61 protein-coding genes (1 of these 61 running past the window's edge) are annotated in these 54,326 nt (G+C 58.9%); 34 read left to right on the plus strand and 27 right to left on the minus strand.

What is annotated here, in order from left to right; all coding sequences use genetic code 11:
- Window positions 1-158: 158 nt before the first annotated feature.
- Entirely contained in the window at window positions 159-1,379 is a 1,221-nt protein-coding gene (locus AC1ROI_RS32235; RefSeq protein WP_102595204.1) for a CaiB/BaiF CoA transferase family protein, read from the minus strand.
- A 13-nt stretch (window positions 1,380-1,392) separates the two neighbouring features.
- On the minus strand, window positions 1,393-2,574 hold the full coding sequence (locus tag AC1ROI_RS32240) for an acyl-CoA dehydrogenase (protein WP_010465741.1): 1,182 nt from the start codon (window positions 2,572-2,574) through the stop codon (window positions 1,393-1,395).
- Window positions 2,575-2,731: 157 nt separating this feature from the next.
- On the opposite strand from AC1ROI_RS32240, the gene AC1ROI_RS32245 reads away from it, so the two are divergent.
- The 11 genes from AC1ROI_RS32245 to AC1ROI_RS32295 all read left to right on the plus strand — a co-directional run bounded on the left by AC1ROI_RS32245 (window position 2,732) and on the right by AC1ROI_RS32295 (window position 12,832).
- Window positions 2,732-3,631: a LysR family transcriptional regulator gene (locus AC1ROI_RS32245; protein WP_010465740.1), complete on the plus strand. Its 900-nt coding sequence runs from the start codon at window positions 2,732-2,734 to the stop codon at window positions 3,629-3,631.
- A gap of 435 nt (window positions 3,632-4,066) precedes the next feature.
- Complete coding sequence (locus AC1ROI_RS32250; RefSeq protein ID WP_010465739.1) at window positions 4,067-5,188, plus strand: Re/Si-specific NAD(P)(+) transhydrogenase subunit alpha; 1,122 nt, start codon at window positions 4,067-4,069, stop codon at window positions 5,186-5,188.
- Between the two features lie 15 nt (window positions 5,189-5,203).
- Window positions 5,204-5,524 (plus strand): NAD(P) transhydrogenase subunit alpha part 2, encoded by a 321-nt coding sequence (locus AC1ROI_RS32255; RefSeq protein ID WP_003187417.1) that lies wholly within the window; start codon window positions 5,204-5,206, stop codon window positions 5,522-5,524.
- Window positions 5,524-6,960 (plus strand): NAD(P)(+) transhydrogenase (Re/Si-specific) subunit beta, encoded by a 1,437-nt coding sequence (locus tag AC1ROI_RS32260; protein ID WP_010465736.1) that lies wholly within the window; start codon window positions 5,524-5,526, stop codon window positions 6,958-6,960. The genes AC1ROI_RS32255 and AC1ROI_RS32260 overlap by 1 nt, the downstream gene beginning before the upstream one ends.
- 180 nt (window positions 6,961-7,140) lie before the next feature.
- A complete protein-coding gene (gene scpC, locus AC1ROI_RS32265; protein WP_010465734.1) occupies window positions 7,141-8,634 on the plus strand; it encodes a succinyl-CoA:acetate CoA-transferase ScpC in 1,494 nt (497 codons plus the stop codon).
- Between the two features lie 319 nt (window positions 8,635-8,953).
- The gene (locus tag AC1ROI_RS32270) at window positions 8,954-9,169 is read left to right on the plus strand and encodes a DUF1127 domain-containing protein (RefSeq protein WP_007902752.1); all 216 of its coding nucleotides are present in this window, start codon (window positions 8,954-8,956) and stop codon (window positions 9,167-9,169) included.
- 260 nt (window positions 9,170-9,429) lie between these two features.
- Complete coding sequence (locus AC1ROI_RS32275) at window positions 9,430-9,639, plus strand: DUF1127 domain-containing protein (protein WP_010465731.1); 210 nt, start codon at window positions 9,430-9,432, stop codon at window positions 9,637-9,639.
- A gap of 144 nt (window positions 9,640-9,783) precedes the next feature.
- The gene (locus AC1ROI_RS32280) at window positions 9,784-10,101 is read left to right on the plus strand and encodes a DUF2388 domain-containing protein (protein ID WP_010465729.1); all 318 of its coding nucleotides are present in this window, start codon (window positions 9,784-9,786) and stop codon (window positions 10,099-10,101) included.
- Between the two features lie 106 nt (window positions 10,102-10,207).
- Complete coding sequence (locus AC1ROI_RS32285; RefSeq protein WP_010465727.1) at window positions 10,208-10,525, plus strand: DUF2388 domain-containing protein; 318 nt, start codon at window positions 10,208-10,210, stop codon at window positions 10,523-10,525.
- Window positions 10,526-10,553: 28 nt separating this feature from the next.
- Window positions 10,554-10,874: a DUF2388 domain-containing protein gene (locus AC1ROI_RS32290; protein ID WP_010465724.1), complete on the plus strand. Its 321-nt coding sequence runs from the start codon at window positions 10,554-10,556 to the stop codon at window positions 10,872-10,874.
- Window positions 10,871-12,832, plus strand: coding sequence for a DUF7844 domain-containing protein (locus AC1ROI_RS32295; RefSeq protein ID WP_102595203.1), 1,962 nt, complete (start codon window positions 10,871-10,873; stop codon window positions 12,830-12,832). The genes AC1ROI_RS32290 and AC1ROI_RS32295 overlap by 4 nt, the downstream gene beginning before the upstream one ends.
- A gap of 52 nt (window positions 12,833-12,884) precedes the next feature.
- On the opposite strand, the gene AC1ROI_RS32300 is transcribed toward AC1ROI_RS32295, so the two are convergent.
- From AC1ROI_RS32300 to trpB, 3 genes are all read right to left on the minus strand, one after another.
- A complete protein-coding gene (locus AC1ROI_RS32300) occupies window positions 12,885-13,340 on the minus strand; it encodes an anti-virulence regulator CigR family protein (protein WP_083375334.1) in 456 nt (151 codons plus the stop codon).
- A 121-nt stretch (window positions 13,341-13,461) separates the two neighbouring features.
- Window positions 13,462-14,274: a tryptophan synthase subunit alpha gene (trpA, locus tag AC1ROI_RS32305; protein WP_010465718.1), complete on the minus strand. Its 813-nt coding sequence runs from the start codon at window positions 14,272-14,274 to the stop codon at window positions 13,462-13,464.
- Complete coding sequence (gene trpB, locus AC1ROI_RS32310; protein WP_010465716.1) at window positions 14,274-15,494, minus strand: tryptophan synthase subunit beta; 1,221 nt, start codon at window positions 15,492-15,494, stop codon at window positions 14,274-14,276. The genes trpA and trpB overlap by 1 nt, the downstream gene beginning before the upstream one ends.
- Before the next feature lie 112 nt (window positions 15,495-15,606).
- On the opposite strand from trpB, the gene AC1ROI_RS32315 reads away from it, so the two are divergent.
- Window positions 15,607-16,524, plus strand: coding sequence for a LysR family transcriptional regulator (locus AC1ROI_RS32315; protein WP_102595202.1), 918 nt, complete (start codon window positions 15,607-15,609; stop codon window positions 16,522-16,524).
- Here AC1ROI_RS32315 and AC1ROI_RS32320 read toward each other — a convergent pair.
- Window positions 16,497-16,823: an ElaB/YgaM/YqjD family protein gene (locus tag AC1ROI_RS32320; RefSeq protein ID WP_010465712.1), complete on the minus strand. Its 327-nt coding sequence runs from the start codon at window positions 16,821-16,823 to the stop codon at window positions 16,497-16,499. The two genes, AC1ROI_RS32315 and AC1ROI_RS32320, sit on opposite strands and share 28 nt — an antisense overlap.
- A gap of 156 nt (window positions 16,824-16,979) precedes the next feature.
- Here AC1ROI_RS32320 and AC1ROI_RS32325 point away from each other — a divergent pair, with 156 nt between their 5' ends.
- The gene (locus AC1ROI_RS32325) at window positions 16,980-17,195 is read left to right on the plus strand and encodes a dodecin (protein ID WP_010465710.1); all 216 of its coding nucleotides are present in this window, start codon (window positions 16,980-16,982) and stop codon (window positions 17,193-17,195) included.
- Window positions 17,196-17,318: 123 nt separating this feature from the next.
- Complete coding sequence (locus AC1ROI_RS32330) at window positions 17,319-17,543, plus strand: DUF1161 domain-containing protein (RefSeq protein WP_010465708.1); 225 nt, start codon at window positions 17,319-17,321, stop codon at window positions 17,541-17,543.
- Window positions 17,544-17,606: 63 nt separating this feature from the next.
- On the opposite strand, the gene AC1ROI_RS32335 is transcribed toward AC1ROI_RS32330, so the two are convergent.
- A complete protein-coding gene (locus AC1ROI_RS32335; protein WP_102595201.1) occupies window positions 17,607-18,608 on the minus strand; it encodes an LLM class flavin-dependent oxidoreductase in 1,002 nt (333 codons plus the stop codon).
- A 242-nt stretch (window positions 18,609-18,850) separates the two neighbouring features.
- Here AC1ROI_RS32335 and AC1ROI_RS32340 point away from each other — a divergent pair, with 242 nt between their 5' ends.
- Window positions 18,851-19,282 carry an OsmC family protein gene (locus AC1ROI_RS32340; RefSeq protein ID WP_008152515.1) on the plus strand — a complete coding sequence of 144 codons (432 nt, stop codon included), beginning with the start codon at window positions 18,851-18,853 and terminating at the stop codon, window positions 19,280-19,282.
- A 193-nt stretch (window positions 19,283-19,475) separates the two neighbouring features.
- Window positions 19,476-19,709 carry a DUF1161 domain-containing protein gene (locus AC1ROI_RS32345; RefSeq protein WP_010465702.1) on the plus strand — a complete coding sequence of 78 codons (234 nt, stop codon included), beginning with the start codon at window positions 19,476-19,478 and terminating at the stop codon, window positions 19,707-19,709.
- Window positions 19,710-19,715: 6 nt separating this feature from the next.
- Here AC1ROI_RS32345 and AC1ROI_RS32350 read toward each other — a convergent pair whose 3' ends face one another.
- Together AC1ROI_RS32350 and AC1ROI_RS32355 are read right to left on the minus strand one after the other, a co-directional pair.
- Complete coding sequence (locus AC1ROI_RS32350) at window positions 19,716-20,138, minus strand: PA0061/PA0062 family lipoprotein (protein WP_042932455.1); 423 nt, start codon at window positions 20,136-20,138, stop codon at window positions 19,716-19,718.
- A 40-nt stretch (window positions 20,139-20,178) separates the two neighbouring features.
- A complete protein-coding gene (locus AC1ROI_RS32355) occupies window positions 20,179-20,601 on the minus strand; it encodes a PA0061/PA0062 family lipoprotein (RefSeq protein ID WP_077748817.1) in 423 nt (140 codons plus the stop codon).
- 60 nt (window positions 20,602-20,661) lie between these two features.
- On the opposite strand from AC1ROI_RS32355, the gene AC1ROI_RS32360 reads away from it, so the two are divergent.
- Window positions 20,662-21,738 (plus strand): aminopeptidase, encoded by a 1,077-nt coding sequence (locus AC1ROI_RS32360; protein WP_077748818.1) that lies wholly within the window; start codon window positions 20,662-20,664, stop codon window positions 21,736-21,738.
- Window positions 21,739-21,840: 102 nt separating this feature from the next.
- On the opposite strand, the gene AC1ROI_RS32365 is transcribed toward AC1ROI_RS32360, so the two are convergent.
- The 3 genes from AC1ROI_RS32365 to AC1ROI_RS32375 form a co-directional block, all read right to left on the minus strand.
- Complete coding sequence (locus AC1ROI_RS32365; RefSeq protein ID WP_077748819.1) at window positions 21,841-22,299, minus strand: REP-associated tyrosine transposase; 459 nt, start codon at window positions 22,297-22,299, stop codon at window positions 21,841-21,843.
- Window positions 22,300-22,473: 174 nt separating this feature from the next.
- Window positions 22,474-23,124, minus strand: coding sequence for an HAD family hydrolase (locus AC1ROI_RS32370; protein WP_102595200.1), 651 nt, complete (start codon window positions 23,122-23,124; stop codon window positions 22,474-22,476).
- A gap of 26 nt (window positions 23,125-23,150) precedes the next feature.
- Entirely contained in the window at window positions 23,151-23,696 is a 546-nt protein-coding gene (locus AC1ROI_RS32375) for a gamma carbonic anhydrase family protein (protein ID WP_010465689.1), read from the minus strand.
- Between the two features lie 62 nt (window positions 23,697-23,758).
- Here AC1ROI_RS32375 and prlC point away from each other — a divergent pair, with 62 nt between their 5' ends.
- The 3 genes from prlC to AC1ROI_RS32390 all read left to right on the plus strand — a co-directional run bounded on the left by prlC (window position 23,759) and on the right by AC1ROI_RS32390 (window position 28,282).
- On the plus strand, window positions 23,759-25,837 hold the full coding sequence (prlC, locus tag AC1ROI_RS32380) for an oligopeptidase A (protein ID WP_172962171.1): 2,079 nt from the start codon (window positions 23,759-23,761) through the stop codon (window positions 25,835-25,837).
- On the plus strand, window positions 25,834-26,121 hold the full coding sequence (locus AC1ROI_RS32385; protein WP_102595199.1) for a YheV family putative zinc ribbon protein: 288 nt from the start codon (window positions 25,834-25,836) through the stop codon (window positions 26,119-26,121). The genes prlC and AC1ROI_RS32385 overlap by 4 nt, the downstream gene beginning before the upstream one ends.
- A gap of 112 nt (window positions 26,122-26,233) precedes the next feature.
- Entirely contained in the window at window positions 26,234-28,282 is a 2,049-nt protein-coding gene (locus AC1ROI_RS32390; RefSeq protein WP_102595198.1) for a M3 family metallopeptidase, read from the plus strand.
- Between the two features lie 3 nt (window positions 28,283-28,285).
- On the opposite strand, the gene AC1ROI_RS32395 is transcribed toward AC1ROI_RS32390, so the two are convergent.
- The 4 genes from AC1ROI_RS32395 to AC1ROI_RS32410 all read right to left on the minus strand — a co-directional run bounded on the left by AC1ROI_RS32395 (window position 28,286) and on the right by AC1ROI_RS32410 (window position 30,359).
- Window positions 28,286-28,933, minus strand: a complete 648-nt coding sequence (locus AC1ROI_RS32395; protein WP_042932457.1) for a phosphatase domain-containing protein — start codon at window positions 28,931-28,933, stop codon at window positions 28,286-28,288.
- 239 nt (window positions 28,934-29,172) lie between these two features.
- Window positions 29,173-29,478 carry a hypothetical protein gene (locus tag AC1ROI_RS32400; protein ID WP_010465681.1) on the minus strand — a complete coding sequence of 102 codons (306 nt, stop codon included), beginning with the start codon at window positions 29,476-29,478 and terminating at the stop codon, window positions 29,173-29,175.
- A 189-nt stretch (window positions 29,479-29,667) separates the two neighbouring features.
- Window positions 29,668-29,919 carry a hypothetical protein gene (locus AC1ROI_RS32405; RefSeq protein ID WP_102595197.1) on the minus strand — a complete coding sequence of 84 codons (252 nt, stop codon included), beginning with the start codon at window positions 29,917-29,919 and terminating at the stop codon, window positions 29,668-29,670.
- A gap of 137 nt (window positions 29,920-30,056) precedes the next feature.
- Window positions 30,057-30,359 (minus strand): hypothetical protein, encoded by a 303-nt coding sequence (locus tag AC1ROI_RS32410; RefSeq protein ID WP_102595196.1) that lies wholly within the window; start codon window positions 30,357-30,359, stop codon window positions 30,057-30,059.
- A gap of 208 nt (window positions 30,360-30,567) precedes the next feature.
- On the opposite strand from AC1ROI_RS32410, the gene AC1ROI_RS32415 reads away from it, so the two are divergent.
- The 3 genes from AC1ROI_RS32415 (at window position 30,568) to AC1ROI_RS32425 (ending at window position 34,212) form a co-directional block, all read left to right on the plus strand.
- Window positions 30,568-31,626, plus strand: a complete 1,059-nt coding sequence (locus AC1ROI_RS32415) for a PA0069 family radical SAM protein (protein ID WP_010465674.1) — start codon at window positions 30,568-30,570, stop codon at window positions 31,624-31,626.
- A gap of 243 nt (window positions 31,627-31,869) precedes the next feature.
- Entirely contained in the window at window positions 31,870-32,601 is a 732-nt protein-coding gene (locus AC1ROI_RS32420) for a carbonic anhydrase (protein ID WP_010465672.1), read from the plus strand.
- Window positions 32,602-32,685: 84 nt separating this feature from the next.
- Window positions 32,686-34,212 (plus strand): SulP family inorganic anion transporter, encoded by a 1,527-nt coding sequence (locus AC1ROI_RS32425; protein WP_102595195.1) that lies wholly within the window; start codon window positions 32,686-32,688, stop codon window positions 34,210-34,212.
- Window positions 34,213-34,336: 124 nt separating this feature from the next.
- Here the strand turns inward: AC1ROI_RS32425 and AC1ROI_RS32430 are convergent, their stop codons facing one another.
- Complete coding sequence (locus AC1ROI_RS32430) at window positions 34,337-34,987, minus strand: hypothetical protein (protein WP_010465667.1); 651 nt, start codon at window positions 34,985-34,987, stop codon at window positions 34,337-34,339.
- 372 nt (window positions 34,988-35,359) lie between these two features.
- On the opposite strand from AC1ROI_RS32430, the gene coxB reads away from it, so the two are divergent.
- The 4 genes from coxB to AC1ROI_RS32450 all read left to right on the plus strand — a co-directional run bounded on the left by coxB (window position 35,360) and on the right by AC1ROI_RS32450 (window position 39,747).
- Window positions 35,360-36,487: a cytochrome c oxidase subunit II gene (gene coxB / locus AC1ROI_RS32435; protein WP_010465665.1), complete on the plus strand. Its 1,128-nt coding sequence runs from the start codon at window positions 35,360-35,362 to the stop codon at window positions 36,485-36,487.
- 82 nt (window positions 36,488-36,569) lie between these two features.
- Window positions 36,570-38,156 (plus strand): cytochrome c oxidase subunit I, encoded by a 1,587-nt coding sequence (ctaD, locus tag AC1ROI_RS32440; RefSeq protein ID WP_010465663.1) that lies wholly within the window; start codon window positions 36,570-36,572, stop codon window positions 38,154-38,156.
- A 126-nt stretch (window positions 38,157-38,282) separates the two neighbouring features.
- A complete protein-coding gene (locus AC1ROI_RS32445) occupies window positions 38,283-38,834 on the plus strand; it encodes a cytochrome c oxidase assembly protein (protein ID WP_010465661.1) in 552 nt (183 codons plus the stop codon).
- 25 nt (window positions 38,835-38,859) lie between these two features.
- Window positions 38,860-39,747, plus strand: a complete 888-nt coding sequence (locus tag AC1ROI_RS32450) for a cytochrome c oxidase subunit 3 (RefSeq protein WP_010465659.1) — start codon at window positions 38,860-38,862, stop codon at window positions 39,745-39,747.
- A 4-nt stretch (window positions 39,748-39,751) separates the two neighbouring features.
- On the opposite strand, the gene AC1ROI_RS32455 is transcribed toward AC1ROI_RS32450, so the two are convergent.
- On the minus strand, window positions 39,752-39,955 hold the full coding sequence (locus AC1ROI_RS32455; RefSeq protein WP_010465658.1) for a twin transmembrane helix small protein: 204 nt from the start codon (window positions 39,953-39,955) through the stop codon (window positions 39,752-39,754).
- A gap of 70 nt (window positions 39,956-40,025) precedes the next feature.
- On the opposite strand from AC1ROI_RS32455, the gene AC1ROI_RS32460 reads away from it, so the two are divergent.
- Genes AC1ROI_RS32460 through AC1ROI_RS32480 form a run of 5 tightly spaced genes read left to right on the plus strand, consistent with a single transcriptional unit; the run spans window position 40,026 to window position 43,934 of the window.
- A complete protein-coding gene (locus AC1ROI_RS32460) occupies window positions 40,026-40,766 on the plus strand; it encodes an SURF1 family protein (RefSeq protein ID WP_010465655.1) in 741 nt (246 codons plus the stop codon).
- Window positions 40,732-41,325, plus strand: a complete 594-nt coding sequence (locus tag AC1ROI_RS32465; RefSeq protein WP_042932974.1) for a PA_0111/PP_0108 family redox-active disulfide protein — start codon at window positions 40,732-40,734, stop codon at window positions 41,323-41,325. The genes AC1ROI_RS32460 and AC1ROI_RS32465 overlap by 35 nt, the downstream gene beginning before the upstream one ends.
- A gap of 10 nt (window positions 41,326-41,335) precedes the next feature.
- Entirely contained in the window at window positions 41,336-42,415 is a 1,080-nt protein-coding gene (locus tag AC1ROI_RS32470) for a COX15/CtaA family protein (RefSeq protein WP_010465651.1), read from the plus strand.
- Complete coding sequence (gene cyoE / locus AC1ROI_RS32475; protein WP_010465648.1) at window positions 42,403-43,302, plus strand: heme o synthase; 900 nt, start codon at window positions 42,403-42,405, stop codon at window positions 43,300-43,302. The genes AC1ROI_RS32470 and cyoE overlap by 13 nt, the downstream gene beginning before the upstream one ends.
- Window positions 43,299-43,934 (plus strand): SCO family protein, encoded by a 636-nt coding sequence (locus AC1ROI_RS32480; RefSeq protein WP_010465646.1) that lies wholly within the window; start codon window positions 43,299-43,301, stop codon window positions 43,932-43,934. The genes cyoE and AC1ROI_RS32480 overlap by 4 nt, the downstream gene beginning before the upstream one ends.
- Window positions 43,935-44,085: 151 nt before the next feature.
- Here the strand turns inward: AC1ROI_RS32480 and AC1ROI_RS32485 are convergent, their stop codons facing one another.
- From AC1ROI_RS32485 to AC1ROI_RS32495, 3 genes are all read right to left on the minus strand, one after another.
- Window positions 44,086-44,856: a MetQ/NlpA family ABC transporter substrate-binding protein gene (locus AC1ROI_RS32485; protein ID WP_010465644.1), complete on the minus strand. Its 771-nt coding sequence runs from the start codon at window positions 44,854-44,856 to the stop codon at window positions 44,086-44,088.
- Window positions 44,857-44,947: 91 nt separating this feature from the next.
- The gene (locus AC1ROI_RS32490; protein WP_010465643.1) at window positions 44,948-45,622 is read right to left on the minus strand and encodes a methionine ABC transporter permease; all 675 of its coding nucleotides are present in this window, start codon (window positions 45,620-45,622) and stop codon (window positions 44,948-44,950) included.
- Entirely contained in the window at window positions 45,622-46,629 is a 1,008-nt protein-coding gene (locus AC1ROI_RS32495) for a methionine ABC transporter ATP-binding protein (RefSeq protein ID WP_010465641.1), read from the minus strand. The genes AC1ROI_RS32490 and AC1ROI_RS32495 overlap by 1 nt, the downstream gene beginning before the upstream one ends.
- Window positions 46,630-46,889: 260 nt before the next feature.
- Here AC1ROI_RS32495 and katE point away from each other — a divergent pair, with 260 nt between their 5' ends.
- Window positions 46,890-49,028, plus strand: a complete 2,139-nt coding sequence (gene katE, locus AC1ROI_RS32500; protein ID WP_102594701.1) for a catalase HPII — start codon at window positions 46,890-46,892, stop codon at window positions 49,026-49,028.
- A 122-nt stretch (window positions 49,029-49,150) separates the two neighbouring features.
- Here the strand turns inward: katE and AC1ROI_RS32505 are convergent, their stop codons facing one another.
- From AC1ROI_RS32505 to zur, 4 genes are read right to left on the minus strand one after another with little or no spacing between them, the layout of a single operon-like run.
- Window positions 49,151-49,867: a PA5502 family lipoprotein gene (locus AC1ROI_RS32505; RefSeq protein ID WP_102594700.1), complete on the minus strand. Its 717-nt coding sequence runs from the start codon at window positions 49,865-49,867 to the stop codon at window positions 49,151-49,153.
- Window positions 49,868-49,904: 37 nt separating this feature from the next.
- Window positions 49,905-50,693 (minus strand): zinc ABC transporter permease subunit ZnuB, encoded by a 789-nt coding sequence (gene znuB, locus AC1ROI_RS32510; RefSeq protein WP_010465635.1) that lies wholly within the window; start codon window positions 50,691-50,693, stop codon window positions 49,905-49,907.
- Window positions 50,686-51,471, minus strand: coding sequence for a zinc ABC transporter ATP-binding protein ZnuC (znuC, locus tag AC1ROI_RS32515; RefSeq protein WP_102599726.1), 786 nt, complete (start codon window positions 51,469-51,471; stop codon window positions 50,686-50,688). Before znuC ends, znuB begins: the two co-directional genes overlap by 8 nt.
- The gene (gene zur / locus AC1ROI_RS32520) at window positions 51,471-51,953 is read right to left on the minus strand and encodes a zinc uptake transcriptional repressor Zur (RefSeq protein ID WP_010465632.1); all 483 of its coding nucleotides are present in this window, start codon (window positions 51,951-51,953) and stop codon (window positions 51,471-51,473) included. The genes znuC and zur overlap by 1 nt, the downstream gene beginning before the upstream one ends.
- A 66-nt stretch (window positions 51,954-52,019) precedes the next feature.
- Between zur and znuA the strand changes: the two genes are divergently transcribed.
- A complete protein-coding gene (gene znuA / locus AC1ROI_RS32525) occupies window positions 52,020-52,940 on the plus strand; it encodes a zinc ABC transporter substrate-binding protein ZnuA (RefSeq protein ID WP_102594699.1) in 921 nt (306 codons plus the stop codon).
- Between the two features lie 116 nt (window positions 52,941-53,056).
- Here the strand turns inward: znuA and AC1ROI_RS32530 are convergent, their stop codons facing one another.
- Both AC1ROI_RS32530 and AC1ROI_RS32535 read right to left on the minus strand, forming a co-directional pair.
- On the minus strand, window positions 53,057-54,007 hold the full coding sequence (locus AC1ROI_RS32530; protein ID WP_083375345.1) for a homoserine kinase: 951 nt from the start codon (window positions 54,005-54,007) through the stop codon (window positions 53,057-53,059).
- Window positions 54,008-54,065: 58 nt separating this feature from the next.
- Window positions 54,066-54,326, minus strand: partial view of a DUF2782 domain-containing protein gene (locus AC1ROI_RS32535; RefSeq protein WP_010465626.1) — the 3' portion only. Its footprint extends 30 nt past the window's final position; 261 of the gene's 291 nt are visible here — the last part of the coding sequence; the start codon falls outside the window, past its right edge — the gene reads right to left on this strand; it ends in the stop codon at window positions 54,066-54,068.

The raw sequence follows: 54,326 nt of genomic DNA on the forward strand, positions 1-54,326 counted from the left end.
TTTCGACTGCGCCGGAAGTGGGGCGAATTATAGACTTCCAGAATCTGCCGTCAACCCCTGATTTGGCTTTTCTATCAATAACTTGCAGAAAGCCGGAAAACAGACCGCTTCCTTCTATATAGGAGAGCAAAACCACCTCCTCTATATAGAAGGAATCTTCAGAGGACCCCCGCCACTTTGAAAGCGGCGACCGTTTCTGCATCCAGACCCAACACCCGCTGCAGAACCTCCAGCGTGTGCTCGCCCAATAACGGAGGCGCATTACGATACTCCACCGGCGTTTCCGACAGGCGAATGGGGCTCGCCACCTGCGGCACCATGCCTGCTAGCACATGGGGTAGCTCGATCGCCAAACCACGCGCCTTGACCTGAGGATCAGCAAACATCTGAGCCAAGTCATTAATAGGTCCGCATGGCACACCCGCCTGCTCCAGCTGTAACACCCACTCAGCGGTGGTCTTGAAGACAGTCGCCTGACGGATCAGCGGGATCAACACCGCGCGATTCGCCACCCGCAGCTTGTTGGTCGCGAAGCGTGGGTCATCCGCCCACTGAGGCTGCCCAGCCACCTCCGCAAACTTGCGGAACTGCCCGTCATTACCCACGGTGAGAATGAAGTCTCCATCCGCCGTAGGAAAATCCTGATAGGGCACGATGTTCGGATGTGCATTACCCAGGCGCTTGGGCGCATTACCCGTAGTCAGATAGTTCATCGCCTGGTTGGCCAGGCACGCAACCTGAACATCCAGCAACGCCATATCGATATGCTGACCACCACCGTCCTGTTCCCTATGGGCCAACGCGGCAAGGATCGCTACCGTCGAATAGAGCCCCGTCAGGATGTCTGTCAGCGCCACACCGACTTTCACCGGCCCTGCGCCCTCATCTCCCTCAGGTCGACCGGTCAGGCTCATCAGCCCGCCCAGACCCTGGATCATGAAGTCATAACCCGCGCGCTTGGCGTAAGGCCCGGTTTGACCAAACCCGGTAATCGAGCAATAAATCAGATTCGGATTGATGGCTTTAAGCGACTCATAGTCCAACCCATAAGCCGCCAGGCCACCGACCTTGAAGTTCTCGATCAGGATGTCCGACTTGGCTGCCAGCTCACGCACCAGCTTTTGCCCTTCTGGACGCGTGAAATCGATGGTCACCGATTGCTTGTTGCGATTGGCCGACAAGTAATAGGCGGCCTCGCTGGTGTTCTCGCCATAGGCGTCTTTCAGGAAGGGCGGTCCCCAGGCACGCGTATCGTCGCCATTGCCCGGACGCTCAACCTTAATCACTTCGGCGCCAAGGTCGGCAAGGATCTGCCCGGCCCAAGGCCCGGCCAGCACCCGCGATAAATCCAGTACCCGTAGATGCGAAAGCGCGCCCATGGACGTTCTCCTATTAATAGAACGCCTGGATGCCGGTTTGCGCGCGACCGAGGATCAGTGCGTGGACGTCGTGCGTACCTTCATAGGTATTCACCACTTCCAGGTTGACCAGGTGGCGAGCAACACCGAATTCATCGGAAATGCCGTTACCGCCCAACATGTCACGCGCCATACGCGCGATGTCCAGGGACTTGCCGCAGGAGTTGCGCTTCATCATCGAGGTGATCTCGACTGCCGCCGTGCCTTCATCCTTCATACGACCCAGACGCAGGCAGCCCTGCAGTGCCAGGGTGATCTCGGTCTGCATGTCGGCAAGCTTCTTCTGGATCAGCTGAGTGGCGGCCAACGGGCGACCGAACTGCTGACGATCCAGGGTGTACTGGCGAGCGGTGTGCCAGCAGAACTCGGCAGCGCCCAAAGCGCCCCAGGAAATGCCGTAGCGCGCGGAGTTGAGGCAAGTAAAAGGGCCTTTCAAACCGCGGACGTCAGGAAAAATGTTCTCTTCAGGAACAAACACGTTGTCCATGACGATCTCGCCGGTGATTGATGCACGCAAACCAACCTTGCCATGGATCGCCGGAGCACTCAGGCCTTTCCAGCCTTTTTCCAGAACAAAGCCACGGATGTCGCCCGCATCATCCTTACCCCAAACCACGAACACATCGGCAATCGGGCTGTTGGTGATCCACATCTTGCTGCCGGTCAGGCTGTAGCCGCCTTCCACTTTGCGTGCACGAGTAATCATCGCGCCCGGGTCGGAACCATGGTTAGGCTCTGTCAGACCGAAGCAGCCAATCCACTCGCCCGAGGCCAGTTTCGGCAGGTACTTCTGCTTTTGGGCTTCAGTGCCGAATTCATTGATCGGCACCATGACCAGCGAGGACTGCACACTCATCATCGAACGGTAGCCGGAGTCGACACGCTCAACCTCACGAGCAATCAGCCCGTAGCTGACGTAGTTCAGACCGCTGCCGCCGTACTGCTCGGGAATGGTCGCACCCAACAGACCCACTTCGCCCATCTCGCGGAAGATCGCCGGATCGGTCTTTTCATGACGGAAAGCTTCAAGCACGCGCGGTGCGAGCTTCTGCTGAGCGAATTGCTCGGCAGTGTCGCGGATCATGCGCTCTTCTTCGGTGAGCTGTTGATCCAGCAGCAGGGGATCGATCCAGTTGAAGCTAGCTTTACCGCCCATGAGTGTGTCCTCTCGAATCGGGTCAAATAACGTGGACTGATCCTAGGCCTGGTCCGGCATTACGGCAAACGAGGATTTTGCATACTGTTGTGCTAATTTCTCACTCCGTAACGTCGCGAAATAGCCTTTATGCGATGTATTAGTGAGGTTGGAGTACATGCGCCGGAAAATCCCTAGCACCACCGCCCTGATCAGCTTTGAAGCGGCAGCGCGCCACGAGAGCTTTACCAAAGCGGCGCAGGAGCTTTCGCTCACTCAAGGCGCCATTTGCCGACAGATCGCCAGCCTCGAGGAGTTCCTCAGCGTAGAACTTTTCCGACGCTCGCGGCGCGGAGTGAAGCTGACGGAAGCCGGACTTTCCTACAGCCGCCGCGTAGCAACCCAGCTTGACGCGGTCGAGCGGGACACCTTGTCCGTGATGGGGCAACAGGGCGCCAATGTGATCGAGCTGGCCGTCGTACCGACCTTTGGCACCCAATGGCTGCTGCCACGGCTCAAAGACTTCCAGCACAAACACCCGGAAGTGACGGTCAACCTCACCAACCGCACACGCCCCTTCCTGTTCGCCGATACCGACTTCGATGCCGCGATTTACTTTGGTGATGCGGATTGGTCGGGTACCGAATCCCACAGGCTAATGGGCGAAAATCCGATGCCTGTGTGCAGTCCTACGCTACTGGGCAAAAAAGCCAATCTGACACCCGATGAAATCGCCGAAATGCCCCTGCTGCAACAGACCACGCGCCCTTATGCCTGGCGCCAGTGGTTCAACTCTCAGCACCTGAATGTGCCACGGGACATGACAGGACCGCGCTACGAGCTATTCTCCATGCTTGCCCAAGCGGCGATGCACGACATGGGGATCGCGCTGATTCCGCCATTCCTGATTCAACGCGAACTGACGGAGAAGCGCCTGGTGATAGCCAACACTCAGGCGCTGTCGAGCATTAAGGCCTATTACCTGATGATTCCGGAGCGAAAGGTCGAATCGGCGTCTCTACGGGCATTTCGCGATTGGCTGGTCACCCAAGCACAGAGCTACAGCCTAGAAGGGTAAAGGCTTACCGGTGTTAGCTGACCCCGTAGTCAGCAAAACCAAAGCCCTACAGATATACGTTTTTGTCGCATATTCGCAGACTGTACCGACAAGCAGTACAAACGTCCCACAAGTGCCTACCGACGTGGCTTTGAGCCTCCATTCACCAGCAATGACGCCTCATTCACCGTGCCGATGTGTAAATTCTTGAAATTCGGCCAAAATCCTTACAAGGCACGGCCTGCAAGGGATTGAGGCGGTCGGTTGCGACATTCGGTCACGGGGTGACTTGTAGTTAATTTTCCGTCACCCGTCATAATCCCTTGAAGGGCACAAAGTTCGCCTGCAAAATGCCGCGCCCCGCCCAGATTTGGCGGGATCGTGCTGATCGGCCGCCCCAGCCGCACCATCCGAAGTGCCTGGGTTTACTCAATAAGATCACGCAGGAGATTTGACGTGCACATTGGTGTTCCTCTCGAAACCCAGACGGGTGAAACGCGGGTTGCTGCAACCCCGGAAACCATCAAGAAGCTGATCGGCCAGGGTCATAAGGTCACTGTGCAAAGCGGCGCCGGCATTAACGCCAGCGTTGTCGACAGTGCTTATGAAGCGGCAGGCGCAACAATTGGCAGCGCCAACGACGCGTTTGGTGCCGAGCTGATTCTCAAGGTGGTCGCCCCCAGCGACAGCGAGCTGACGCTGATTAAAAGCGGCACCGTTGTGGTCGGCATGCTCAACCCGTTCAGCAATGAAACCATTGCCAAGCTGGCCGAGTGCGGCATTACCGCGTTCGCGCTGGAAGCGGCTCCGCGCACCTCCCGCGCTCAAAGCCTGGATGTGCTGTCCTCCCAAGCGAACATCGCCGGCTATAAAGCCGTGTTGCTGGCCGCTCACCACTACCCGCGCTTCATGCCGATGCTGATGACGGCTGCGGGCACCGTGAAAGCGGCGCGCGTGCTGATTCTGGGCGCCGGCGTTGCAGGTTTGCAGGCGATCGCCACGGCGAAACGCCTGGGGGCAGTGATCGAAGCGTCCGACGTGCGCCCTGCAGTTAAAGAGCAGATCGAATCCCTCGGCGCCAAGTTCGTCGACGTACCGTATGAAACCGATGAAGAGCGCGAATGCGCTGTCGGTGTCGGCGGTTACGCCCGGCCAATGCCCGCCAGCTGGATGCAGCGTCAGGCCCTGGCCGTGCACGAACGCGCCAAGCAGGCTGACATCGTCATTACCACCGCGCTGATCCCGGGCCGCAAGGCGCCGACGCTGTTGAGCGCGGAAACCGTGGCGCAGATGAAGCCAGGCTCGGTGGTCATCGACCTCGCCGCAGCCCAGGGCGGCAACTGCCCGCTCACCGTGGCCGATCAGGTCGTGGTCGAGAATGGCGTGACCATTTGCGGCCCGACCAATCTGGCGGGCGCGGTCGCGGCAGACGCTTCGGCCCTGTACGCACGCAACCTGCTGGACTTCCTGAAGCTGGTCTTCAACAAAGAAGGCCAGTTCGAGATCAACCTCGAAGACGACATCGTCGCCGCGTGCCTGATGTGCCGCGACGGCCAAGTCATCCGCAAAAACGCCTAAGCAGGGATTCAGACGATGGAAGAGCTTATCTCCCCCGGTATCTACAACCTGATCATCTTCGTGCTGGCGATTTATGTCGGTTATCACGTGGTCTGGAACGTTACACCTGCACTGCACACGCCATTGATGGCGGTGACCAACGCGATCTCGGCGATTGTCATCGTCGGCGCCATGCTGGCCGCCGCGTTGACCGTGACGCCACTGGGCAAAACCATGGGCACCCTCGCCGTGGCGCTGGCCGCGGTAAACGTGTTCGGTGGTTTCCTGGTCACCCGCAGAATGCTTGAGATGTTCAAGAAAAAAGCCCCGAAAGTAAAAGAAGAGGCGCCCAAGTAATGAGCATGAACCTCGTAACGACGCTGTACTTGATTGCGTCCATCTGCTTCATCCAGGCGCTCAAAGGCCTGTCGCACCCGACCACGTCGCGCCGTGGCAACCTGTTCGGCATGCTCGGCATGGGCCTGGCGATTCTCACTACCGTAGGCCTCATCTATAAGCTGGGCGCTGAGCTGGCCACCGCCGGTATCGGTTACGTCATCGTCGGCCTGCTGGTCGGCGGCACTGCCGGGTCGATCATGGCCAAGCGCGTTGAAATGACCAAGATGCCGGAACTGGTCGCTTTCATGCACAGCATGATCGGTATGGCTGCGGTGTTTATTGCGATCGCGGCGGTCGTTGAGCCGCAATCGTTGGGCATCGTCAAACAGCTCGGTGATGCAATTCCGGCGGGCAACCGTCTGGAACTGTTCCTGGGTGCGGCCATCGGTGCAATCACCTTCTCCGGCTCTGTGATCGCTTTCGGCAAGCTGTCGGGCAAGTACAAGTTCCGCCTGTTCCAGGGCGCACCGGTACAGTTCGGCGGCCAGCACAAGCTGAACCTTTTGCTGGGTCTGGCCACTCTGGCGCTGGGCATCACCTTCATGCTGACCGGCAACCTCAGTGCCTTCGCGTTGATGCTGGCCCTGGCCTTCGTCCTGGGTGTGCTGATCATCATCCCGATCGGCGGGGCCGACATGCCGGTGGTGGTGTCGATGCTTAACAGCTACTCCGGCTGGGCAGCCGCGGGGATCGGCTTCTCGCTGAACAACTCGATGCTGATCATCGCCGGTTCGCTGGTGGGTTCGTCCGGTGCGATCCTCTCGTACATCATGTGCAAGGCGATGAACCGCTCCTTCTTTAATGTACTGCTCGGTGGTTTCGGCAATACGGCAGACGCGGCTGGCCCGGCCGGTTCGAAAGAAGCCCGCCCGGTTAAATCCGGTTCGGCTGACGACGCGACCTTCCTGCTGACCAACGCCGACACCGTGATCATCGTTCCGGGTTACGGCCTGGCGGTCGCTCGGGCGCAACATGCGCTTAAAGAGTTGACCGAGAAGCTGACCCATCGCGGTGTGACCGTGAAGTACGCGATCCACCCGGTTGCCGGTCGCATGCCTGGCCACATGAACGTGCTGCTGGCCGAGGCCGAAGTGCCTTACGACCAGGTGTTCGAGATGGAAGACATCAACTCCGAGTTCGGTCAGGCCGACGTAGTGCTGGTGCTCGGCGCCAACGACGTGGTCAACCCGGCCGCGAAGAACGACCCGAAATCGCCGATTGCCGGTATGCCGATTCTCGAGGCGTTCAAGGCCAAGACCATCATCGTCAACAAGCGCTCGATGGCCAGCGGTTATGCCGGCCTGGACAACGAACTGTTCTACCTCGACAAAACCATGATGGTCTTCGGCGACGCCAAGAAAGTCATCGAAGACATGGTCAAAGCTGTCGAGTAAAACCTGCTCCAACGCAATACCCAAAACCTCAGCCTTTAGTAGGCTGGGGTTTTTTTATTCCCCGTGAAACCCGACCAAAGGCTCTAAATCAGGCCTCTGCATTCGACCATGGTAGCGGGACGGATTTTTTTCAAATCACTAGACTGCACACCTTGCTTCCGTTGCCCGAGATAACCATCCATGTACCGTGATCGTATTCGCTTGCCTTCGTTGTTGGAAAAGGTGATGAGCGCCGCTGACGCTGCCGCTCTGATTCAGGACGGCATGACCGTCGGCATGAGTGGTTTCACTCGCGCTGGCGAAGCCAAAGCCGTCCCCCACGCATTGGCCGAGCGCGCCAAAATCACCCCGCTGAAAATCACGTTGATGACCGGCGCCAGTCTGGGCAATGACCTCGATAAACAGCTCACCGAAGCCGGCGTACTGTCGCGACGCATGCCATTCCAGGTTGATAGCACTTTGCGCAAGGCGATTAACGCCGGCGAAGTGATGTTCATTGACCAGCATCTCTCGGAAACCGTGGAGCAATTGCGCAACCAGCAACTCACGCTGCCGGACATCGCCGTGATTGAGGCCGTGGCGATCACCGAGCAGGGCCATATCGTGCCGACCACCTCGGTTGGCAACTCGGCCAGCTTCGCGATTTTCGCCAAACAGGTGATCGTCGAGATCAACCTCGCGCACAACCCGAATCTCGAAGGTCTACACGACATCTATATCCCGACCTATCGCCCGACTCGTACACCGATTCCGCTGGTAAAGGTTGACGATCGCATTGGCAGCACCGCCATCCCCATCCCGCCGGAAAAGATTGTCGCGATCGTGATCACCAACCAGTCCGACTCGCCCTCCACTGTCCTGCCGCCGGACGTCGACACCCAAGCCATTGCCGATCACCTGATCGACTTCTTCAAGCAAGAAGTGGCTGCCGGGCGCATGACCAACAAGCTCGGCCCATTGCAGGCCGGTATCGGCACCATCGCCAACTCGGTAATGTGCGGCCTGATCGACTCGCCATTCGAAGACCTGACCATGTATTCCGAGGTGCTGCAGGACTCGACCTTCGACCTGATCGACGCCGGCAAGCTGAGTTTTGCGTCAGGCAGTTCGATCACCCTGTCGAGCCGGCGCAACGCCGACGTCTTTGGCAACCTCGAGCGCTATAAGGACAAACTGGTCCTACGGCCACAGGAAATCTCGAACCACCCGGAAGTCGTGCGGCGCCTGGGCATCATCGGCATCAACACCGCTCTGGAGTTCGACCTGTACGGCAACGTCAACTCTACCCATGTCTGCGGCACACGCATGATGAATGGCATCGGCGGCTCCGGGGACTTTGCGCGCAACGCGCACCTGGCAATCTTCGTGACCAAATCCATCGCCAAGGGTGGCGCGATCTCCAGCGTGGTGCCGATGGTCAGCCACGTCGACCATACCGAGCATGACGTCGACATCCTGGTGACGGAGATTGGCCTGGCCGACCTACGTGGCCTGGCACCACGGGAGCGAGCACGGGTGATCATCGACAACTGTGTGCACCCGGACTATCGCCAGGCGCTGGATGACTACTTTACGTCGGCCTGCGCATTGGGCGGGCACACCCCGCATATCCTGCGCGATGCCCTGCGCTGGCACATCAACCTGGAAGAAACCGGACGAATGCTGGCGGTCTGATTCAGCAAAAAAACAGCTGACGCAAACACAGTTGCGTCAGCTGGCTTTGGCCACACTAGATTTTGTTTAAAACTGTACTGCTGTACTGGTCTTTTCCTACCGTATTTGCCTACCCATTCAAGCGAAAACATCAAAATCGCACCAATATAGTGCCGACAGGTACAGTTGCCTCAATTTCGACCAGTACACCCCCTATTAACAGTTAACTGGTCCCTCACAATACAGGTGAACTGTATCTACAGAGACTAGCCAAACGAGAGGATCATTGGCATCAGTTAAACCACTACCTAATCCCGCCACAAGCGGAAGGATGTCAACCATGGAACGTACACTCAGTTCCGAACTGTTCTTCGAAGATACCGCTGCAAAAACCCAGGCTTCCATGCCTCTTCGCGTTATTGCCAACCTGATGCTGTGGCAGCGCCGCATCTCCAGCCGCCATCAACTGGCTCGTCTGGATTCGCGTCTGCTGGCTGATGCCGGGATTAGCGAAGCACAACGCTACGAAGAGCTGAGCAAGCCGTTCTGGCGCTAAGTTAGCGTCGCTGGCTCTGACCCACCGGGTCCACCGCCAGCACTCCAAATTGAAAAAACAAAGCCCGTCGTGGGAAACCACGACGGGCTTTGTCGTTTTCGGCCCTGGTCGGCGGCCGTACAAAAGGGTTAGCCGACAATGAGTACAGTTTTAATATTTATCATATTGCACCAGTACAATTTTACGACAGTGTATCTGTAGGCCCAGTGTCGCTGCGCTCAACATGAAGTCCTGACTCTCCGGCAAAAGGACTTCGCGCCATGGATAACTTACTGAATGTTTCTGCCCCCGCCCTTCTAAAGAAGCCTCGACTCCACAGACTTAAACGATTGCTGCAGTCGCTCGCCGCCGCCCTTGAGAGAGCCAGAACCCGGCGTTTGCTGGGCCAGCTCAATGATCAGCAACTCTCGGACCTAGGCATCAGCCACGCGGATCGGATTAATGAATTGGATAAACCGTTCTGGCGCTAGGCCGCTGCTTTAACAGAAGGGACTGTTCGAACCGATAAAAGCAGGCCTAATATCAAGCCAGAACGTGGCGAGCGCTGTTCGACAGGCGTCTGACTCAACAGCTACCTCAACACCTCTCAATCGGTTATCCAAAGGAGTTACACCATGTCCCGTCTTCGTCTGCTCAGCGCTGCAGCCCTGCTTGCCGTGGCTGCCAATTCCCACGCGACCAGCTTTATCGTGACCACGGATGCCGTCGTAGGCGCACTTAAGTCCAGTTCCGATGCAACCTCCGATGTCACTTCCTCCTTTCGCGATGACAAGATCGTGCGCGCTGCCCGTGACGACGCCGCCAGCTTCGTCGCCAGCGAAGGCGCCATTCGTGGCGTGAAACTGGAAAGCGCACTTGACCACATCCGCCACCAGGCTCCTCAGCTAAACGCCACTGATGCACAGCTGGCACAGGCCATCCTGACGATCTAAGCAACGCTGTCACATGGGACACGCCTGTCGTGTCCCAATGTTTCGGCACTGGCTCTAGCCCGGGGATTGCGCTAGCCTTTGGACTCGCTTTCGACAAACGAGTCTCATGCGTCTTCTTTCAAAGCAGCTTTTCATTTCAGTATTTCTCGCGGCCTGCTGGTCGGCCCCGACCTATGCCTTCGACGCGTTCAACTTGTCGACCCAAGGCATCGTCGTCACGGGTTACGCCACCAGCATGGTGACCGCCGCCCCCTTCGACCGTAAGCTGCTGATCGCCGCACACGATGACGCTGCGGCGTTCATTGCCAGTGACGGCCAACTACGCGGAGCGCAACTGGAATCCGCGTTGATTTACTTGCGCCGCAGCCAGCCAAAACTTCATGCAAGCGACCTTGAACTGGCGCAGGCAATTCTCGTCCAATAGTTATCCTTTGTCCTTGCGGAGTCGTTCCATGCGTAGCCCTCTGATTGCTGTTGCCCTTGGCCTGCTTTTATTGGCCGATGTGACCCAGGCGCACACCTTGGTTGCCACCAGCAACATCCTCATCAATGCCACCCAACGCACACTTGATTTCACTTCCGATACCACGACGTCCATTCGCGACTCGAAAATTATTCGCGAAGCCCACGATGATGCCGCGAGTTTCGTCGCCAGCGATGGGGATATTCGTGGTGCGCATCTGGAGGCCGCCTTCAGTACATTGCGCACCCGTGTGCCGGAAGCCCGGGACGCCAGTGATCAGGTGCTCGCCGAAGCCATCCTCGCACTGTGAGGTCGCCAAACGCCTGGCTGCTGGCCGGGCTGATGTTGCTGCTGTGCAACACGGCCCAGGCTGGCTTGCAATTACGACTCAAGACCGAGGGTCTGAGCGCCGAACAACAGCAAGCCAGTCAGGCGTTGCTCGATGAAGCCATGCAGGCCTTGCCGCCACGTTTTATCGAAAAACTGGACCGGCGCATTGATGTTGGCTGGACCGACGACATGCCGAGCAATGCCTATGGCCAGGCTTCGCTGGTGTCCGAACTCGACCTGAACCGCAACCTACTCGCCAGCCTCACGGACGGCAGCGCTGCCACCAAGAAAACCTATCGCCCCCACGGCACCGTCCGCCGCGAAATGCTCGCAACGGTGTTGCATGAACTCACCCATATTTACGACCGTTCGCGCCTGTGGCCGGACGCGGGACGTACGCTGATCCAGCGCTGTACCCGGCGCAACAACAGTTCCGGCCTGATCGGCATCCCGGATGAATGCCGTGGTCAATCCGACCGCCGCTTTACCCTGAGCGATGATCCGCGCTTGCTCGACCTGGCCGGTTGGCCGCAATACGTCGGTCGCCGTGGCGAGCGCGAGCAGCACAACCGGCAGATCGCCCGCAGCCCGGACATCTACGAAACGAGCAGTCCCAAAGAGTTTGTCGCGGTCAACATGGAGTATTTCCTCCTCGACCCGAGCTATGCCTGCCGTCGCCCCGCGCTGTATCGCTACTACAAAGAACATTTCGGCTGGGCTCCCGCCGCCAAGGACCCGTGCAGCAAATCCTTTGCCTTCCTCAATGCCGGCAACGACTTTGCTAAACAACCGCTGGGCCAAGTCGATCCGGAACGGGTGTACGCCGTCGACTATCTGCTGGCCGAAGCCAACCAGAACTGGGTCAGTCGCTGGGGGCACAGCATGTTGCGCCTGGTGATCTGCGCGCCGGGTCGGCCTCGCGGGCCAGATTGCCGACTGGATCTCGACCAGCACCTGGTCTTGTCCTACCGCGCCTTCGTCGGCGACGTGCAGCTCTCGAGCTGGGATGGGCTGGTGGGTAAATACCCCTCGCGCCTGTTTGTACTGCCGTTGGCCCAAGTGATCGACGAATACACCAAGACTGAACTGCGCAGCCTGGCCTCGGTACCGCTGAACCTGACGCGCAACGAAATTGAAGACGTGGTGGAACACGCCGCCGAGATGCATTGGAGTTACGACGGCAATTATTATTTCCTCTCCAACAACTGCGCGGTGGAAGGCTTGAAGTTGCTGCGCAGCGGCAGCAACAACGCGAAACTGGTCGGGCTCGACAGCATCATGCCCAACGGCTTGCTGGAAGTGATGAAGGGCCGCGGACTGGCGAATACCAGCGTGCTGGATGACCCACGCGAAGCGTTGCGCCTGGGTTACCGCTTCGACTCCTTCCGTGATCGTTACCAAGCGATGTTCGAAGTGCTGAAAAAGCACTTGCCGATCAAGCAGGAAAAAGTCGAAGACTGGCTGGCATTAAAAGCTGACGAGCGCCGGCAATGGTTTGAGCAGGCTGACTTGCGCACCAGCGCGGCGTTGCTGTTGCTGGAGCAGGCAAGCTTCCGTCAACAACTGGTGCTGGCCCAGGATGAAGTTAAACAGCGTTATCTGGGCGCACGGGAATTGAAGAACGGCGGTATGGACAAGGCAAACGCGACCTTGCAGCAAATTCTCGCTAATAGCGGCTTCCTCAGTCGTCCCGCAGAGCTGCTCGGCACCGGCGGTTACGGATTGCCTCAACCGAATGAATGGCAGCGCCTGGAATCGGAAAGCAACCTGCGGCAGAAGCAGCTTCAGCTGCTGACCGGCGATCTGGACAAGGAAGTCAGAGCGCTGCTCGAACCAGGCCGGGCAGCGGAGATGGCCGCCAATGAAGCCAACCTGAAACTGGTTGGCGAACATTTGCGCAAATTGCATAAAGCAGCAGGCGGGCTGGAGTTGCCATAAGCAAGAAGGCGTCGTGGATGATCCATGACGCCTTCTTTGCCTGCACGTTAAATCAAAGCACCCCTTCCAGAATTTCATAGACGATCCCGGTGCCCACGGCGATCAGCACAATGTCGCCCCCTGCACGGCGCCATTCGTAGCCCGGGTAATGCGGCAGCCGCCCCAAGGCACGATTATCCAGACGCTCACCGTAATAGCCGTGAGGCAATGGTCGACCACGCACCAGATGAACACCTGGAGGAGGGGGTGCCCCGCGTACAAAATAGCCGTGGTTATCGTGAATAGTCTGGCGCACCGGGCCGAAGTCCCGTGGCGGAGGGCCGCCGCGATGATTGTCCTGCGGGCCACGGTGGTCATCGCCATGGTTGTCACCACGGTTATCGTAATGGCCCTGCGGCGGGCCGCCGCGGTCGTGATCGTCGCGCTGATCGGCGCTCGCATGCAGCAGCGGCGTGGCACTGAGCATCAGCACGCCCAGGCTGGCAATCAGACGTTTCGGCATTTTCATCAGGTCTTTCCTCACTGCACACACAGCAAAAAGGGCTTCAGAACGTAGTCCTGAAGCCCTCGGTCTTGCTGTTTAGTCTGTGCCGCGAGGCTCTAATTCCTCTGTATCAGGAACTTTACCTTCAGCTGACGCGGGCCTTACGCACGCCTTCAGCCAACGCCGAGCAAAGGCTCAGCACGCCATCAACCGCCTGCGCCGGCGTTGAGGCATTGGCGATGTGGTCGATCAATGCCGAACCCACCACCACACCATCGGCCAGACGCGCGATGGACGCCGCTTGCTCCGGTGTACGAATGCCGAAACCGATACTGATCGGCAGGTCGGTGTGGCGACGCAGACGAGCAACCGCTTCTTCAACGTGTTCCAGCGTCGCCGCGCCCGCCCCGGTCACACCGGCAACCGACACGTAGTAGACGAAGCCAGAGCTGCCGTTCAGAACGGTCGGCAGGCGCACATCGTCGGTTGTCGGCGTGGTCAGGCGGATGAAATCCAGTCCCGCGGCCTGCGCCGGCTCGCACAGCTCACCGTTATGCTCCGGCGGCAGGTCGACCACGATCAAACCATCAACACCGGCCTCCTTGGCGTCGGCGATGAAGCGCGGCACGCCGTACATGTGGATCGGGTTGAAATACCCCATCAGCACCAGCGGCGTCTCGGTATTGCCTTCACGGAACTCGCGAACCATTTGCAGGGTTTTCGCCAGGTTCTGCTTGGCGCCAAGGGCACGGATGTTGGCCAACTGGATGGCCGGGCCATCGGCCATTGGATCGGTGAAGGGCATGCCCAACTCGATCACATCGGCACCCGCACCGGGCAAGCCTTTGAGGATCGCCAGGGAAGTGTCATAGCTCGGGTCGCCAGCGGTGACGAAGGTCACCAGGGCGGCGCGATTCTGTTCCTTGAGTTCGGCAAAGCGCGTTTGCAGGCGGCTCATCAGTGTTTCTCCTGCTTCGATTGTTCCATGTGGTGCATCACGGTTTGCATGTCTTTGTCGCCACGACCGGACAGGTTGACCACCATCAGGTGATCTTTGGGCAGGGTCGGTGCGCGCTTGAACACTTCGGCCAAGGCGTGGGCGCTTTCCAGTGCCGGAATAATCCCTTCCAGGCGGCAGCATTTGTGGAACGCATCGAGGGCTTCGTCGTCGGTCACCGAGGTGTACTGAACGCGGCCGATGTCATGCAACCAAGCGTGTTCCGGGCCGATGCCTGGATAGTCGAGGCCGGCCGAGATCGAGTGGGCGTCGATGATCTGGCCATCGTCGTCCTGCAACAGGAAAGTACGGTTGCCGTGCAGCACACCCGGAACACCGCCGTTCAGGCTGGCGGCATGTTTACCGGTTTCAATGCCGTAACCGGCGGCTTCCACGCCAATGATTTCGACGCTTTTGTCATCGAGGAACGGGTGAAACAGGCCCATGGCGTTGGAACCGCCACCGATGCACGCCACCAGGCTGTCCGGCAGACGACCTTCCTGGGCTTGCAGTTGAGTACGGGTTTCTTTGCCGATAACAGACTGGAAGTCGCGAACCATCGCTGGATAAGGGTGCGGGCCGGCCACGGTGCCGATGAGGTAGAAGGTGCTGTCGACATTGGTCACCCAGTCACGCAACGCTTCGTTCATCGCGTCTTTCAGGGTGCCAGTCCCGGCGACCACCGGGATCACTTCGGCACCCAGCAGTTTCATGCGGAACACGTTGGCCTGCTGACGCTCGATGTCGGTGGTGCCCATGTAGATCACGCAATCCAGGCCGAAACGTGCAGCCACGGTCGCCGTCGCCACGCCGTGCATGCCGGCGCCGGTCTCGGCAATGATGCGTTTCTTGCCCATGCGCCGAGCCAGCAGGATCTGGCCGATGCAGTTGTTGATCTTGTGCGCGCCGGTGTGGTTCAGCTCTTCGCGTTTCAGATAAATCTTTGCGCCGCCGCAGAATTCGGTCAGGCGTTCGGCGTAGTACAGCGGGCTTGGACGTCCGACGTAGTCCCGTTGGAAGTAGGCCAATTCTTCTTTGAATGCTGGATCTTCCTTGGCCAATTCGTATTCACGGGCCAGGTCGAGCACCAACGGCATCAAGGTTTCAGCGACGTAACGGCCGCCGAACGAGCCAAACAGGCCGTTAGCGTCGGGGCCGTTGCGCAGATTAGTCTGGGTCATGGGTCGCTCCAGTGGGATTCGTGAGATGACAATGACGGTCACTCTACCCCTGACGTCCCAGCCTGAAAACCGATAAGATCGCCACAACCTGTCAGGAAAACTCACAGATCCCATGAGCCACGACCTTCCCCCGCTCAACGCCCTTCGCGCCTTTGAAGCCACGGCACGGCTGAACAGCGTCAGTCAGGCTGCCGAACAGCTGCACGTCACTCATGGCGCGGTCAGCCGACAACTCAAGGTGCTCGAAGAACACCTCGGTGTGAGCCTGTTCATCAAGGATGGACGCGGCCTGAAACTCACAGATGCCGGCGTGCGTTTGCGCGATGCCAGCGGTGAGGCCTTTGAACGTCTACGCACCGTTTGCGCAGAGCTGACCCAAAGCACCGCTGACGCTCCATTTGTTTTGGGTTGCTCGGGCAGTTTGTTGGCGCGCTGGTTTATTCCACGCCTGGGACGACTGAATGCGGACTTGCCCGACCTGCGCCTGCACCTGTCGGCCGGGGAAGGCGATCTCGATCCGCGACGGCCGGGGCTCGATGCCCTGCTGGTGTTTGCCGAGCCGCCATGGCCGGCGGACATGCAAGTCTATGAGTTGGCCAGCGAACGAATCGGCCCGGTGATGAGCCCGCGTTTCGCGGGTTATGAAAGGCTGCAAGCTGCGCAGGCCACAGCGTTATTGAACGAACCCTTGCTGCACACCACCTCGCGCCCACAGGCTTGGCCGAGCTGGGCACAGCAAAGTGGCCTCGACGCCAAGGCGTTGAAGTACGGTCAAAGTTTCGAGCATTTGTATTATTTGCTGGAAGCAGCCGTAGCGGGGCTGGGGGTGGCGATTGCGCCTGAGCCGCTGGTGGCTGAGGACTTGAAGGCCGGTCGCCTGGTTGCGCCCTGGGGATTCAGTGAAACCCCGGCGCAACTGACCTTGTGGCTACCCAAGCGCGCCGCGGACGGGCGCGCTCGACAGTTGGCGCAGTGGCTCAAGGCCGAGCTGCACCAAACCGATCAGTCGCCGCGCTTGAACAGCAGATAAGCCGCAAGCAGACCCAGTGCGCCGACAGCGACGCCCGCAGTAGTCCAAGGGTGTTCCTGGGCGTAGTCCCGAGTGGCAATCCCGGTTTCGCGGGTTTTGACTTTGACTTCTTCATACGCATCGCTGAGCAGATGGCGCGAATGTTTCAGCGCGTTCTCGGCGTTGCCTTTCAGCGCTTTGAGGGTTTTACGCGACTCGTCCGAGGCGTCGTCTTTCAGATTTTCCAAAGATTTCAGCAGACTCTCGATCTCGGCTTCCATGCTTTGCAATGAGGCTTTACGTAAAGAGGTGTTGGCCATGGTGGCTCTCCTTCATTGATGATGAGTAGCGTGTGTTGGTTGGGACTTCAACGGTTCGAGAAAGTGCAGTAAATCTGAACTTCTGCATGGCATTAGCCGACAGAAGTAATACGAAAAATCACTGCTAGGCTGTATTTCACACCCAAGGAGAACGCCATGACTGACCATCACACCTACAAGAAAGTCGAATTGGTTGGCTCGTCCACCAGCAGCATTGAGGACGCCATCAATAACGCGCTGGCCGAAGCCAATAAGAGCATCAAGCACCTGGAATGGTTTGAAGTGACCGAAACCCGCGGGCACATCAAGGATGGCAAGGCCGCTCACTTTCAGGTGACGCTCAAAGTCGGGTTCCGGATTGCCAGCAGCTGAGTTTGAGCTAGTCTCCTGAACTTGCGCGCTGGCCGAATGCCATAGGGAAATGGCAAAGCGCTACATGAGTGCCTCCGGCTGATGGCTGGATGCTCCCTTTGATCCGACCAGGGAATGCGACAGATGAAGTATTTTATTTTAGCGGTAGGTTTGTTGAGCCTTGCAGGAACAGCCTTTGCTGACGGCAAATCGTGCGAAGAGCTGAAAGCCGAAATCGCAGCAAAACTGGATGTCAAGGGCGTTGCCGGCTATTCACTGGAAATCGTCGATAAAGGCGCTGAGGCCGGCGGAACAGTCGTCGGTACCTGTGAAAAGGGCACCAAGGCAATCGTCTACAAGAAAGACTGATGTCCCTACAAATCAAAAAGCCGACGCAATGCGTCGGCTTTTTTGTGTGGCGGCGTCGGCGCCTCAGCCCTTCATGACCTGCGCCAGCAGCTCATAGGAATGCACCCGATCCGCATGTTCGTAAAGGTCGCAGGTGAAAATCAGCTCGTCCGCCTGAGTCTGCTCGATCAGCACTTCAAGCTTGGCGCGGATCTTCTGCGGGCTGCCCACCATCGCCAGCCCGAGGAAATCGCCGACGGCTTCTTTCTCATGGGGCAGCCACAGGCCATCCATGGTTTTCACCGGCGGACGCTGCACCAGGCTTTGGCCACGCATCAACGCCAGGATGCGCTGATAGACCGATGTCGCCAGGTAATCCGCCTGCTCGTCAGTGTCAGCGGCGACCAGCGGCACACCGAGCATCACATACGGCTTATCCAGCACAGCAGAAGGCTTGAAGTGATTACGGTAGACGCGAATCGCCTCGTGCATGAAGCGCGGTGCGAAATGCGAGGCGAAGGCGTAGGGCAAACCGCGCTCACCGGCCAATTGTGCACTGAACAGGCTGGAGCCCAGCAACCAGACAGGGACATTGGTGCCGGTGCCCGGCATGGCGATGATTCGCTGGTCAGGCGTGCGTGGGCCGAGATATCGCATCAGCTCCGTAACATCTTCCGGAAACTCGTCGGCGCTGCCGGAACGTTCGCGACGCAGGGCGCGTGCAGTCATTTGATCGGAACCGGGGGCGCGCCCCAAACCCAGATCTATCCGGTCTGGATACAGGCTTTCGAGTGTGCCGAATTGCTCCGCGATCACCAGCGGCGCGTGGTTGGGCAGCATCACGCCGCCGGAGCCGACACGAATGGTCGACGTGCCACCGGCCAGGTAGCCGAGCAATACCGAGGTGGCCGAACTGGCGATGCCGTCCATGTTGTGGTGTTCGGCGACCCAGAAGCGGGTATAGCCTAATTTTTCGACATGCTGCGCCAGGTCCAGGGAATTACGCAGCGACTGGGCCGCGCTGCCGTTCTCGCGCACGGGCACCAGATCAAGGGTCGAAAACTTGATATCGGACAGTCGTTTCATAAGCCTGCTTCTCCAATGGTGGGCGCAGGTTTTTCTTGCGAACGAAAACCTGCCGAATCTATAAGCGTGCTTCATGCAATGAGGGCATATACCCGAGATTCAATAGCCAGGCCAAAAAATCCTACGAAAGCAGTAGGACTTTATGAGATGAGGTGAACTTTGCACAACCGTCTACCCTCAGAACCCTAGCAACCGAAAACCACGAAGGTGCGACGCTCGCACCGGATCTTGAGGAGGCAGACATGGCTATTACGAAGAAAGCATCGGCTCATTGGGAAGGTGATCTGAAAACCGGCATCGGCTCGATCTCTACTGAAACCGGTGTACTCAGAGAAGCGCCCTACGGCTTCAAGGCTCGTTTCGAAGGCGGCAAAGGCACCAATCCGGAAGAGCTGATCGGCGCGGCGCATGCGGGATGTTTCTCGATGGCGTTTTCGATGATCCTGGGTGATGCCGGGCTCAAGGCTGACAGCATCGATACCAATGCTGAAGTGACCCTGGATCAAGTCGACGGTGGTTTTGCGATCACTGCGGTGAAATTGATCCTCAAGGCGAAAATCCCCGGGGCGACTCAGGCGCAGTTCGAGGAGCTGAGCAACAAGGCCAAAGAAGGCTGCCCGGTGTCCAAAGTGCTGAATGCGAAAATCAGCCTGGATGCGACGTTGGTCAGCTGATGATCAGGCGCTGAATGTACTGACGCCTTCGCGACCCGACCCGCTCGCGAAGGCGAACTTGTAAACAACACAATTCCAACGATAAAGCTGCGCTTTGTGAGCGGTGTCAGAACTCGCTTTGCAAAACTGTGGTCGAATAAATGACAGCCGCTCAAGCGCAAAAACTGCGCGCGGCCTCAAGGGAGCTTCAACCATGAAACGTTTTGCCTTGGCGATTATCGGTTGCACGCTGGCCACTTCGGCCCTGGCGGCACCGAAATCCTGTGAAGAACTCAAGGCCGAGATCGAGGCCAAGATCCAGGCCAATAACGTCTCGTCCTACACCCTGGAAATCGTCACCAATGACGAAGTCCACGATCAGAACATGGTCGTCGGCAGCTGCGAAAACGGCACAAAGAAAATCATCTACCAGAAAAACGACCGCTGATTCACCTCACGGGACGCAATAGGTCTGCCGATCTTCAGCGACGATCTCCCGCTTTGCGTTGAACAATCGGGCGCTTGGGGTGAAGGCGATCGAACGGCCTTCCAGCACATAACGCTGGCCGGCTTCGAAATGATCGTATTTGACGGTCAGGTAGCACAGCCGTTCCGTGGGGGTGTTCATCATGTTCATGCCCCCACCACCGGGCACCTCAAAGTCGAACCTGACGACCAGCTCATGGCTGCCGGGCGTCACCTGGAAAAAACGCCCGTCACGCAATCGCTGTTTGTCCAGTCGCTCTGCCATCAGCAACCTGTCGTTGGGGAATGGCGTCGAGAAGTCGATCCAGGCCATCTGCGGATTTACCGCCGGTAACGGACTCTGGCAGCCGGCAACCACGCCTGCCGCGAGCAACAGCATCAATCTGCGCATGATGAATGTCCCAAAGGATGGTCATTCAGCATAGCGCCGATCAGCTGCTTTGGCAGCCAGCCGGCGTGCCTTGGCCAATCACTTTTCGTTGCTGGTCATAGAGCTTTGCCCATGGCCGGAAGCCGATATTCCCCGCTTGCAGCTGATATCGCTCACCGGCATTGAAGTCGTTGAATTTCACGTTTAACTGGCAGTCACGCCACAGCGGCTCGGCGTCGGGGCCGATGTTGGTGGGCTGGACCGCAAACTGGTAGCGCACCGTCAGCTCATGACGGCCCGGATGCACCTCGAAATACCGCTTGTCGGTAGAGGCCTTGTCATCGACTTCCAGCGCTTGCAGGGCGGTGTCTTCTTGCTGTGAGTCCAGTTCGATCCATGCTTGCGATGGATCATGGTGAGGTAAACCGAAACCAGCACAGCCGGTCAGCATCAACAAGCCTCCCGTCAGCATCAATTTGCGCATAGCGGAGCTCCAGTCAGGCGGGATAGTCTTGCGGGCAGACTCTCCAGGGATGATTTTATTTTGATCAGGCCGCTTCCAAGCCTTGGGTTACTTGATCGCGTTTTGCGGATTTTGTTTCCGGGTATGTTGCTTTTATTCCTCAGCGGTTGCGCCAGCGTCAGCTATTACAGCCAGTTGGCCAGCGGTCAGCTGCAATTGCTGCGGGCCAGGGAGCCGGTGGCCCAGGTGCTTGCCGATCCGTCTCGCGATCCGATGCTGCGTGCGCACCTGACCCAATCGCAAAAGGCCCGGACATTCGCCAGCCAACAGCTGCATCTGCCGGATAACCAGAGCTACCGTCTGTACGCCGACATTGGCCGGCCGTTCGTGGTCTGGAACGTCTTTGCCACCCCGGAATTTTCCCTGACAGCACAAAACCATTGCTTCCCTATCGCCGGTTGCGTCGCCTATCGCGGTTACTACAGCCAGAGTGCTGCCCGCGGCGAAGCGGCCTTGCAACGCCTGAAAGGTATGGACGTGTCCATTGGCGGCGTCGAGGCCTATTCGACGCTCGGCTGGTTCAACGATCCGATTCTCAGCTCAATGATGGGTTGGGGCGACGAGCGGCTGGCAACGCTGATCTTCCACGAGCTCGCGCACCAGCGCTTTTATGTGAAGGACGACACCGAGTTCAACGAGTCCTTCGCCACCTTCGTCGAGCAGGAAGGCACCCGGCAATGGCGGGCATCACGCGGTCTGGCAGCGGACAATGGCGCGCAGGCGCAGCATCGAGACCAATTTATTCAATTGGTTATGGATACCCGCACGCGGCTTGAAAATCTCTACGCCCTGCCACTGCCCGCCGACCAGATGCGCCAACGCAAAGCGGCGGAATTCGAACGTCTGCGCCATGACTATCGACAGCTGCGCGATAGCCAATGGGCCGGGGATAAACGCTATGACGCGTGGATCAACGCGCCAATGAACAACGCCCGGTTGTTACCGTTTGGGTTGTATGACCAATGGGTGCCGGCGTTTGCGGCGCTGTACAGGCAGGAGGGTGGGGACTGGCTGAAGTTTTATGCCGCCGTCGAGCAGCTTGGTGCGTTGCCAGTGGTTGAGCGCAAGGTAGCGCTGAAGGCATTGACGGGGTCATAAAATCTGGTGGCTGGGCGGGCCTCTTCGCGGGCAAGCCTCGCTCCTACGGGATCTATGTTGCTTTTGTAGGAGCGAGGCTTGCCCGCGAAGGCGTTTTCAACCTCACAACCAGATCGCGTCCCATAGCGGATAATCCCCTACCCTCTCGACCAAGCCAGCTCGCAACGGATTGGCGACGATGTAGCGAGCAACTGCCTGTAGATCTTCTTCCTTACGAATGGCGCGATCGTGATAACCATGTTGCCAAACCGGACCTTGGCGTCCTGCCGAGCGATTAAGCGTTACTGCGATGCGTGATTTGGTTCGAGCCATCAAACTGGGTAACTGAATATTCTGTAACTCGATCAGCCAATGGAAATGATCGGGCATGACGACCCAGGCCAGTGACGTCGCAAACCCTTCCTGCTCAGCAGTTTTCAGGGCATCGACTACCAGTCGCCCACTCTTGAAGTCATGGAATAACGGTTGCCGGTTCAAAACGACGGCTGTCAGGAGGTAAATCTGTCCGGGCTCCGAATATCGGCCGGTGCGCAATCGATGAGCATGTTTTAGCTCTGTCATTAATGATCCTCCTTGATCGTGACCTCAGACTTTGAGCCTAGGACGATTAGAAGGGACTTGGGTGGTAACTGTTGCACAGGATGTATCTGGGCGGGCCTCTTCGCGGGCAAGCCTCGCTCCTACGGGATCTATGTTGCTTTTGTAGGAGCGAGGCTGATCGCGAAGGCGTACTGATCAACGCCGCAAAAACGCCTGATGCATCTCTTCCAGCGTCTCAAAGTGATAGGCCGGTGCTTCTGCGCTCAATTCTTCCCGGCTGCCAAACCCATAACCGACCGCCACCGCATCCAGCCCATTGCTGCGCGCGCCGATCAGGTCGTGTTTGCGGTCGCCGATCATCAGGGTGTTGGCCGGGTCCAGGCCTTCTTCGGCCATCAGGTAGGCAATCAACTCGACTTTGTTGGTGCGTGTCCCGTCCAGTTCGCTACCGTAAATCACCTTGAAGTGCCTGGCGAAGTCAAAGTGCCGGGCGATTTCCCGGGCGAACACCCACGGCTTTGAGGTTGCGATGAACAACTGTCGCCCTTGCCCGCCGAGGGTTTCCAGCAGCGGTGTGACGCCGTCGAACACACGGTTCTCGTACAGGCCTGTGACCTTGAAGCGTTCGCGGTAGAAATTCACCGCTTCCCAGGCCTTGGGCTCGTCGAAATCGTAGAACTGCATGAACGCCTGCAACAACGGCGGGCCGATGAAGTGTTCGAGCTTGGTCAGGTCGGGTTCATCGATCCCCAGTTTGCTCAGGGCGAACTGGATCGAACGGGTGATGCCCTCGCGCGGATCGGTCAGGGTCCCATCGAGATCAAACAAAACGGTTTGGTAATGCATGTTGAATCCTGAATAAGGGCGCGGGGTCAGAGCTGGTCGTAGCCTTCAGCCAGATGCAAATTCTTGAGCTTCACGTAGTTCGCCGCGCTGTAGGTGAAAAAGGCATTTTCCTTGTCCGTCAGCGGGCGGATTTGTTTCACCGGGCTGCCCACATACAGGAAGCCGCTTTCCAGACGCTTGCCCGGCGGCACCAGACTGCCAGCGCCGACAATCACATCGTCCTCGATCACCGCACCATCCATGACGATGCTGCCCATGCCGATCAGAATCCGGTTGCCGACACTGCAGCCATGCAGCATGACCTTATGGGCAATGGTCACGTCGTCTCCGATCAAGCAGGGAAAGCCATCGGGATTGAACGGCCCGGCATGCGTGATGTGCAGCACGCAGCCATCCTGAACGCTGGTGCGCGCACCGATACGGATGCGGTGCATGTCGCCACGGATCACCGTCAGCGGCCAGACAGAGCTGTCTTCGCCGATTTCAACGTCGCCGATCACCACCGCCGAGCCGTCGACAAAAGCGCCTTTACCCAGTAGCGGCGTGTGGTTCTGATACTTGCGAAGGGTCACGATAGGCTCTCTCTCTTTTGCTGATAGCTGCGGTGAGCGTCGATTGTAATTAAGATGGCCCCATGTTTCTTCCAGCCAAGGTGCCAACCGTGAGCGTGAACAACCCTCTTTTGCAGTCCTACGACCTGCCGCCCTTCTCGGCGATCCGGGCCGAACACGTACAACCGGCCATTGAACAGATCCTGGCTGACAACCGTGCCGCCATTATCGAGATCCTCAACAGCCAGGGCAAACAACCGACCTGGGCCGGCCTGGTGCTGGCGATGGACGAACTCAATGATCGTCTGGGCGCCGCCTGGAGCCCGGTCAGCCACCTCAATGCCGTGTGCAACAGCGCCGAATTGCGCGAAGCCTACGAGTCCTGCCTGCCGGCCTTGAGCGCCTACTCCACCGAGCTGGGCCAGAACCGTGAGCTGTTCGAGGCCTTCGAAGCCTTGGCCAACAGCCCGGAAGCCGCCGGTTTCGACGTGGCGCAGAAAACCATCCTGGAACACGCCCTGCGAGACTTCCGTCTGTCGGGTATCGATCTGCCGGACGCCGAGCAGAAGCGTTACGCCGAAGTGCAAAGCAAATTGTCGGAGCTGGGCAGCCGCTTCTCCAACCAGCTGCTCGACGCGACTCAAGCCTGGACCAAGCACGTGACCGATGAAGCCGCCCTCGCCGGCCTCACCGATTCGGCCAAGGCGCAAATGGCCGCCGCAGCCCAGGCCAAAGATCTGGATGGCTTCCTCATCACCCTGGAATTCCCGAGCTATTACGCGGTGATGACCTACGCCCAGGACCGTGCCTTGCGCGAAGAAGTCTACGCCGCCTATTGCACCCGTGCGTCGGACCAAGGCCCGAACGCCGGTCAGAACGATAACGGCCCGGTCATGGAAGAAATCCTCGACCTGCGTCAGGAACTGGCCAAGCTGCTCGGCTTCGCCAGCTTCTCGGAACTGAGCCTGGCCACCAAAATGGCTGAATCCAGCGATCAGGTCCTCAGCTTCCTGCGCGATCTGGCCAAACGCAGCAAACCGTTCGCCGCCCAGGACCTGGAACAGCTCAAGGCCTACGCCGCCGAACAAGGCTGCCCGGACCTGCAAAGCTGGGACAGCGGTTTCTACGGCGAAAAGCTTCGCGAACAACGTTACAGCGTTGCCCAGGAAGCACTGCGCGCCTACTTCCCGATCGACAAAGTGCTGGGCGGCCTGTTCGCTATCGTCCAGCGCCTGTACGGCATCGAGATCGCCGAACTGAAAGGCTTCGACGCCTGGCACCCGGATGTTCGCCTGTTCGAAATCAAGGAAAACGGCCAGCACGTCGGCCGCTTCTTCTTCGACCTCTATGCCCGCGCCAACAAACGCGGCGGTGCCTGGATGGACGGCGCCCGTGACCGTCGCCGCACCATCAGCGGCGTGCTGCAAAGCCCGGTGGCCAATCTGGTGTGCAACTTCACCCCAGCCGACAGCGGCAAACCGGCCCTGCTGACCCACGATGAAGTGACCACCCTGTTCCACGAATTCGGTCACGGCCTGCATCACCTGCTGACCCGCGTAGAACACGCCGGCGTGTCCGGCATCAACGGCGTAGCCTGGGATGCGGTGGAGCTGCCAAGTCAGTTCATGGAAAACTGGTGCTGGGAGCCGGAAGGCCTGGCGCTGATCTCCGGTCACTATGAAACCGGCGAGCCGCTGCCTCAGGATCTTCTGGAGAAAATGCTCGCGGCGAAGAACTTCCAGTCCGGCCTGATGATGGTGCGCCAACTCGAGTTCTCGCTGTTCGACTTCGAACTGCACGCCACCCACGGCGACGGTCGCAGCGTGCTGCAAGTACTCGAAGGTGTGCGTGACGAGGTCTCGGTCATGCGTCCACCGGCCTACAACCGCTTCCCGAACAGCTTCGCCCACATCTTCGCCGGCGGTTACGCAGCGGGTTACTACAGCTACAAGTGGGCTGAAGTGCTCTCGGCCGACGCCTTCTCGAAGTTCGAAGAAGACGGCGTGCTCAATGCCGAAACAGGTCGTGCGTTCCGCGAAGCGATTCTGGCGCGTGGCGGTTCGCAGGAACCCATGGTGCTGTTCGTCGACTTCCGTGGCCGTGCGCCATCGATTGACGCACTCTTGCGCCATAGCGGCCTGAGTGAGGACGCGGCAGCATGAGCGAGGGGCCTGTGATCACGAAGAAACGCTTTATCGCCGGGGCGGTCTGCCCGGCCTGTAGCGAGCCGGACAAATTGATGATGTGGAACGAAGACGAGGTCCCGCATCGCGAATGCGTGGCCTGCGGTTATTCGGATACGCTCAATGAACAAGGTCTGTCGGTGCCCAAGGAATTGGGCACGCGGGTCAACACTTCGGCGCTCAAGGTGCCGGACGCCAAGGTTCAGGCGGTGCAGTTCTTCCCGAACCCGAAGCTGAAGAAGAAGCCTGACGAGTACCATTGAGTCAACATCACCTTCCACCCTTTGACCGGGTGGAAGGTGGTATCTATTTACCACCCTTCCCCCGCGCTTCTTCCTTAGGCTGAATCCCTCAGCCCTACTCAAGGAAGACGCCATGCCTGATAACAATCCGCTGCTACAACACTGGGACCTGCCGCCCTGGCCGGACATCCGCGCCGAGCACCTGGTGCATGCCATCGACGCCCTTGTTGCCGACAACCGCAAGGCCATTGCCGGGATTATCGCGAGCCAATCCACGACCCCGAACTGGGATGATCTGGTATTGGCCGTTGATGAAACCGATGCGCGCCTGGATGAGGCCATGGGCGTCATCGAAACCCTTTCAATGGTGAAACATGAGGGCAAGGCCTGGGACGCAGCCAGCGGGACTTGCCGCGATGCCGCTGCGCAGTACAAATCTGAAAAGATGGGTAATCACGCACTGTTCCGGGCTTATCAGCGGCTGGCGCAAAGTCCCGCTGCGGCGAATTACGATGAACCGCGCAAAGCGGTTTTGAACAAAATTCTGCGCCGGTTTCGCTTGTCCGGCATCGACTTGCCCATCGAACAACAGCAGACGCTGGCCCGGCTGAATCGCGACATCGGGGTGCTGCAAAGCCTGTTCCTGACCAACCTGGAAGGCGCCAGCGCAGCCTGGAGCAAGCGCATCGATGACGTCTCGCAGTTGCGCGGTTTGTCTGCGGCGACACTGGAGCGCCTGGCAGTCAACGCGCAACAGGCAGGGCACGACGGCTGGCTGATGCGTCTGGACCAGGACACCTACACTCGTGTCATGGCCTATGCCGAAGACCGATCCCTGCGCGAAGAATACTTTGTCGCTTACTCCACCCGGGCTTCCGATCAAGGCCCCCACGACCGGCAATTCGATAATGGTCCGGTGCTGGAGCTGCTGCTGTCCATGCGTCATCAGAAAGCCAGGTTGCTGGGGTATGAGAACTTTGCGCAACTCAGCCTCGTAACGGAAATGGCCGAGTCCACCGAGCAAGTCACCGGTTTCCTGCGGCGGCAAATCGTGCAGGCAACACCGGAACTCGAGAAGGACGCACAAGAACTCAAGGCGTTTGCGCTTGAGCGCGGCATGACTGAAGTCCATCCTTGGGACCACGAGTTTCTCGCCGAACAATTGCGCCAGCAACGTCTCGGCGGGGCGCTGAAAAACCTGAGAACGTACTTTCCACTGGACGGGACTTTGCAGCGGCTCTGCCTGTTCAGCGAGCGCATGTTTGGCATCCGGATCGTCGAACAGAAAGAGTGCAGTCGCTGGCATGACAACGTGCGTCTGTTTGAAATCAGCGAGCATGGCCAGGTCGTCGGGTACATTTACCTCGACCCTTTTCATCGGGACGAAGCGCCGGACTTTGCCTGGACCGCCACGCCACGTAATCGACGGGTGAACGCCGAAGGTCGATTGACGCTGCCGATCGCCGTGCTTCATGGCAACTTCACGCCCGGGATTGCCGAGCATCCTTGCCTTCTCGCTCATAAGGACCTGCGGGTTTTGTTCCATGAGTTCGGCCATTGCCTGCAGCACGTTCTGACCCGCTCGCCTCACCATCGCCTGTCCGGTATCACCCAGCTGGGACGCGATTCGGCAGAGTTCACCGGGCAATTGTTCGAGCTTTGGTGCCTGTCAGGGGAGTTTCTGCTGTGGCTGGCCGCTCACCACCAGACCGGCGAGCGCCTGGCCGAAGCCCGAGTCGACGCCGCATTGGCAGCCATCCAGACCCAGACCAGCCGGCAAACCGCAGAGCTGTTAATGTCCGCGTTGTTTGACTTCGAATTGCACCGCAGCCAAGGCGATGGCCGAAGCGTTGAACAGATCTTCGACGACGTGCAGCGCGAGATCCCTCACCTGCAACTGCCGCCTTACTGTCGGTTCGCCAACAGCTTCGATTACCTGGTGACCGGGTACGCAGCGTCGGTTTACGCCTACAAATGGTCGGGTGTACTGGCGACCGAGGTGTTCAAACGGTTTCAACGCGAGTGGGTATTCAACCCGCAAACCGGCAAGGCCTTTCGCGAAGCCTTTTTTTCGCCGGGGGATTCGCGATCGCTATTGGTCGCCCTGGAAGAATTCCTCGGACAACCGATCGCCGACAGCTTTTTCGCAACGCCGTCCAGCAGCCGCTGCCCACTGAACTGATGCTTATTCGACGTGGGCGGACTGGAACCAACTCTTCATGGAACAGGCCGCAAACGGACTGGTGCTGCAATCGCCGTTGGCGAGCGCGGTCCGAAGCTTGTCGGCATCGGCCTGCATCATGTAACGCACACCGTCCTTGAAATGGGTGCTGTCACCAAAGCCGCCTTGGGTCATCTCGTTCAGGGCGTCTTCCTTGCTCCAGCCTTGCACCACCACCCGATACATCGCCGCCATCAGGCCGGTGCGGTCCGAACCGTGTTTGCAATGCATGAGCACCGGGCCGTGGGATTCGGCGGTCTGGATGGCACGAAGGGCCTTGAGCACCTGGGCGTCATCCACGTGATTGGTGCGATAGGGCAGCTGCACCTGAGTAATGTCCGGCGTGGACAACCAGCTTGAATCCGACTCGGGCAGAAAATTGATGACGGTCGCGACGTTGAGTTTCTTCAGCAGCGATACGGCGCCGCTGTCGGGCAAAGCGCTGCGGTAAAGCGTCGGGGTCATTTGGTAGAGGTTGTATTGCGCCTCTACCGATTGAGCCCATTCCGCCGGGCGGGGCGATGCGCTGTCGTCAGCGAAGGCCACCGTCAGGTTGAAAAGTGCGGCCAGCGACAACAGGAGCGTCACAGGAAAGAGGCGCGTTAAGGACATGCTCGGACGACCGTGTGTGAAGAAGTGGATAGATGACTCACAGCTTCGGCCCTGAACGGTCAAAGGCCCGTGAGTCAACCGTCAAAGAATTGTGAATCGAACAGTTCATCCTGCTTTCATCGCGCGACCTACACAATTCAATAACACAGAAGCGGCACGGAAATTTTCGCACCGCTTATAAGTGCTTAGTTCAAAGACATACTCATGCAGTTTTTATACAAGCCTGCGTTCAGTAGCACTCAAGGATTAGTGATTTTCGAATAAGCTTTCGCCAGGGCCAGCAGAACGGCCTTGTCTTGCGCGTCGATGTCACCATCACCGTCCACATCAGAACGAGCGGCGCCCATGGTGAAGGTCACGCCGCCGTCATTCGATACAGCCTCGCGGGTGCTGGAGTCCAGCAGGGAGTAAGTGCTCGTGCGGTTTTCCGGGTCATAACCCTCCTCCTTTAACGCAAACTGCATGGAAACCCGAACTTCTTTTGGACTAACGATAGAGGCGGGCAACAGCTGAAGAAAGATACCGCGCTGATTGTAATTCGACATTCATTAAATCCTTTTAATGTTTTAAACACGACAATTTCGCGTAAAACGAATACTACTAATGAAGTTTATAATTGCGCCACTTGCGATGTGTTTCTCATGATTGCAAATATTTGATAGAACCCATCAATACTCCAACAAATCCAAAACTAAATAGGCCGTAGGGAGCATTCCGTACGGCCTCACCAATACTTACTTCAACATTTCAGCGGCGGCAGCCGCAAGGCGGATGAATTTTTTATCATCGGCGGGATCGAAATCCCCATCACCATCGGCGTCACCTTTAACGTCAACCTTATCGTAAACACCTTTCTTTTTTGACGCCGAAACGGAAGTTGAAAACTCGAGCTCCTTCTTTTTATCATAGAACTCGAGCAAGACTTCTGGGACTTTATCGTTGTTAAAATCTTCAATGGAAATGCGAATCTCTTTAACGGCCATCATGACACCTCGTGAGTCAGTCAATTGAGAGGGAGGTTCCATTGAATTGGAATCCTCCAACCCAAAGTAGGCCGCCCACTCACAAGCTGTCTACTGTCATACATGACAGGTGGCTGTATATCCAGTACTGTTCAGCGCCTTCAATTTCCGCTACTCGCCTTGAATTTAATGACTGTGTTTGCAAGATCAAAAAGCAGTTGCTCACCCTCCATATCAATATCTCCATCTTGGTCAATATCGCCATGCACGGAAGCCTTATTGAATGTTGTCGAGCCATTTTTCTTAGAAACCAAAACCGCATATGAATTAACGATAGTGTCGCTAAAATTCCCGGAGCCCAGATCGAAGTCAGTTTCCCGAGTAACAAATTCTATTTTGACCTCTTGAACTCCGTCTTTATTAACGTCGAGTACCGTCAACAATATCCCTTTACTCGTCTCCATAACCAAATCTCCTATGACGTAAACGTGAAACAGCGGCCAGATATCGGTGCCTTGTTATTCATAGGATGTATTTCTTGCCCCGTCTACTGTCAAACATGACAGGTATATACACAACCAGTCCCCTCTACCTTGGAGAACACGCCGAACGGAGCTAGGCAAATCTTGTTGCTTCTAATACTGTGTATTTATACAGCTAGCAGGAGCTCAAATGGCCATTCCTATTCCCCCTCGCGGCCGCGGCACCGCCACCAACCCGCACAACCGCTTCGCGCCGAATCGCTCGGTGGCCGAGGATGACGGCTGGTATCAGGAAGCGCCCGTCACGCAGGGCACACAAGTGCGCATCGAAACGGCGAAAACCATCATCACCCGCAACAATTCCCCGGACTTGCCCTTCGACCGCTCGATCAACCCTTACCGCGGCTGCGAGCACGGTTGCATCTACTGCTACGCGCGCCCCAGCCATGCCTATTGGGACATGTCACCCGGGCTCGATTTCGAAACCAAACTGATCGCCAAGACCAACGCCGCCGATGTGCTGGAAGAACAGCTGTCCAAGCGCGGCTATCAATGCGCGCCGATCAATCTGGGCTCCAACACCGATCCCTACCAGCCGATCGAGCGCGAACACAAAATCACCCGCAAGACCCTTGAAGTGCTACTGCGTTACCGGCATCCGGTGACCATCATTACAAAGGGCTCGCTGATTCTTCGGGACCTGGATCTGCTGGCCGAACTCGCCGAGCAACGGCTGGTGGCGGTGATGATCAGCCTCACCACCCTCGACGATGAACTCAAACGCATCCTCGAACCGCGCGCGGCTGCGCCCAAGGCCCGGCTACGTGCCATCCGGGTCATGCGCGAAGCCGGGATACCGGTGGGCGTGCTGTGTTCGCCGATGATTCCGATGATCAACGACAGCGAACTCGAAAGCCTGCTCAACGAAGCCCATGCTGCCGGTGCCCAGAGCGCCGCCTATATGATGTTGCGGCTGCCGCTGGAAGTGGCGCCGCTGTTCGAAGAATGGCTGGCCGCCCACTATCCGCAGCGTGCCGCTCATGTGTTGAGCCTGATCCGCCAAAGCCGTGGCGGGGAGCTCTACGACAGTCGGTTCGGAGCCCGAATGCGCGGAGAGGGGCCGTTTGCCGATCTGTTGGCGCAACGCTTTGCCAAATCGATCAAACGGTTGGGGCTCAATCATCGCGAAGGTTTTAACCTGGACTGCGACGCCTTCTGTCCGCCAGGTCGCCAGATGTCGTTGATTTGAGGACAATTGGCCTATGGTTGAGTAGGAGGAAAAGCACTTGGCCATTAGGCTGGTCACGTTTTTTGTGACCTGGAACACACGTCCTAGAGCGCTTGATTCAGTTTGAGTTAAGTTTCGACAGATACCTTGTTCATCGAGTGACTGACGGGTCGAGATCTTCGGCCTGGATGTTTTTTAAACAGCCACTGGCTTCACACCGGACAAAACGGGAAAATTCCCTGACTCCGCCAAAGAGGATGAATCATGAGTGACAAGGATAAACAGCCGTTGGCTGCGTCGGCTTCAGCCCAACCCGAGGCGGAAACCGCCGATGCAGCGCTGAAGCATATCGTTGACGGCTTTTTGCATTTTCATCACGAAGTTTTTCCCCAGCAGGAAGAACTCTTCAAAAAACTCGCCACGGCTCAGAGCCCTCGAGCGATGTTTATCGCCTGCGCCGATTCGCGCATCGTTCCTGAACTGATCACCCAAAGCGCCCCCGGCGACCTGTTCGTGACCCGTAACGTCGGCAACGTTGTGCCGCCCTATGGGCAGATGAACGGCGGTGTTTCCACGGCCATCGAATACGCGGTCCTGGCCCTCGGCGTACAGCACATCATCATTTGCGGGCACTCCGACTGTGGCGCGATGCGCGCCGTGCTCAACCCGCAAAGCCTGGAAAAAATGCCCACGGTCAAAGCCTGGCTGCGTCATGCCGAAGTGGCGAAATCGATGGTCCAGGAAAACTGCCATTGCGCTGACGAAAGCGAAAGCATGCATGTCCTCACCGAAGAAAACGTGATCGCCCAGCTTCAGCATTTGCGCACGCACCCTTCGGTCGCCTCGCGCATGGCTAACGGTCAGCTGTTTATCCATGGCTGGATCTACAACATCGAAACCAGCGAAATCAGAGCTTACGACGCGGACAAAGGGTGTTTCCTGCCGCTTGATGGCAGCCATCCGATCCCCGTGGCGACGCCCAAAGCGCGCTTCTAAATCCTCCCAGGTGTGGTTTAGCCGAGGTTGCTGATCAAGCAGCCTGGCTTTGCCACGCCTGAAGAAAACTTCGGGAGAGTCACCATGCGTGCTGCTCAACTCAAAGCTGTTCTGCCACGGGAGCTGCTGGCGTCCGTGGTTGTGTTTCTGGTCGCCCTGCCCTTGTGCATGGGCATCGCCATCGCCTCGGGCCTGCCGCCGGCCAAGGGTTTGATCACCGGGATCATCGGTGGACTGGTCGTCGGTTGGCTTGCAGGTTCGCCTCTGCAAGTCAGCGGCCCGGCGGCGGGTCTGGCGGTGCTGGTCTTTGAACTGGTGCGCCAGCATGGTGTTGCCATGCTCGGTCCCATCCTGCTGTTGGCGGGTTTTCTGCAACTGATGGCCGGGCGCTTCAAGCTGGGCTGCTGGTTTCGGGTCACGGCGCCAGCGGTGGTGTACGGCATGCTCGCCGGGATCGGCGTGCTGATCGTGTTGTCGCAAGTGCATGTGATGCTGGACGCTGTGCCCAAGCCTTCGGGGCTGGATAACCTCGCAGCCTTCCCGGCGGCCGTCCTCCAGGCCTTGCCCTCCCTTGGCTGGCAAGCCGGTTTGCTTGGCCTGTCGACGATTGCGGTGATGTGGTTGTGGGAAAAATTCCGTCCGCACTCCCTTCGCTTCATACCCGGCGCGCTGCTTGGCGTAGGTCTGGCGACGGTGGCCAGCCTGATGCTCGCCTTGCAGGTCAAACGCGTGGAAGTTCCGGCCAACCTGGCAGAAGCCATCGACTGGCTGAAGCCTGCCGACTTGCTCAATCTGGCCGACCCGACGTTATTGATCGCGGCATTTGCCGTGGCCTTCATCGCCAGCGCCGAGACCCTGCTCTCCGCAGCGGCGGTGGATCGCATGCACAGCGGCCAGCGCTCCGATTTCGATCGGGAGTTGTCGGCACAGGGCGTCGGCAACATGCTCTGCGGCCTGCTTGGCGCGCTGCCCATGACCGGCGTGATCGTGCGTAGCTCGGCCAACGTCCAGGCTGGCGCCACCACGCGAATGTCGGCGATCTTCCACGGTCTGTGGTTGCTGGCTTTCGTGTTGTTGCTGTCCAGCGTGCTGCAAAGCATTCCGGTGGCAAGCCTGGCGGGTGTGCTGGTGTACACCGGTTTCAAACTGGTCGACCTCAAGGCCTTTCGCGGTCTGGGCCGTTATGGCCGGATGCCGATGTTCACCTACGCGGCGACAGCGCTGGCAATCATCTTCACCGACCTGTTGACCGGCGTGCTGATCGGCTTCGGGTTGACCCTGGCCAAACTGGCCTGGAAGGCCTCGCGGTTGAAAATCAGCCTGATCGACCTGCCGGCCGACGGTGAGATGGAGTTACGACTGACGGGGGCCGCAACCTTTCTCAAGGTGCCGGCGCTGACCCAGGTGCTGGGGACCATTCCCCCAGGCGCGACAGTGCATGTGCCGCTCAATAACCTGAGCTACATCGATCACTCGTGTCTGGAGTTGCTTGAGGAATGGGGTCGGGCCAATGCGGCCAAGGGGTCGAAGCTGATTATTGAAGCGCGGGGGTTGAAGCGTCGGTTGGAGGGGCGTTTACGAACCACCTCCGGAGTGGGCTCTACGGCATAGAAGTAATCAATGTGGGAGCGAGCCTGCTCGCGAAGGCGGTGTATCAATCGACATAAATGTTGAATGACATATCGCAATCGCGAGCAGGCTCGCTCCCACAGGGGACGGTGCTGATTCTAAAGAATCAAGCCGCCGGCTGATCCAGCTCCAGCCCTACGCCCAGCTGGCGCGACAGGCACGGCCAGCGCTTCCAGGCGGCGCCGGTGTCCGGGCTGTTGAGTTTTTCGCGGTAGGCCTCCACGGACTCCAGCGCGAAACTGTCTTCATTGAGCATCTCATCCACAGCGTGATGCACCGCCTCATCCAGTTGGTTGGCAAAATCCTCGCCGATCAGTTGGTGGGCAATCAGGTTGGCGACCGTCATGTCCAAGGGGATCAGTGGCTGGCCAAAATGCTTGATGTACAGGTCATTGACCTCTTCCACCAACCGATGCGCCAGATAGGCTTCATCCAGCAGGCTGTCCAGGCCGACATGACCGGCCATGATTGCCGGTGGCTGGAGGAAGAACTGCTCGGCGATTGTCAGCACCGGCTTGATCTGTGATTCGATACCCGCTTCCCTGGCGACTTCATTGGCTGCGTCCAGCAGGTCCGGCACTTGCTCTATGTACGCGGCCACAAAACGCGTCATCACGCCGTTGGCGTCGGCATCCGGCAATTGGATGGCGGAGTGAAGGTGTGGCAATTGAGTTTCAAGCTGACGAGTCAGCAGGCCGGTCTCGGCCTCGTGTTGTTGGGCTTTTTGGATCTGCTCGCGCAATGCGGCGGTGTTCATGAAAACTCCAGGAAACAAAGGCAATGAAATAGGGAAGACATAACTTAGCTTGCTTATGAAAAATGCTAAGACGCATTTGTCATAATTGTTTCATCCTTGAGACGCCTCCGTTATATCGATTTGCCACCACTCGTCTGCATCCTTCTCCATTCGTGACCTTGAACGCAAGTCCCAGCTGTTTCAGATCATTTACGCCATCACGTTGCGAGGTAGCAGTCGCTGTCTATACTCGGGTGGGAATGGAGTTAGCTGATGACGCCCGACTGCACACGCAGCAAGGCTCGGCGATTCAAGTTTCGTAGTCTGAAAAAGCCGCTCCCTTGCCGCAGGTGAAAGCCGGCGGGATAACAAGAACGATAAGGGGAACCCGCAATGATGCGACATCCACACGTCTGGATGGGCCTCCTGTTGTGGTCGATTTTCAGCCAGGCGCAAGCCGCCTGGACTGTGAATATGGCGCCGGGAGCGACTGAAATCAGTCACGCAGTATTTGACCTGCACATGACCATTTTCTGGATCTGTGTAGTGATCGGCATCATCGTCTTCGGCGCCATGTTCTGGTCGATGATGGTCCACCGCCGCTCCACCGGGCAGGTGGCCGCAAAATTTCATGAAAGCACCACCGTCGAAATCCTCTGGACCATCGTGCCCTTCCTGATTCTGGTGGCCATGGCGGTTCCTGCGACGGCAACCCTGATCAAGATGTACGACGCCAGTGAGCCGGATATCGATATCCAGGTCACCGGCTATCAGTGGAAGTGGCACTACAAATACCTGGGCCAGGACGTCGAATTCTTCAGCAACCTGACGACCCCTGCCGACCAGATCCACAACAAGGAAACCAAGGGCGAGCATTACTTGCTTGAGGTCGACAAGCCTTTAGTGCTGCCGATTGGCGCCAAGGTGCGTTTCCTCGTGACGTCCGCCGACGTTATCCACTCCTGGTGGGTGCCGGCCTTTGCGGTCAAGCGCGATGCGATTCCCGGGTTCGTCAACGAAGCCTGGACCCGCGTCGACAAACCCGGCATCTACCGTGGCCAGTGCGCCGAACTGTGCGGCAAGGACCATGGCTTCATGCCGATCGTGGTCGAGGTCAAGGAAAAGGCCGATTACGAAAAATGGCTGGCCGAACGCAAGGCCGAATCCCTGCAGCTTAAAGAACTGACCAGCAAGGAATGGACCCTCGACGAGCTCAAGGAGCGCGGCGACAAGGTCTATCACACCGCCTGCGTCGCCTGTCACCAGGCCGAAGGTCAGGGCTTGCCGCCGATGTTCCCGGCGCTCAAAGGCTCGAAAATCGCCACCGGACCGAAGGAAGGTCACCTGAGCATTGTCTACCACGGCAAGCCGGGTACCGCGATGGCGGCGTTCGGCAAGCAGCTCTCGGAAGTCGATATCGCGGCGGTGGTGACCTACGAACGTAACGCCTGGGGCAACAACAAAGGCGACATGGTCACTCCTAAAGAAGTGCTGGAGCTGAAACAGGCGGAAAGCAAATGACCCGCTCTATTGCGCAACCAAGGAACCGGTCGGGGCAGCGCGCCCCGGCCTGCCCAGCCCATCTGTTTGCAGGAGACACGCCATGAGCGCCGTCATCGATGACCATGGTCATGCCGATCACGCCCACGGTCCCGCCAAAGGCCTGATGCGTTGGGTGCTGACCACCAACCACAAGGACATCGGCACGCTGTACCTGTGGTTTGCGTTTTCCATGTTCCTGTTGGGTGGCTCGTTCGCGATGGTGATTCGCGCCGAGCTGTTCCAGCCGGGACTGCAAATCGTCCAGCCGGAATTCTTCAACCAGATGACGACCATGCATGGTCTGGTCATGGTGTTCGGCGCGGTGATGCCGGCGTTCGTCGGCCTCGCCAACTGGATGATCCCGTTGATGATCGGCGCGCCCGACATGGCCCTGCCACGGATGAACAACTTCAGCTTCTGGCTGTTGCCGGCGGCTTTCATCCTGCTGGTGTCGACCCTGTTCACCCCCGGTGGCGGACCGAACTTCGGCTGGACGTTCTACGCCCCGCTGTCGACGACCTATGCACCGGAAAGCGTGACGTTCTTCATCTTCGCCATCCACTTGATGGGGATCAGTTCGATCATGGGTGCGATCAACGTGATTGCCACCATCCTCAACCTGCGCGCCCCCGGCATGACGTTGATGAAGATGCCGCTGTTCGTCTGGACGTGGCTGATCACCGCTTTCCTGCTGATCGCGGTGATGCCGGTGCTGGCCGGGTGCGTGACGATGATGCTGATGGACATCCACTTCGGCACCAGCTTCTTCAGTGCCGCCGGTGGCGGGGACCCGGTGTTGTTCCAGCATGTGTTCTGGTTCTTCGGTCACCCCGAGGTGTACATCATGATCCTGCCGGCCTTCGGTGCCGTCAGCTCGATCATCCCGACCTTCTCGCGCAAGCCGCTGTTTGGCTACACCTCGATGGTCTACGCCACGGCGAGCATCGCGTTCCTGTCGTTCATCGTCTGGGCGCACCACATGTTCGTGGTCGGCATTCCGCTGGTGGGCGAGTTGTTCTTCATGTACGCCACACTGCTGATCGCGGTGCCAACCGGAGTGAAAGTGTTCAACTGGGCCAGCACCATGTGGCAAGGCTCGCTGACCTTCGAGACACCGATGCTGTTCGCGGTGGCGTTCGTGATCCTGTTCTCCATCGGCGGCTTCTCCGGGCTGATGCTTGCCATTGCCCCGGCGGACTTCCAGTACCAGGACACCTACTTCGTGGTCGCGCATTTCCACTATGTATTGGTGCCGGGGGCGATCTTCGGGATCTTCGCGTCGGCCTACTATTGGTTGCCGAAATGGACCGGCCACATGTACGACGAAACCCTCGGCAAGCTGCATTTCTGGCTCTCGTTCATCGGCATGAACATGGCGTTCTTCCCGATGCACTTCGTGGGCCTGGCGGGCATGCCGCGGCGGATTCCGGACTACAACCTGCAATTCGCCGACTTCAACATGGTGTCGTCGATTGGTGCGTTCATGTTCGGCGCCACGCAGATCTTCTTCCTGTTCATCGTAATCAAGACCATCCGCGGCGGCCCGCCAGCACCCGCCAAACCGTGGGATGGCGCGGAAGGCCTGGAGTGGAGCATCCCGTCACCAGCGCCGTATCACACCTTCACTACGCCGCCGGAAGTGAAATGAACACACAAACCTATGTGGGAGCGAGCCTGCTCGCGAAGAACGATGACGCGGTCTGCCTGTTAAACCGCGGTGTTTGCTTCGCGAGCAGGCTCGCTCCCACAGGGTTCGGCGAAGAGGTTGGAAACCATGGCTGACTCGATTTCGATGAAGAAGCTGGTCACGCGTCTGCTGTTGGTGGTGGTGGCGATGTTTATCTTCGGGTTTGCCCTGGTGCCGATCTATGACGTGATGTGCAAGGCGTTCGGCATCAATGGCAAGACCGCCGGGCAGTACGAGGGCGAGCAGACGGTCGACACTTCGCGGCAGGTGCGCGTGCAGTTTCTGTCGACCAATTCCGCCGACATGTCCTGGGATTTCTATCCCAAAAGTGACGAACTGACGGCCAACCCAGGGGCGGTGAACGAGATGATTTTTATCGCGCACAACCCGACCGACAAACCGATGAGCGCCCAGGCAGTGCCGAGCATCGCACCCAGCAACGCGGCAGCGTACTTCCACAAGACCGAATGTTTCTGCTTTACCCAGCAAGTGCTGCAGCCCGGTCAACGGATCGAGATGCCGGTACGTTTCATCGTTGACCGCGACATGCCCAAGGAAGTGAAGCACCTGACGCTGTCCTACACGCTGTTCGATATCACCGCCCGACATCCACCGGTAGCTGTAAACACTGGCGGCTGAGCGTGCCCGATAAGGAGAACAATAAATGGCAACTCATGAACACTATTACGTACCGGCCCAGAGCAAATGGCCGATCATCGCCACCGTCGGCATGTTCGTCACCGTGTTCGGCCTGGCCACCTGGTTCAACGACCTGAAGGCTGCGCGGCCGGAATCCCACGGCCCGCTGATCTTTTTCGTCGGCGGCCTGCTCTTGGCTTACATGCTGTTCGGCTGGTTCGGCACGGTAATCAAGGAAAGTCGCAGCGGGTTGTACAGCGCCCAGATGGACCGCTCGTTCCGCTGGGGCATGAGCTGGTTCATCTTTTCGGAGGTGATGTTCTTCATCGCCTTCTTCGGTGCACTGTTTTATGTGCGGCATGTGTCCGGTCCGGCGCTCGGCGGTGAAGGCGCGAAAGGCCTGGCGCACATGCTGTGGCCGAACTTCGAGTTCGTTTGGCCGCTGTTGAACAACCCGGATCCGAAACTCTTCCCGGCACCCAAGGACGTTATCAGCCCCTGGGGCCTGCCGCTGCTCAATACCGTATTGCTCGTGAGCTCCAGCGTCACCGTGACCATCGCCCACCACGCTTTGAAAAAGGGCCATCGCGGTGCGCTGAAAATCTGGCTGGCGATCACTGTCTTGCTCGGCTGTGCGTTCCTCGGTTTTCAGGCCGAAGAATATATCCACGCCTATCGCGAACTGGGCCTGACCCTGGGTTCCGGCATCTACGGCGCGACGTTCTTCATGCTCACCGGGTTCCACGGCGCCCACGTGACCATCGGCACCATCATTCTGTTTGTGATGCTGATGCGGATCATGCGTGGGCACTTCGATAACGAGCACCAGTTCGCGTTTGAAGCGGCGAGTTGGTATTGGCACTTCGTGGACGTGGTGTGGATCGGGCTGTTCGTTTTCGTCTACGTGCTCTGAGGCTTTACCAAGGCGCACTAGAAACCAACTGGCCGCTGAAAAAACCCCAGGCAATCAAGCCGACGGTGATAGCGGCCAGGGCAACACGAACACTCAAGGCAATGACGAGGCGGTTCGAGCTGCTGTCGTCCTTGACCAGAAAAAACAGGCCGCTGAACAGGCTGACAACCGTGGCAATCAGCATCAGGACGATGGCTGCTTTGAGCATGGTGGGACTCCGGGGGAAAGGCGATGCACTTGAGTATAGCTATCGCAACCAGCGACTTTCTGGCGACGCCATGAAGCGCTTCCGGCCGGGCATCGTGCCGACCCTGGTGGTCGCACTTCTATTGCCCATGCTGGTGTCACTGGGGTTCTGGCAATTGAGCCGGGGCGCGGAGAAAAGCGCGCTGCTGCACAGCTACGCCGAGCGCCGCACGGCTGAACCGATGGCCAGCACCGAGCTGCTACACACCGAGGATCCAGCCTTTCGCCGGGTTCAAATTCACGGCCAGTTCGATGCCGCACACAGCCTGCTGCTGGATAACCGCCAGCGCGACGGCAAGGTCGGCGTCGAACTGCTGCAACCGTTTCAGGACCAGGCGACCGGGCTCTGGTTGCTGGTCAATCGCGGCTGGCTGCCGTGGCCGGATCGGCGTACCCCGCCGCAGTTCACGACACCGACTCAGGCCCTGAGCCTGGATGCCTGGGTCTACGTCTCCCCCGGCGCCACCTTCCAATTGCACGCCGACCCGAGCACCACCACCTGGCCACAACTGATCACTGCCGTCGAACCCGCCAAGCTGTGGACGGCGCTCGACCGTGACGGTTTTGCCTACGAATTACGCGCAGAAGCCGGCCCCGCGTCCTACCAGGCCGATTGGCCGGTAGTGGCCATGGGGCCGGAAAAACATATCGCTTATGCCGTGCAGTGGTTCGCCATGTCGATCGCCCTGTTCGGCCTTTATCTCTATCTCGGCTGGCACAACGCAAAGGAGAAACACCATGGGAGCGGCCATGAATCCACCCAGCATGTCTGAGGCGAAAACGCCGGCGAGTCGGCGCAAGGGCCGGTTGCAGTTATTGCTGATCCTGCTGGGGGTGATCGGTCCGATGATCCTCGCCACGGGCATGTACAAGTTGCAGTTCTGGGTGCCGGAAGGCCGCAGTTATCACGGCGAGCTGATCGGCAACGGCCAGACCCGCGCCGACCTTGGCGTGCAAGCGCAGGAGGACCGTTGGCAATTGCTGGTCACGGCGCCCAAGGAGTGTTCGGTGGACTGCCAGCAGCTGGTTTATCTGGCGCGGCAGATCCAGATCGGCCTCGGTCGCGATGCCGGGCGTGCCAGTCACGCCCTGGCCGCGGCCCAACCGTTGGCGGCCGATTACGACGCCAAGCTGACCCGCGAATACCCGCAACTGCAACGCTACCCAATGGACCTGACCACTTTCACCAAAACAGCGGGAGGCAAAACCGCACCGCAACTGTGGATCATCGACCCGCACGGCAATCTGGTGCTGCGCTACGACCCGACGGTGAAGGGTAAGGACCTGCTCAACGACCTGCGTCATTTGCTGAAACTGTCGAACATCGGATAAGGGCATCGTCATGGCCAAACCTGGATTTCGCCTCGCGCTGTTTGCCACCTTGCTGGCACTGATTGTGGTGTTGCTCGGCGCCTACACCCGCCTGACCCACGCCGGCCTCGGCTGCCCGGACTGGCCGGGTTGCTACGGCTTTATCAGCGTGCCGAAAAGCGAAGCCCAACTGGCCCATGCCGAATTGCATTTTCCCGATGCACCCGTCGAAGCCCACAAAGGCTGGAACGAGATGGTCCACCGCTATTTCGCCGGCACCCTTGGGTTGTTGATTTCAGTGCTGGCCGGTCGCGCCTGGATGCATCGTCATCATCCGGGGCAACCGGTGAAGCTGCCGCTGTTTCTGCTGGTGGTTGTCATCGCCCAAGCGGCGTTCGGCATGTGGACGGTGACGCTCAAGCTCTGGCCGCAGGTGGTGACCGGGCATTTGCTCGGCGGTTTTGCGACCTTGAGCCTGCTGTTTTTGCTGACCTTGCGCCTGTCCGGCGTACTGCCGGCGCTGACCGTGCCACGGCGTTTGCAGCACTGGGCGACGGCCGGGTTGCTGCTGGTAATCCTGCAAATCGCCCTCGGGGGCTGGGTCAGTTCCAACTATGCAGCCGTGGCTTGCATCGACTTCCCGACCTGCCATGGGCAATGGCTGCCACCGGCTGATTTCGCCAACGGTTTTCACCTGACCCAACACATCGGCCCCAATTACCTGGGCGGGCAACTGGACAGTGATGCCCGCACAGCGATCCATCTGACTCACCGCATCGGCGCGTTGCTGGTGACGCTCGTGCTGCTGGGGCTGGCCTGGCAACTGAAAGTGGTTGGCATGACGCGCTTGGCCGCAATGGTGCTGATCGCCCTTGCGGCCCAAATCACCCTCGGTATCAGCAACGTCTTGTTCCACCTGCCGCTGCCGGTCGCGGTCGCGCATAACGCGGGGGGCGCAGCGCTGTTGCTCACGATGGTGCTGGTCAATTATCACGCGCGAACCAGCCTGGTTCGGGTCAAACAGCAAAACCTTGCACGCTGGCGGTTCAGCCCGCGTAAACACTCAGCCGGGCCCATAACAATAAAAGGAGAGATGCCATGGCGACTTTGATCGGCGAACGTCACAGTCAGGCGATCTGGCGTGACTACCTGGAGCTGACCAAGCCTAAAGTGGTGGTGCTGATGCTCATCACCTCGCTGGTCGGCATGTTCCTCGCGACCCGCGCCGGGGTGCCGTGGACGGTGCTGGTGTTCGGCAACCTGGGGATCGCGTTGTGTGCCGGGGGTGCGGCGGCGGTGAATCATGTGGTGGACCGGCGTATCGATGCAGTGATGGCGCGTACCCACAAACGTCCCTTGGCTGAAGGGCGGGTTTCACCTGCGGCGGCGCTGACATTTGCCCTGGTATTGGCGGTGATTGGGCAAGCCGTGCTGCTGGCCTTCACCAATGCGCTGACGGCCTGGCTGACCCTCGCGTCCCTGCTCGGTTATGCGGTGATCTATACCGGTTTCCTGAAGCGCGCGACGCCGCAGAACATCGTTATCGGTGGCCTGGCCGGCGCTGCCCCGCCGTTGCTCGGCTGGACCGCTGCCACCGGTCATGTCAGCGCCGAACCCTTGTTGCTGGTGTTGATCATTTTCGCCTGGACCCCGCCTCACTTCTGGGCCCTGGCCATTCACCGCAAAGAGGAATATGCCAAGGCCAACATCCCGATGTTGCCGGTGACCCATGGCGAGCATTACACCAAGGTCCACATCCTGCTTTATACCTTCGCGCTGCTGGCGGTCAGCCTGATGCCCTACGTGATCCACATGAGCGGCATGCTTTACCTGATTTGCGCCCTGGGACTGGGCGCAAGGTTTCTGCAATGGGCCGTGGTGCTGTACCGTGGCACTCGGCCGCACGCGGCGATCAACACCTTCAAGTACTCTATCTACTACTTGTTCCTGCTGTTTATCGCGCTGCTCGTAGACCACTACTTACTGTTGAACCTATGACTCGAACTCAGAAAACCGTCTTTATCCTCGTCGCCCTGATCGCGCTGGTTCTGGGCCTGACCATCAACAAAGTGCTGTCCGGAAAAGGCCAGGGCGATCCGACGGCATTGATCGATGCCGGGATCATTTTGCTGCCGCAAAGCCGCAACCTGCCAAACGTGACGATGACCGATCAGGACGGCAAGCCGGTGATGGTCAACGAGCTGAAAGACAAATGGTCACTGCTGTTCTTCGGCTACACCTTCTGCCCGGACATCTGCCCGACCACCCTCGCCCAGCTGCGCCAGATCAAAAGTGAACTGCCGCCAGAGGCTGTGGCGAAGTTGCAGATCATCCTGGTCAGCGTCGACCCGAACCGCGACACGCCCAAGCAGCTCAAGCAGTACCTGGGCTACTTCGATCCGCAGTTCACAGGCCTGACGCCTTCGTCGATTGAAGACATTCAGAAACTGGCCAATGCGGTGAGCATTCCGTTCATTCCGGCAGACACCAGCAAGCCGAATTACACGGTTGATCACAGCGGCAACCTCGCGGTGATCGGGCCGGACGGGACACAGCGTGGGTTCATTCGTGCACCGCTGAATAACGCCAAGTTGGTGGCGCAGTTGCCGGTGATGCTCAACCGCAAATAAACACCACGCCCCCTGTAAGAGCCAGGCTTGCCGGCGAAAGCGCCCGTGAGATCGCCGTCGCCGGCAAGCCTGGCTTCTACAGGGGACGGTGTTTCAGGCATAAAAAAATGGGGCGCATTCGATGCGCCCCATTTTTTGTTAACGACTCAGATCAGAACGCCGGCAATACCGCGCCTTTGTACTTCTCGAGGATGAAGGCCTTCACTTCCGGGCTGTGCAGGGCAGCAATCAGTTTCTTCATGTCTTCGCTGTCCTTGTCGTCCGGGCGGGCTACGAGGATGTTCACGTAAGGCGAGTCGTTGCCTTCGATGACCAGCGCATCCTTGGACGGATCGAGCTTGGCTTCCAGCGCGTAGTTGGTGTTGATCAGCGCCAGGTCGACCTGGGTCAGCACGCGCGGGATGGTCGCGGCTTCCAGCTCACGGAATTTCAGGTCCTTGGTGTTCTCGGTGATGTCCTTGACCGTCGAGAGGATGTTGTTGGAATCCTTCAACTTGATCAGGCCGGCCTTGGCCAGCAGCAACAGCGCGCGACCGCCGTTGGTGGCGTCGTTCGGGATCACCACGTTGGCGCCGCCTGGCAGTTCGGTCAGGGCCTTGTACTTGCTGGAGTAAGCGCCCAGCGGTTCCAGGTGTACACCGGCAACGGCGACCAGGTCGGTGCCCTTGGCCTTGTTGAACTCATCGAGGTACGGCTGATGCTGGAAGAAGTTGGCGTCCAGGCGTTTTTCGGCAACCTGCACGTTTGGCTGGATGTAGTCAGTGAACACTTTGACCTTCAGGTCCACGCCGTCTTTGGCCAGGGCCGGTTTGACGAATTCGAGGATTTCCGCGTGCGGCACCGGGGTGGCTGCAACGGTCAGAGTGTCAGCGTGAGCGGAAAACGCTGCAACGGCTGCGAACGCGACGAGTAGTTTTTTCATTCAGCTAACTCCTTGTGGGTACCCGCTTGCGGCGCCTGGATTTGGCGCCTGCCAGCGAATGGCCGGCTCATGTCTTGTTTACGAGAACTGTTTATTTTCTGGAGAAATGGACGACCAGTTTGTCACCAACCATTTGCAGAACCTGTACCAGCACCAGCAACAGCACCACGGTGACGATCATCACATCGGTCTGGAAACGCTGATAACCAAAACGGATCGCCAGGTCGCCCAACCCACCGGCACCGACCACACCGGCCATCGCCGTGTAGGACACCAGTGTAATAGCCGTCACCGTAATCGCCGCGTAAATGCCCGGGCGGGCTTCTGGCAATAGGGCGTTGATGATGATCTGCCGGGTCGTCGCACCCATGGCCTGGGTGGCTTCGATGATGCCGCGATCCACTTCACGCAGGGCGGTTTCCACCAGTCGCCCGAAGAACGGCGTGGCACCCACTACCAGCGGCGGGATCGCACCGGCGACGCCGAGCGAGGTGCCGGTAATCAGCACGGTGAACGGGATCATCACGATCAGCAAAATGATGAACGGCAGCGAACGCAGGATGTTCACCACCAGCGACAGCACGGCGTATAGCGTTCTGGATTCCAGCAACTGACGCGGACTGCACAGGAACAACAACACGCCCAGCGGGAGGCCGAGCAACACGGTGAACAACAACGAACCGAAGAGCATCAGCAGGGTATCGCCGGTAGCCAGCCAGATTTCGAACCAGTCGATGTTGACGAAGAAACTTGTCAGGACTTCCATCAGCGCAGGACCTCCATGTGGACGTCAGCCGCGGTGAAGTGGGCGAACGCCGCCTCCATGTCGCCACCGGTAACAGCCAGGGTCAATTGCCCGTAAGGGACGTCTTTGATGCGGTCGATACGACCGGCCAGGATGCTGTAGTCCACGCCCGTTTCCCGAGCGACGGTCCCCAACAGTGGTGCGTAGGTCGCTTCGCCCTGGAAGGTCAGACGCACGATGCGGCCCGGCACATGGGAGAAGTCGTCACGCTGTTCGCTTTCATCGATCTGCTCGTCTTCTTGCACGAAACGTTTGGTGGTCGGGTGTTTCGGATGCAGGAACACCTGGGCCACCGAACCTTGCTCGACGATCACACCCGCGTCCATTACGGCGACCTGGTCGCAGACCCGGCGGATCACGTCCATCTCGTGGGTAATCAGGACGATGGTCAGTTTCAGCTCGCGATTGATCTCAGCCAGCAATTGCAGGACCGACGCCGTGGTCTGCGGGTCCAGGGCGCTGGTGGCTTCGTCGCACAGCAGGATTTTTGGCTTGGTCGCCAGGGCGCGGGCAATGCCGACGCGCTGCTTCTGGCCGCCGGACAGCTGCGCCGGGTACTTTTTGGCGTGGTCAGACAAACCGACCCGCGCCAGCAACTCGGCGACACGCTGGTCAATCTCGCTGCGCGACAGTTCACCGGCCAGGGTCAGCGGCAGCGCGACGTTGTCGGCCACGGTCTTGGACGCCAGCAGGTTGAAGTGCTGGAAAATCATCCCGACCTGCTGGCGGAAGCGGCGCAGGCTGTTGGCGTCGAGCGCGGTGACTTCTTCACCGTCGACGAAGATCTTGCCGCCGCTGGATTCTTCCAGGCGATTGATCAGACGCAGCAGGGTACTTTTTCCCGCGCCGGAGTGACCGATCAGGCCGAAGACCTGACCGTTCTCAATCGTCAGACTGGTCGGGTGCAGGGCGGGAATATCCTTACCGGCGACGCGGTAGGTTTTGTGGACGTTTTGAAACTCGATCACGTAGCGAACCTTGTGGGGCGCGTTGGAAAAGGGTCAGCGGTTAGCCGGGCGCGCATTTTAGCCTGTCCGTATAGAGGTTATTAGCATTTATTCCGCATTCAACCTTCCATTTGGCAATAACGCGATCGAAGGTTAGAAAAAAGGAACGGCTAAAAAGCTCGCCAGTCACTAATAAGGCAACTCGAAAACGCCCCCGGTGCCGTGCCTGGGGAATGCACATAAGTCCTGGCTACGGGATCGCAACGAGGAGTTTACGACTGATGAGTACTAAAAAGCCTGCCGCACCTAAAAGCGCACTGGCCGGGACCGATACCCTGGACCGCGGCAACACCAATGCCAAGCTCGAGAGCCTGGAAAAGTTTCGCTCCGACGCCACCGAACAAGCCCTGCGCACCAATCAGGGCGTGAAGGTTTCGGACAACCAGAACACGTTGAAGGTCGGCGCGCGCGGGCCGTCGTTGCTGGAAGACTTCATCATGCGTGAAAAAATCACGCATTTTGACCATGAGCGCATTCCAGAGCGCATCGTCCATGCTCGGGGCACTGGCGCTCATGGTTTTTTCCAGACCTATGAAAACCATTCCGTACTGACCAAAGCCGGTTTCCTACAAGATCCCGGCAAGAAAACCCCGGTCTTCGTGCGCTTTTCCACGGTGCAGGGCCCGCGAGGGTCAGGCGATACCGTGCGGGACGTGCGAGGTTTCGCCGTGAAATTCTTCACCGACGAGGGCAACTTCGACCTGGTGGGCAATAACATGCCGGTGTTTTTCATTCAGGATGCGATCAAGTTCCCTGACTTCGTGCACGCGGTGAAACCGGAGCCACACAACGAGATCCCTACCGGCGGCTCGGCTCACGACACCTTCTGGGATTTCGTCTCGCTGGTGCCAGAGTCGGCGCACATGGTGATCTGGGCCATGTCCGACCGGGCGATCCCGAAAAGCCTGCGCAGCATGCAGGGCTTTGGCGTACACACGTTCCGCTTGATCAATGCCGAAGGAAAATCACGCTTCGTCAAATTCCACTGGCGCCCTACCGCCGGTACTTGCTCACTGGTGTGGGATGAAGCGCAGAAGCTCGCCGGTAAAGACACCGATTACCACCGCCGCGATCTGTGGGAGTCGATCGAGATGGGCGACTACCCGGAGTGGGAGTTGGGCGTGCAGGTCATCGAAGAAGAAAACGAACATAACTTCGACTTCGACATCCTCGACCCGACCAAACTGATCCCGGAAGAACTGGTGCCCATTACCCCGCTGGGCAAGATGGTGCTCAACCGCAACCCGGATAATTTCTTCGCCGAAACCGAGCAGGTTGCGTTCTGCCCGGGCCATATCGTGCCGGGCATCGACTTCTCCAATGATCCGCTGCTGCAAGGGCGGCTGTTTTCCTACACCGATACGCAGATCAGCCGACTCGGTGGGCCGAATTTTCACGAGATCCCGATCAACCGTCCCGTAGCACCCTTCCATAACGGCCAGCGGGATGCGCTGCATCGCACCACCATCGACAAGGGACGCGCCTCCTACGAGCCGAATTCCATCGATGGCGGTTGGCCGAAAGAAACGCCGCCTGCCGCGCAGGACGGTGGATTCGAGACCTATCCGGAGCGCATCGACGCCAACAAGATTCGCCAGCGCAGCGAGTCGTTCGGCGATCATTTCTCCCAGGCGCGCCTGTTTTTCCACAGCATGAGCAAGCACGAGCAGGAACACATCATCTCGGCTTACAGCTTTGAGCTGGGCAAGGTTGAGCGTGAATTCATCCGTGCACGTCAGGTGAACGAGATCCTGGCCAATATCGATCTGGAACTGGCCAAACGCGTGGCGCAGAACCTTGGTTTGCCGGCGCCGAAGGCTGGCACCGTCGAAGTGCGTAAAACTTCACCCGATCGCTCACCGGCCTTGAGCCAGGCCAACCTGCTGCCGGGGGATATCAAAACGCGGAAAGTGGCGATTCTGGCGGCCAACGGTGTCGATGGTGCTGCGATTGATGCGATGAAGAAGGCGCTGAAGGCAGAAGGTGCGCACGCCAAGCTGCTTGGCCCGACTTCCGCGCCAGTGACCACCGTCGATGGCAAGACACTGCCGGTGGACGCTTCAATGGAAGGCTTGCCTTCGGTGGCATTCGATGCGGTGTTCGTACCCGGTGGCGCGGCGTCGATCAAGGCGTTGAGTGGCGATGGCGTAGCGCTGCATTACCTGTTGGAAGCATACAAACACTTGAAAGCGATTGCGCTGCATGGCGAGGCGAAGCAGTTGCTGGACGTGTTGAAGCTTGAGGTGGATGCGGGGCTGGTCGTGGGTGCGGATGCCCAGTTGATCAAACCGTTCTTTGCCGCCATCGGGCAGCATCGGGTTTGGGATCGGGAGCCTAAGGCCAAGGCGATTCCGGCTTAAGGCTTTGTATCGTTAGGGAGGACGCCTTCGCGAGCAGGCTCGCTCCCACAGGGTTTGGGTTTGATCATAGAAAGTGTAATCAACCCCGATTCACTGTGAGAGCGAGCCTGCTCGCGACGCTTTCAGGGTTTACGCGGACTCAAGACGATCTGCGCCGGAACGTTGCGCAGGATCTGCTTCTGCAGATTCAGATCGAACTCCGAATCCAGCTTCTTCACCCGCTTAGTCAGCAACGTCGCCAACCATGGGTAATCCTGGGTACGCGGCGCCTGAATGCTGACATCGCACTGGTAATTCACCACATCGGCGGCAATCGCATCCAATTGACGGCGAAGTTTGCTCATATCAGTGAGGTTCAAGGCAATTGTGGTGCTCTCAGCCGTAGGATCAATGACTTTGGCCGGTGGCTTGGCCTCGGCCGCCATGAGCGCCGCTTCAGCCCTGTCCAGTTCAGCTTTACGGGCATTGACGATGGCGTTGTTGACCCCACCCGTCAGCGCCGGAGCCTTTGGCATTAATGCCCGGGCCCGGGCCAGCGCCGTAGCGGCCGCATTTACATCGCCCTTTTGCAGCACGATCTGGCTGCGACGCAGGTAGGCTTCGGCCAATTGCCGCTGATAGTGCACAAGGGACGGATCGTCTGGCGACTGGGCCTGCAAGGTCGCCAACTGGTCTTCGGCGGTGGCCAGCTCGCTGCTGGCCAGGTTTTGTTCCAGCTGCGCGATGGCCGTGGCCCGGGCATCGGTCGCCGCAGTGGTGGCCGATGGCGTGCTTTGGCAAGCGCCCAGTAGCAGCGAAAATGCGACAAGGAGCAGATAACGGGAGGCTGACAGCTTCATTCCTGCGACTCTCTATTTGCGCAAAAAACGAGCAAGTCTACACCCCTCGACGGGGCAGGACAAAACTCAGCAGAAACAGTGCGGCGGCCGTCACAACAATCGACGGGCCCGCCGGGGTGTCTTTGAACCACGACAACGCCAGCCCGCCACAGACCGCGAGCATGCCCAGCAGGCTCGCGCCCAGCGCCATCTGTTCCGGCGAGCGAGCGTGACGTTGTGCCGCAGCCGCCGGGATAATCAACAGCGAAGTAATCAGCAACACACCGACGATTTTCATCGCCACAGCGATCACCACCGCGATCAGCAACATCAGGGCCAGGCGTAGCGCCGGCACGGGCAAACCTTCCACCCGGGCCAGTTCTTCATGCACCGTGATCGCCAACAATGGCCGCCACAACGTCACCAGCAACGCGAGAACACCGGCGCTGCCACCGAGTATCCAGGCCAAGTCGGTCGGGCTGATCGCCAGCAAGTCACCGAACAGATACGCCATCAGGTCGATCCGCACTTCGTGCATGAAGCTTAGTACGACCAGGCCCAGAGAGAGCGTGCTTGGTGCGAGAATTCCCAAAAGCGTGTCGGACGCCAGCGGCTGACGCTGTTGCAACGTCACCAGCAGCACCGCCAACAGCAAGCAACCGACGGTGACGGCAACGGTAGGGCTGACATCCAGCAGAAAGCCCAATGCCACGCCGAGCAAGGCCGCGTGGGACAACGTGTCGCCGAAATAGGCCATGCGCCGCCAGACCACGAACGAACCCAGCGGTCCTGCGACCAGCGCCAAAGCCAGACCTGCAAGCAGGGCGTAGAGCAGAAAATCAGCCATGCTTGCAGCTATCTCCATGGACATGGGGTTGGGCCGTCGGGGCCGCGTTGACCACCGAACCATGCAGGTCATGGGCGTGGTCGTGGTGGTGGTGATAAATCGCCAGGCTTTGTGCGTTTTTGCCAAACAGCTCGACGAAAGCCGGATCGCCGCTGACTTGTTCCGGGTGCCCGGAGCAGCAGACATGACGATTCAGACAGACCACCTGGTCGGTGGTGCTCATGACCAGGTGCAAATCGTGGGAGACCATCAATACCCCGCCGCCGTGACGGTCGCGCAGCCGCGTGATCAGGCTGTAGAGCTCGGCTTGGCCGGCCACATCGACGCCTTGCACCGGTTCGTCGAGCACCAGCAGTTCCGGCTCACGCAGCAGGGCTCGAGCCAGCAGCACACGCTGCATTTCGCCACCGGAAACACTTTGCACCGGGCTGTCGATCACCTGCTCGGCGCCGACTTCCTTGAGTGCAGCCAAGGCCCTGGCACGGTCCACGCCGGGCACCAGACGCAAAAAGCGCAGTACCGACAACGGCAGCGTCGGATCGACGTGAAGTTTTTGCGGCATGTAACCGACCCGCAGTTTCGGCTTGCGCCAGACGCTGCCGCTGTCCGGTTTCAACAGACCGAGCACCGCGCGCACCAGCGTGGTCTTGCCCGCGCCATTCGGGCCGATCAGGGTGACGATCTGCCCCGGCTCGACGCTCAGCTCGATGTTATCCAGCACGTTTTGCCCGGCAAAGGTGACGACAACCTGCTCGAGGCGAATCAGCGCATTGCTCATCAAGCCCCCTGGCAACCCGAGCAGAGGCCGACCACTTCAACGGTCTGGCCTTCGACGACGAAACCGACATCCTTGGCGCTGCTGATGATCGCGTCGCTGATGGATTTCTGTTCGAGCTCAATGGCGGCGTGACATTCGCGGCAGATCAGGAATTGACCCTGGTGGGCATGCTCCGGGTGATTGCAGCCGACGAAGGCGTTGAGCGAGGAGATGCGGTGGACGAGGCCGTTTTCCAACAGGAAATCCAGCGCACGGTACACGGTAGGCGGCGCAGCGCGGCGGCCATCCTGCTCACTGAGTACCGCGAGAATGTCGTAGGCACCCAACGGCTTGTGACTTTGCCACACCAGCTCCAGCACCCGCCGACGCAAGGCGGTCAGGCGCAGGCCTTGACGTGCGCACAAGGCATCGGCCTCAGTCAGTGCGCTATGTACGCAATGAGAGTGGTCGTGGGGACGGCTGGCAATCGGTGTTTTAGGCATGAGCGGCGACGAGTTTTGTGAGAGACGTTATTATGTTACCCGTTCTCGCCTCTTCGAGTGGTCATCGTGTCCCGACTTTTTTCTATCTTTGTCACATTTGCCGCAAGTTTTCTGTTCATTGGCTCAGCTCAAGCCGACGTCAAAGTCCTCACCAGCATCAAGCCGCTACAGCTGATTGCCGCTGCGGTGCAGGACGGCGTGGCAATCCCGGAAGTGCTGCTACCACCGGGCGCTTCACCGCATAACTATGCCTTGCGTCCTTCCGACGTACGGAAGGTGCAATCGGTGGATCTGGTTTACTGGATCGGTCCGGACATGGAAGGGTTCCTGCCTCGCGTGCTGAACGGTCGAACGCTGCCGAGCGTCGCTGTGCAGGATCTGCCGGGACTGAAACTTCGCCACTTCGGCGAAGACAACCATTCGCACGCGGAAGAAGCCGATGAGCATGACCACGATCATCGCCCTGGCAGCCTGGACGCGCATTTGTGGTTGTCTCCGGTAAACGCTCGCGTGATCGCCACAAAAATGGCTGCTGACTTGAGTGCAACCGATCCGGCCAACGCCACGCGTTATCAGAGCAACCTCAAGGCGTTCGATGAGCGTCTGGATGCAATGGATCTTCGCTTGAAAGCGCGTCTGGCCAGCATCGCAGGCAAACCGTACTTCGTATTCCACGAGGCCTTCGACTACTTTGAAGACGCCTACGGCCTCAAGCACGCCGGCGTATTCAGCGTCGCCGCCGAAGTCCAGCCGGGCGCCCAGCACGTCGCAGCGATGCGCACGCGGTTGCAGGAAGTCGGCAAGACCTGTGTGTTCAGTGAGCCGCCGTTGCGTCCGCGCCTGGCGGAAACCCTGGTGGCAGGCCTGCCGGTGAAATTGGCGGAGCTGGATGCGTTGGGCGGGTACACGCCGGCGACTGCGCAGGGGTATGAGCAGGTGCTGGAGAAGTTGGGGAATGATTTGGCGGGGTGTCTGGAGTCGTTGTAACGGCGGGATCTGCGACGCCCCATCCGCGGGCAAGCCTCGCTCCTACGGATTTTGTGCCGTTCACAGATAATGTGCACGACACAAACCTGTAGGAGCGAGGCTTGCCCGCGAAGCTGTTAAAGGGCGAACGGTAGCGGCGTACTGACCTTCTGCCGCTGCGCCAACCGCTGCTGAAACTCCATCGGATCGTGAATCAACACGTCCTGACCGGCAAACGACTCCGCGGCAATCAACCGTGACAACCAGAACCGCACACACGCCACGCGCAACATGGTCGGCCACAGTTCAGCCTCTGCGGCAGTGAACGGACGCAACGCGGCATAGGCCCCGAGCAACGCCCGCGCCCGCGGCCCGTCGATCAGCCCGTCGTCATCCGAACACCAGTCATTCAAGGCAATCGCCACGTCATAGAGCATCGGTCCCGAGCACGCGTTGTAGAAGTCGATCAACCCGGTCAGGTGCGTGCCTTCGAACATCGCGTTGTCGCGGAACAGATCCGCGTGGATGTTGGCCCGTGGCAACGCCAGGATTTTCGTCTTCTGCTGAGTGATTTCGTCCAGCGCCCGCTGCAACAAATCACTCTGCTCGGCATTCAGGTGGGAGAGCAACTGCGTGCCCTCCTCCAGCATCCAGTCCAGGCCACGATCGGTTTTGCGCTTGATCATGTTGGCCTGGGTCGCCAGATGCAGATGGCCCAGCAACTCGCCGACTTGGGCGCAATGCTGCGCGTTGGCTTCCTTGATGTGCTTGCCGGCCAGGCGTGGTTGCAACAGCGCAGGCTTGCCGGCCAGTTCGCGCAAGGCCACGCCGTCAGTGGTGCGCAGTGCGTAAGGCACCGGCAAGTCGGCTTCGTGCAGCACATCGAGCAGTTCGATGAAGAACGGCATCTCCTGAACCGGACCGCGCTCGACCAGGGTCAGGACAAATTCGCCCTGCTCCAGGCTGATGAAGAAATTGGTGTTTTCACTACCGGCGGCAATTCCCTGGAAATCAAGCAGGCGGCCGAGCCCGTATGGGGCGAGAAAGGTTTCCAGCTCGGGCCGAGCCAGCGGGGTGAACACAGACATGTTTAAACTGCCAGTACGGGCGCCGCTGCATGAGCCAGCGCCGATTGAAATTAAGAAACTACTTCCATTCAAAAATCTTCCACGACGGAATCAGCATATCCGGCTGATCCGAGCGGATGAAGTTTGCATCTGTCCCATCCGCACGCACCAGGAAATACGGCGGTCCGACCTTCGGCGTGACCTTGATCGCGTACAGGAAACCGTTTTGGCGGTACTCCTGAATCGTTTTGTCCCCTTCCGTGCGGATCGTGACTTCCGGCTCCGGTGTGGGCGCATCATCCGCCGCCATGACGGCCAGGGGAACGGTTGCAAACAAGCC

This window comes from Pseudomonas sp. GW823-FHT02C02 (assembly GCF_058797635.1).

Excerpts from the sequence above, each read along its gene's own strand:
- AC1ROI_RS32235 (WP_102595204.1), bottom strand. The coding sequence starts at position 1,379 with ATGGGCGCGCTTTCGCATCTACGGGTACTGGATTTATCGCGGGTGCTG.
- AC1ROI_RS32240 (WP_010465741.1), bottom strand. The coding sequence starts at position 2,574 with ATGGGCGGTAAAGCTAGCTTCAACTGGATCGATCCCCTGCTGCTGGAT.
- AC1ROI_RS32245 (WP_010465740.1), top strand. The coding sequence starts at position 2,732 with ATGCGCCGGAAAATCCCTAGCACCACCGCCCTGATCAGCTTTGAAGCG.
- AC1ROI_RS32255 (WP_003187417.1), top strand. The coding sequence starts at position 5,204 with ATGGAAGAGCTTATCTCCCCCGGTATCTACAACCTGATCATCTTCGTG.
- AC1ROI_RS32260 (WP_010465736.1), top strand. The coding sequence starts at position 5,524 with ATGAGCATGAACCTCGTAACGACGCTGTACTTGATTGCGTCCATCTGC.
- scpC (WP_010465734.1), top strand. The coding sequence starts at position 7,141 with ATGTACCGTGATCGTATTCGCTTGCCTTCGTTGTTGGAAAAGGTGATG.
- AC1ROI_RS32270 (WP_007902752.1), top strand. The coding sequence starts at position 8,954 with ATGGAACGTACACTCAGTTCCGAACTGTTCTTCGAAGATACCGCTGCA.
- AC1ROI_RS32275 (WP_010465731.1), top strand. The coding sequence starts at position 9,430 with ATGGATAACTTACTGAATGTTTCTGCCCCCGCCCTTCTAAAGAAGCCT.
- AC1ROI_RS32280 (WP_010465729.1), top strand. The coding sequence starts at position 9,784 with ATGTCCCGTCTTCGTCTGCTCAGCGCTGCAGCCCTGCTTGCCGTGGCT.
- AC1ROI_RS32285 (WP_010465727.1), top strand. The coding sequence starts at position 10,208 with ATGCGTCTTCTTTCAAAGCAGCTTTTCATTTCAGTATTTCTCGCGGCC.
- AC1ROI_RS32290 (WP_010465724.1), top strand. The coding sequence starts at position 10,554 with ATGCGTAGCCCTCTGATTGCTGTTGCCCTTGGCCTGCTTTTATTGGCC.
- AC1ROI_RS32300 (WP_083375334.1), bottom strand. The coding sequence starts at position 13,340 with ATGAAAATGCCGAAACGTCTGATTGCCAGCCTGGGCGTGCTGATGCTC.
- trpA (WP_010465718.1), bottom strand. The coding sequence starts at position 14,274 with ATGAGCCGCCTGCAAACGCGCTTTGCCGAACTCAAGGAACAGAATCGC.
- trpB (WP_010465716.1), bottom strand. The coding sequence starts at position 15,494 with ATGACCCAGACTAATCTGCGCAACGGCCCCGACGCTAACGGCCTGTTT.
- AC1ROI_RS32315 (WP_102595202.1), top strand. The coding sequence starts at position 15,607 with ATGAGCCACGACCTTCCCCCGCTCAACGCCCTTCGCGCCTTTGAAGCC.
- AC1ROI_RS32320 (WP_010465712.1), bottom strand. The coding sequence starts at position 16,823 with ATGGCCAACACCTCTTTACGTAAAGCCTCATTGCAAAGCATGGAAGCC.
- AC1ROI_RS32325 (WP_010465710.1), top strand. The coding sequence starts at position 16,980 with ATGACTGACCATCACACCTACAAGAAAGTCGAATTGGTTGGCTCGTCC.
- AC1ROI_RS32330 (WP_010465708.1), top strand. The coding sequence starts at position 17,319 with ATGAAGTATTTTATTTTAGCGGTAGGTTTGTTGAGCCTTGCAGGAACA.
- AC1ROI_RS32335 (WP_102595201.1), bottom strand. The coding sequence starts at position 18,608 with ATGAAACGACTGTCCGATATCAAGTTTTCGACCCTTGATCTGGTGCCC.
- AC1ROI_RS32340 (WP_008152515.1), top strand. The coding sequence starts at position 18,851 with ATGGCTATTACGAAGAAAGCATCGGCTCATTGGGAAGGTGATCTGAAA.
- AC1ROI_RS32345 (WP_010465702.1), top strand. The coding sequence starts at position 19,476 with ATGAAACGTTTTGCCTTGGCGATTATCGGTTGCACGCTGGCCACTTCG.
- AC1ROI_RS32350 (WP_042932455.1), bottom strand. The coding sequence starts at position 20,138 with ATGCGCAGATTGATGCTGTTGCTCGCGGCAGGCGTGGTTGCCGGCTGC.
- AC1ROI_RS32355 (WP_077748817.1), bottom strand. The coding sequence starts at position 20,601 with ATGCGCAAATTGATGCTGACGGGAGGCTTGTTGATGCTGACCGGCTGT.
- AC1ROI_RS32365 (WP_077748819.1), bottom strand. The coding sequence starts at position 22,299 with ATGACAGAGCTAAAACATGCTCATCGATTGCGCACCGGCCGATATTCG.
- AC1ROI_RS32370 (WP_102595200.1), bottom strand. The coding sequence starts at position 23,124 with ATGCATTACCAAACCGTTTTGTTTGATCTCGATGGGACCCTGACCGAT.
- prlC (WP_172962171.1), top strand. The coding sequence starts at position 23,759 with ATGTTTCTTCCAGCCAAGGTGCCAACCGTGAGCGTGAACAACCCTCTT.
- AC1ROI_RS32385 (WP_102595199.1), top strand. The coding sequence starts at position 25,834 with ATGAGCGAGGGGCCTGTGATCACGAAGAAACGCTTTATCGCCGGGGCG.
- AC1ROI_RS32390 (WP_102595198.1), top strand. The coding sequence starts at position 26,234 with ATGCCTGATAACAATCCGCTGCTACAACACTGGGACCTGCCGCCCTGG.
- AC1ROI_RS32395 (WP_042932457.1), bottom strand. The coding sequence starts at position 28,933 with ATGTCCTTAACGCGCCTCTTTCCTGTGACGCTCCTGTTGTCGCTGGCC.
- AC1ROI_RS32400 (WP_010465681.1), bottom strand. The coding sequence starts at position 29,478 with ATGTCGAATTACAATCAGCGCGGTATCTTTCTTCAGCTGTTGCCCGCC.
- AC1ROI_RS32405 (WP_102595197.1), bottom strand. The coding sequence starts at position 29,919 with ATGATGGCCGTTAAAGAGATTCGCATTTCCATTGAAGATTTTAACAAC.
- AC1ROI_RS32410 (WP_102595196.1), bottom strand. The coding sequence starts at position 30,359 with ATGGAGACGAGTAAAGGGATATTGTTGACGGTACTCGACGTTAATAAA.
- AC1ROI_RS32415 (WP_010465674.1), top strand. The coding sequence starts at position 30,568 with ATGGCCATTCCTATTCCCCCTCGCGGCCGCGGCACCGCCACCAACCCG.
- AC1ROI_RS32420 (WP_010465672.1), top strand. The coding sequence starts at position 31,870 with ATGAGTGACAAGGATAAACAGCCGTTGGCTGCGTCGGCTTCAGCCCAA.
- AC1ROI_RS32425 (WP_102595195.1), top strand. The coding sequence starts at position 32,686 with ATGCGTGCTGCTCAACTCAAAGCTGTTCTGCCACGGGAGCTGCTGGCG.
- AC1ROI_RS32430 (WP_010465667.1), bottom strand. The coding sequence starts at position 34,987 with ATGAACACCGCCGCATTGCGCGAGCAGATCCAAAAAGCCCAACAACAC.
- coxB (WP_010465665.1), top strand. The coding sequence starts at position 35,360 with ATGATGCGACATCCACACGTCTGGATGGGCCTCCTGTTGTGGTCGATT.
- ctaD (WP_010465663.1), top strand. The coding sequence starts at position 36,570 with ATGAGCGCCGTCATCGATGACCATGGTCATGCCGATCACGCCCACGGT.
- AC1ROI_RS32445 (WP_010465661.1), top strand. The coding sequence starts at position 38,283 with ATGGCTGACTCGATTTCGATGAAGAAGCTGGTCACGCGTCTGCTGTTG.
- AC1ROI_RS32450 (WP_010465659.1), top strand. The coding sequence starts at position 38,860 with ATGGCAACTCATGAACACTATTACGTACCGGCCCAGAGCAAATGGCCG.
- AC1ROI_RS32455 (WP_010465658.1), bottom strand. The coding sequence starts at position 39,955 with ATGCTCAAAGCAGCCATCGTCCTGATGCTGATTGCCACGGTTGTCAGC.
- AC1ROI_RS32460 (WP_010465655.1), top strand. The coding sequence starts at position 40,026 with ATGAAGCGCTTCCGGCCGGGCATCGTGCCGACCCTGGTGGTCGCACTT.
- AC1ROI_RS32465 (WP_042932974.1), top strand. The coding sequence starts at position 40,732 with ATGGGAGCGGCCATGAATCCACCCAGCATGTCTGAGGCGAAAACGCCG.
- AC1ROI_RS32470 (WP_010465651.1), top strand. The coding sequence starts at position 41,336 with ATGGCCAAACCTGGATTTCGCCTCGCGCTGTTTGCCACCTTGCTGGCA.
- cyoE (WP_010465648.1), top strand. The coding sequence starts at position 42,403 with ATGGCGACTTTGATCGGCGAACGTCACAGTCAGGCGATCTGGCGTGAC.
- AC1ROI_RS32480 (WP_010465646.1), top strand. The coding sequence starts at position 43,299 with ATGACTCGAACTCAGAAAACCGTCTTTATCCTCGTCGCCCTGATCGCG.
- AC1ROI_RS32485 (WP_010465644.1), bottom strand. The coding sequence starts at position 44,856 with ATGAAAAAACTACTCGTCGCGTTCGCAGCCGTTGCAGCGTTTTCCGCT.
- AC1ROI_RS32490 (WP_010465643.1), bottom strand. The coding sequence starts at position 45,622 with ATGGAAGTCCTGACAAGTTTCTTCGTCAACATCGACTGGTTCGAAATC.
- katE (WP_102594701.1), top strand. The coding sequence starts at position 46,890 with ATGAGTACTAAAAAGCCTGCCGCACCTAAAAGCGCACTGGCCGGGACC.
- AC1ROI_RS32505 (WP_102594700.1), bottom strand. The coding sequence starts at position 49,867 with ATGAAGCTGTCAGCCTCCCGTTATCTGCTCCTTGTCGCATTTTCGCTG.
- znuB (WP_010465635.1), bottom strand. The coding sequence starts at position 50,693 with ATGGCTGATTTTCTGCTCTACGCCCTGCTTGCAGGTCTGGCTTTGGCG.
- znuC (WP_102599726.1), bottom strand. The coding sequence starts at position 51,471 with ATGAGCAATGCGCTGATTCGCCTCGAGCAGGTTGTCGTCACCTTTGCC.
- zur (WP_010465632.1), bottom strand. The coding sequence starts at position 51,953 with ATGCCTAAAACACCGATTGCCAGCCGTCCCCACGACCACTCTCATTGC.
- AC1ROI_RS32530 (WP_083375345.1), bottom strand. The coding sequence starts at position 54,007 with ATGTCTGTGTTCACCCCGCTGGCTCGGCCCGAGCTGGAAACCTTTCTC.